The following is a 57,671-nucleotide window of genomic DNA, read 5'->3' as shown; positions in this document are numbered from 1 at the left end:
TTACATTAAAGATTTATATTTAACATTAAACTAAATTACGATTAATAAATATTGTATAAGAAATATTTACATTATTTAGTATTCGAGCATTGAGTAGGAGTGTGATAACGAATTCAAATTGAGTTCTTATCCACTCCTTTATTTTCTTTTAAAATTTCAAAATGTAATCAATGAAATATAAGTCATTTAAGCGTATAATATAATATAAATTTGCTTTGAACTTCATAGCATAAATCAGTATAATTTGTAGCATTGATATCATATTAATCATGGGAATTTTCGAGAGAATTATATATTTAAGGTGGTTTTCGTATTGGCAATGACAAATCAGGAAAAATTTAAAGTACTTGCTGATCAAATTAAAATTTCTAATCAGTTAGATTCAGAAATCATAGAGCAAGGCGAGTTAACAAGAATTGATGTCTCAAGTAAAAACAGAACATGGGAATTTCATATTACATTGCCGCATTTTTTATCACATGAAGACTACTTACTCTTTAATCATGCAATAGTAGAAGAGTTTAAAGAAATAGCTACTGTAAAATGCTATTTCACAGTAAAAAATACTGATAATCAAGATGAACATGCTATCAAATATTTTGGGCATTGTATTGACCAAACAGCATTGTCACCTAAAGTTAAAGGTCAGTTAAAACAAAAACGTTTGATTATGTCAGGTAACATTTTAAAAGTAATGGTATCAAATGATATCGAGCGTAATCACTTTGATAAAGCATGTAATGGTAGTTTAATAGCAGCATTTAAAAATTGCGGATTTGATATTGATAAAATTGTGTTTGAAACAGATAATACCAATCATGATGATGACTTAGCGTCACTAGAAGCACATATTCAAGAAGAAGATGAACAAAGTGCACGAGAAGCTACTGAAAAATTAGAAAAAATGAAAGCAGAAAAAGCTAAACAACAAGATAATAATGAAAGTGATGTAGATAAGTGTCAAATTGGTAAACCAATTCAAGTTGAAAATCTACGTTCTATAGAGTCTATTATTGAAGAAGAATTTAAAGTAGCTGTAGAAGGTGTTATTTTTGATATCAACTTAAAAGAATTAAAAAGTGGACGCCACATTGTAGAATTAAAAGTAACAGATTATACCGATTCATTAGTGTTAAAAATGTTTACACGTAAAAATAAAAATGATTTAGATCATTTCAAAGCATTAAGTGTAGGTAAATGGGTACGTGCACAAGGTCGTATCGAAGAAGATACATTTGTCAGAGACCTAGTTATGATGATGTCTGACATAGAAGAAATTAAAAAATCTCCTAAAAAAGATAAAGCTGCAGAAAAAAGAGTTGAATTCCATTTACATACATCAATGAGTCAAATGGATGGTATTCCTAATATTGGCGGATATGTTGACCAAGCGGCTCAATGGGGACATAAAGCTATAGCTGTTACTGACCATAATGTTGTTCAAGCATTTCCAGATGCCCATGCAGCAGCTGAGAAAAATGGTATTAAGATGATATACGGTATGGAAGGTATGTTAGTAGACGATGGCGTTCCAATTGCATATAAACCTACTGATCGAGATTTAAAAGATGCTACTTATGTAGTATTCGACGTTGAGACTACAGGTTTATCAAACCAATACGATAAGATTATTGAATTAGCTGCCGTTAAAGTAAAAGACGGAGAAATCATTGATAAATTTGAGAGATTCAGTAACCCACATGAAAAACTATCCGAGACAATCATTAACTTGACACATATTACTGATGACATGTTAACCGATGCTCCAGAAATTGAAGAAGTACTTACAGAATTTAAAGAATGGGTTGGCGACGCTATATTTGTAGCTCACAATGCTTCTTTCGATATGGGATTCATTGACACGGGTTATGAACGATTAGGCTTTGGACCATCAACTAACGGAGTTATTGATACGTTAGAATTATCTCGTACAATCAATACAGAATACGGAAAACACGGTTTGAATTTCCTTGCCAAAAAATATGGCGTGGATTTAACACAACATCACAGAGCCATTTATGATACCGAAGCAACTGCTTATATTTTTATTAAAATGGTGCAACAAATGAAAGAATTAGGTGTAACCAACCATATTGATATAAATAAAAAGTTAACTAATGAAGATGCTTATAAAAGGGCAAGACCTTCACACGTCACTTTAATCGTACAAAATCAACAAGGATTGAAAAATCTATTTAAAATAGTAAGTGAATCGCTAGTTACTTATTATTACAGAACACCTAGAATCCCTAGATCGTTATTAAATGAATATAGAGAAGGTATACTTGTTGGAACTGCATGCGATGAAGGTGAGTTATTCACTGCAGTAATGCAACGTGATCAATCTGAAGTTGAAAAAATAGCTAAATATTATGACTTTATAGAAGTACAACCTCCCGCATTGTATCAAGATTTAATCGATCGAGAACTTATCAGAGATACTGAAACATTACATGAAATCTATAATCGATTAATAGAAGCGGGTAAAAGTGCGAATATCCCAGTTATCGCAACAGGCAATGCACATTATTTATATGAACATGATGCTATTGCACGTAAAATACTTATTGCTTCACAACCAGGTAATCCGTTAAATCGTTCGACATTACCAGAAGCACATTTTAGAACAACTGATGAAATGTTAGATGAGCTACACTTTTTAGGCGAAGAGAAAGCATATGAACTCGTAGTAACTAATACTAATGCTTTAGCCGACCGAATTGAACGTGTAGTTCCGATTAAAGACAAACTATATACACCGAGAATGGATGGAGCTAATGAGGAAATTCGAGAATTAAGTTATAGTAATGCTAAAAAGTTATACGGCGAAGACCTACCTCAAATAGTTATTGATCGTTTAGAGAAAGAATTAGATAGTATTATAGGTAATGGTTTCTCAGTTATTTATCTAATTTCACAACGTTTAGTTAAAAAATCATTAAATGATGGTTATTTGGTTGGTTCACGTGGATCAGTTGGATCAAGTTTTGTGGCAACGATGACAGAGATTACTGAGGTTAATCCATTGCCACCTCATTACATTTGTACGCACTGTAAAACGAGTGAGTTCTTTGATGACGGTTCTGTTGGTTCAGGATTTGATTTACCTGATAAGAAATGTTCACAATGTGGTAATGATTTAATTAAAGAAGGACAAGATATCCCGTTCGAAACATTCTTAGGATTTAAAGGGGATAAAGTACCCGATATTGACTTGAACTTTAGTGGTGAATACCAACCCAATGCACATAACTATACAAAAGTATTGTTTGGTGAAGATAAAGTTTTCCGTGCAGGTACTATCGGTACAGTTGCTGAAAAAACAGCATTCGGTTTCGTTAAAGGTTATTTAAATGATCAAGGTATTCACAAACGTGGCGCAGAAGTTGACCGTTTAGTTAAAGGTTGTACAGGCGTTAAGAGAACTACAGGTCAACACCCTGGTGGTATTATCGTTGTTCCAGATTATATGGATATTTATGATTTTACACCAATACAATATCCAGCCGATGATCAGAGTTCAGCTTGGATGACAACACACTTCGATTTCCATTCAATTCATGATAATGTATTGAAACTCGATATACTTGGACACGATGATCCTACAATGATACGTATGTTACAAGATTTATCTGGCATTGATCCTCATACGATACCTGTTGATGATAAAGAGACGATGAAAATTTTTAGTAGTCCTGAAAGTTTAGGCGTTACTGAAGAAGAAATTTTATGTAAAACAGGTACGTTTGGCGTCCCTGAATTCGGTACTGGATTCGTAAGACAAATGCTCGAAGATACTAAGCCAACTACTTTCTCTGAGTTAGTTCAAATTTCAGGATTATCTCATGGTACAGACGTTTGGTTAGGTAATGCACAAGAATTAATCCGTGCAGGCATTTGTGATCTATCATCAGTAATTGGTTGTCGTGATGATATTATGGTGTATCTAATGTATGCAGGGTTAGAGCCTTCTATGGCCTTCAAAACGATGGAGTTTGTGCGTAAAGGTCGTGGTTTGACTGATGAAATGGTTGAAGCTATGAAAGAAAATGATGTCCCAGATTGGTATTTAGATTCATGTCGTAAGATTAAATACATGTTCCCTAAAGCCCATGCAGCTGCCTATGTATTAATGGCAGTTCGTATTGCGTATTTCAAAGTGCATCATCCACTATATTATTATGCATCATACTTTACTGTTAGAGCATCTGATTTTGATTTAATTACAATGATTAAAGATAAAGAAAGTATTAAAAATACAGTTAAAGATATGTACTCAAGATATATGGATTTAGGCAAAAAAGAAAAAGACGTGTTAACTGTTCTTGAAATTATGAATGAAATGGCACATCGTGGTTACCGCATGCAGCCTATCAGTCTTGAAAAAAGTCAAGCATTCGATTTCATAATTGAAGATGACAGTTTAATTCCACCATTTATTGCTGTTCCAGGACTAGGGGAAAACGTTGCTAAGAGAATTGTTGAAGCGCGAGAAGAAGGACCATTTTTATCAAAAGAAGACTTAAATAAAAAAGCAGGTCTATCACAAAAGGTAATTGAATACTTAGATGATTTAGGTTCATTACCAGGCTTACCTGATAAAGCACAATTATCAATTTTCGATATGTAAATTAAAAATAAGAGTTAATTTTAGTAATCAATTTATAGAATAACTATTTCATTTTAATGAACAACCATAGTGATTATGCTGTGATTTGTTTACAAGTGAAACTTATGATATACTTATCTTGCTTAAAAAATTAGTAACTCAGGCAAAAGAGTGGGCATATACCCGCTCTTTTCTATTTGCCTAAAAGGGAGGCCTGTATGAGTAAAATAGCTGAACAAGTAGAACCTATTATTCAACCCGTATTAGATGACCTTAACTTTGAACTAGTTGAAATTGAGTATGTTAAAGAAGGTAAAGATCATTTTTTAAGAATTTCTATAGATAAAGATGGTGGCGTTGATTTAAATGATTGTACGTTAGCATCTGAAAAAATCAGCGAAGCAATGGATGAAAACGATCCTATACCTGAAATGTATTACCTTGATGTTGCTTCTCCAGGTGCTGAAAGACCTATTAAAAATGAAAAAGCACTTAAAGATGCAATTACACATCCTATCTTTGTATCACTTTATGCACCTATTGAAAAAGAAAAAGAATGGTTAGGTATTTTAAAAGATGTCAAAGAGGATATTATACTAATAGAAGTTAAAGAAAAATCTAAAACTAAAACGATAGAAATACCACGCAATAAAATTGCAAAAGCACGTCACGCAGTAATGCTTTAACGTGGTGAGGAGGAAAAATCGTGTCAAGTAATGAATTATTATTAGCTATTGAATATTTAGAAAAGGAAAAGAAAATTCCTAGAGAAGTTTTAATTGATGCAATTGAAGCAGCTTTAATTACAGCATATAAGAAAAACTATGATAGTGCTAGAAACGTGAGAGTAGAGTTAAACATGGATGAAGGTACTTTCAAAGTTATAGCAAGAAAAGAAGTTGTTGAAGAAGTATTCGATGACAGAGAAGAAGTGGATATTAGTACAGCATTAGTTAAAAATCCAGCATATGAAATTGGTGACATTTACGAAGAAGACGTAACACCTCAAGATTTCGGACGCGTAGGTGCTCAAGCTGCAAAACAGGCTGTTATGCAACGCTTAAGAGATGCTGAAAGAGAAATTCTTTATGATGAATTTATCGACAAAGAAGAAGACATTTTAACAGGTGTTATTGATCGTGTTGATCATAGATATGTATACGTAAATTTAGGCCGTATTGAAGCAGTATTATCTGAGGCTGAAAGAAGTCCTAATGAAAGTTACATTCCAAACGAACGAATCAAAGTATTTGTTAATAAAGTTGAACAGACAACTAAAGGACCTCAAATTTATGTTTCAAGAAGCCATCCAGGTTTACTAAAACGTTTATTTGAACAAGAAGTACCTGAAATCTTTGACGGTACAGTTATTGTTAAATCTGTTGCACGTGAAGCTGGCGATCGCTCTAAAATCAGTGTTTATTCTGAAAATCCTGATATCGATGCAGTTGGTGCATGTGTAGGTTCTAAAGGTGCACGTGTAGAAGCGGTTGTTGAAGAACTAGGTGGAGAAAAAATTGATATCGTTCAATGGAATGAAGACCCTAAAGTATTTGTAAGAAATGCATTAAGTCCATCACAAGTATTAGAAGTCATTGTTGATGAAGAAAATCAATCAACAGTTGTTGTCGTTCCAGATTATCAATTGTCATTAGCTATTGGTAAACGTGGTCAAAATGCACGTTTAGCTGCTAAACTGACTGGATGGAAAATTGATATCAAATCTGAAAGCGATGCACGTGAAGCGGGTATTTATCCTGTTATTGAAACTGAACCTATTGCGGACGAAGTAGTCAATACAGGTGACGAAGATGTTGAATTTGATGATGTGAATTTAGAAGAATCTAATTTAACAACTGCAGAATTAGCTGCTGAGACAGATGAAGAATTAGAAGAAACAGATGACGTTTCTGTTGAAGATAAAGATACAGAAAAATAGGTTGGAGTGATGATGTAACATGAAAAAGAAAAAAATTCCAATGCGTAAATGTATCATATCGAATGAAATGCATCCTAAAAAAGATATGATTAGAGTTGTGATCAATAAAGAAGGCGAAATTTTTGCTGACGCTACTGGTAAGAAACAAGGACGAGGTGCTTATGTTTCTAAAGATGTACAATTAGTAGAAAATGCACAACAAAAAGAAGTTTTAGAAAAATATTTTAAAGCTTCAAAAGAACAATTAGAACCTGTTTATAAAGAGGTTATTCGTTTAATTTATAGAGAAGAGATTCCAAAATAATGAATGAGAAGATATTTAATTTTTTAGGGCTTGCAATGAGAGCGGGCAAAGTGAAAACGGGTGAATCAGTTATTGTCAATGATATGCAAAAAGGCAATATTAAATTAGTTATATTAGCTAATGATGCTTCTCCTAACACTATGAAATTAATACAAAATAAAACTTCGAGTTATAAAGTGCCATTAAGGGTATTTGGAACTAGAGAAGAGTTAGGGATAGCTATTGGTAAAGGTGAGAGGGTAAACGTAGGTTTAACTGATCAAGGTTTTGCCAAAAAATTGCTATCTATGATAGATGAATATCGTGAGGAGTGATTATATGAGTAAACAAAGAATTTACGAATATGCGAAAGAATTAAATCTAAAGAGTAAAGAGATTATAGATGAATTAAAGAGTATGAACGTTGAAGTGTCAAATCACATGCAAGCTTTAGAAGACGACCAAATTAAAGCTTTAGACAAAAAGTTCAAGCCAGAACAAAGCAAAGAAAACACTAAAAATACTCAAAATAATCACAAAAAATCTGAAAACAAACAACAAAACAATCAGAAACAAAATAATAATAAATCAAATAATCAAAGTGGTCAGAATAAAAACAACAAAGGTAAACAACAAAACAACCAAAATAATCAAAATAACAACAATAATAAGAAAAATAATAAGAATAACAAAAATAATAAAAACAATAAAAAGAACAACCAAAAACAAAACAACCAACAACAAGCAGAACCTAAAGAAATGCCATCAAAAATTACGTACCAAGAAGGTATTACAGTTGGCGAATTAGCTGATAAGTTAAATGTTGAATCTTCAGGTATTGTTAAAAAATTATTCTTATTAGGTATTGTTGCAAATATTAATCAATCATTAGATCAAGAGACATTAGAGTTAATTGCAGATGACTATGGTGTTGAAATCGAAGAAGAAGTTGTTATTGAAGAAGAAGACTTATCAATTTATTTCGATGATGAATCAGAAGATCCAGATGCAATTGAGCGTCCAGCAGTAGTGACAATCATGGGACACGTTGACCACGGTAAAACAACATTACTAGACTCAATTCGTCACACTAAAGTAACAGCAGGTGAAGCTGGCGGTATCACTCAACATATTGGTGCTTATCAAATTGAAAATGAAGGTAAAAAAATCACTTTCCTTGATACACCAGGACACGCAGCTTTCACTACTATGCGTGCACGTGGTGCTCAAGTGACAGATATTACAATTTTAGTAGTAGCTGCTGATGATGGTGTTATGCCTCAAACTATTGAAGCAATTAACCATGCGAAAGAAGCCAATGTTCCAACAATTGTAGCAGTTAATAAAATTGACAAACCAACATCAAATCCAGACCGTGTTATGCAAGAATTAACAGAATATGGTTTAATTCCTGAAGACTGGGGTGGCGATACTATCTTTGTACCACTTTCAGCTTTAAGCGGTGATGGTATCGATAATTTATTAGAAATGATTGGTTTAGTAGCAGAAGTACAAGAATTAAAAGCTAACCCAGAAAAACAAGCTGTAGGTACAGTAATTGAAGCAGAATTAGATAAATCACGTGGTCCAGCTGCATCACTATTAGTACAAAACGGTACATTACACCAAGGTGATTCTATCGTAGTTGGTAATACGTATGGACGTATTCGTGCTATGGTAAATGATTTAGGACAACGTATTAAAACTGCTGGTCCATCAACTCCAGTTGAAATTACTGGTATTAACGATGTACCTCAAGCAGGCGATCGCTTTGTAGTATTTAAAGACGAAAAACAAGCTCGTCGTATTGGTGAAGCACGTCATGAAGAAAGTGTTATCCAACAACGTCAAGAAAGTAAAAATGTTACTTTAGATAACTTGTTTGAACAAATGAAACAAGGTGAAATGAAAGACTTAAACGTGATTATTAAAGGTGACGTTCAAGGTTCTGTTGAAGCATTAGCTGCATCATTAATGAAAATTGATGTTGAAGGTGTAAACGTACGTATCATTCACACTGCTGTAGGTGCGATTAATGAATCAGACGTAACATTAGCCAATGCATCAAATGGTATTATCATCGGATTTAACGTTCGTCCTGATTCAGGAGCAAAACGTGCTGCTGAAGCTGATAATGTAGATATGCGTTTACATCGCGTTATCTATAACGTTATCGAAGAAATTGAATCAGCAATGAAAGGTTTACTTGATCCTGAATTTGAAGAACAAGTGATTGGACAAGCAGAAGTACGTCAAACATTTAAAGTATCTAAAGTTGGTACAATTGCAGGTAGTTATGTTACTGACGGTAAGATTACACGTAATGCAGGTGTACGTGTTATCCGTGATGGTATCGTACAATTTGAAGGTGAATTAGATACACTAAAACGTTTTAAAGACGATGCTAAAGAAGTTGCTCAAGGTTATGAATGTGGTATTACAATTGAAAAATACAATGACCTAAAAGAAGGCGACATTATTGAAGCGTTTGAAATGGTTGAAATTAAAAGATAATTTATACTAATGATTTATTCGAGGTTGAGACTGGCGACACTTTTTGAAACAACGTTAAGTTTCTGAAAAGAAAATTGCCTTGATCTCACCTCTTATTTTAACTAAAGAAAAATTTAGAAAGGGTGACAAAGATGAGCAATATGAGAGCAGAACGTGTTGGCGAACAAATGAAAAAAGAAATCATGGATATCGTTAACAATAAAGTGAAAGACCCACGTGTTGGTTTTATCACAATTACTGATGTTGAATTAACAAATGATTTATCTCAAGGAAAAGTTTATTTAACAGTTTTAGGCGATAAAAAAGAAGTCGACAACACATTTAAAGCATTAGAAAAAGCTAAAGGCTTTATCAAATCTGAGCTTGGATCACGTATGAGATTACGTATCATTCCAGAATTATCATTTGAATATGATGAATCCATTGAATACGGAAATAAAATCGAACGAATGATTCAAGATTTACACAAACAAGATAAATAAATATAGTATGACAACACTTAGCCTGGGAAACTTTTTTCTCAGGCTAAATACATATAAAATGACTGAATAGATTTTAATTATCTATCAAACAAATCATATTACTAATTAGTAGTGGTATAATAGCCAGGGATATTAATATTGATAATTAAAAAGGTGTGAAACCATGTATAACGGTATATTACCAGTATTTAAAGAAAGAGGCTTAACTAGCCATGATGTAGTATTTAAGTTAAGAAAAATACTTAATACTAAAAAAATAGGTCATACTGGAACATTAGATCCTGAAGTATCAGGCGTATTGCCTATTTGTGTAGGACCGGCTACTCGTGTAAGCGATTATGTTATGGAGATGGGGAAAGCATATGAAGCAACAGTAACCATTGGAAGAAGTACAACTACAGAAGACCAGACAGGAGAAACAGTTGAACATAAATCAATTACTGAAACTGATTTGACTGAACAACAAGTAGATCATGTTATTAAACAATTCGAAGGTACAATTGAACAGATTCCACCTATGTACTCATCCGTTAAAGTTAACGGCAAAAGATTATATGAATATGCACGTAATAATGAAACGGTTGAAAGACCAATAAGACAAGCCACTATAAAAATTATTAAACGTACATCACCATTACGTTTTGATGGGGAAGAATGTCACTTTGATATAGCAGTTAGTTGTGGTAAAGGAACATATATACGAACACTAGCTACTGATATAGGTGCTAAACTAGGGTATCCTGCTCATATGTCATTATTAACTCGTATTGAATCTGGAGGCTTTAATTTAGAACAAAGTTTGTCATTAGAAGATATTAAAAATTTGCATGAGCATGATTCGTTACAAGATAAATTGTTTCCTATAGAATATGGTTTGAAAGGTTTACCACAACAAATGGTTACAGATGATCAAATCAAACAACGCATCCTAAACGGACAAAAATTTTATAAAAAGCAGTTCGAAAACATTAATGATGATCAATTTGTATTTGTAGATAATGCATCACAAAAAGTGTTGGCTATATATATCATACATCCAGATAAACCAGGAGAATTAAAACCTAAAAAAGTATTTAATTAAAGGAGATTTATTATGAAAGTGATAGAAATTACCCATCCAATTCAAGAAAATCAAAGAATAAATGAAAACGTTGCGATGGCGTTTGGTTTCTTTGATGGTATGCATAAAGGGCACGATAAAGTTTTTCAAACTTTAGATGAACAAGCGCAATCACACGGATTGAAAAAAGCAGTTATGACCTTTGATCCGCATCCATCAGTTGTGTTAAATCCAGAACGTAAAAGAACAACTTATTTAACACCACTTTCTGATAAAATTGACATGATTGAAGCACATGGTGTTGATTACTGTATTGTCATCAATTTTTCATCTAGATTTGCTAATGTTACTTCTGAAGAATTTATAGAAGAATATATTATTAAAAATAATGTTAAAGAAGTTATTGCAGGATTTGATTTTACATTTGGAAAATTCGGTAAAGGTAACATGTCAGTGTTAAATGAGGTAGAAGACTTTAACACTACTATAGTTGGTAGACAAGAACTAGGCGAAGAAAAAATATCAACGACTGCTATTAGAGAAGCATTGCAAAATGGAGAACTACAAAAAGCCAATGAAGAATTGGGTTACTTATATAAAATCAAAGGTACTGTAGTTCAAGGTGAAAAACGAGGCCGTACTATTGGTTTTCCAACTGCAAATGTTCATCCTAGCGATGATTACTTATTACCAAAAAAAGGTGTATACGCTGTAAGTATGGAAATCGGAGCAGAACAAAAGCTGTTCCGTGGAGTTGCTAATGTAGGTGTTAAACCAACTTTCCATGACCCAGCTAAAGCCGAAGTAGTTATCGAAGTAAATATTTTCGATTTCGATGAAAATATTTACGGTGAACGTGTAGTTGTTTATTGGCATCATTTCTTAAGACCGGAAATAAAATTTGATGGTATAGATCCATTGGTTGAACAAATGAATGATGATAAAGCGCGTGCAAAATATTTATTATCAGTTGATTTCGGTGATGATGTATCATATAATATATAAAGTTGATTAAAACGAGTTGATTCGTTTTAACCACAACCTTTTTCTTAGTAGGTCGAGACTCCGACGCCTAACTCGGATAAAGGTGTATATACAATAAAGGAGGAAATTGATAATGGCAATTTCACAAGAACGTAAAAATGAATTAATTAAAGAATACCGTACTCACGAAGCAGACACTGGATCTCCAGAAGTACAAATCGCTGTCTTAACTGCTGAAATCTCAGCTTTAAACGAGCATTTACGTGAGCACAAAAAAGACCACCATTCACGTCGTGGATTATTAAAAATGGTAGGTCGTCGTAGACATTTATTAAACTACTTACGTGGTAAAGATATTCAACGTTACCGTGAATTAATTAAATCATTAGGTATCCGTCGTTAATCTTAATAATAAATTAGGAAAGCACCATTCGATTGGTACTTTCCTTTTTTTATTCTCTAACAAATAAGAACTAATATAAATTGAAAGTAATAAGTGATATGATATAAGTAATAGAATTTAGAGAGGAGATTCATAATGTCTCAAGAGAAGAAAGTTTTTAAAACTGAATGGGCTGGCAGATCATTAACAATTGAAACAGGACAGTTAGCCAAACAAGCTAATGGTGCTGTTTTAGTTCGTTATGGTGATACAGTTGTATTATCAACTGCAACTGCTTCTAAAGAGCCACGTGATGGTGACTTTTTCCCATTAACAGTTAATTATGAAGAAAAAATGTATGCTGCAGGTAAAATTCCTGGAGGATTTAAAAAGAGAGAAGGACGTCCAGGTGATGATGCAACTTTAACTGCACGTTTAATTGATAGACCAATTCGTCCATTATTCCCTAAAGGTTACAAACATGATGTGCAAATTATGAACATTGTACTTAGTGCAGACCCAGATTGCTCACCTGAAATGGCTGCAATGATAGGTTCATCTATGGCATTAAGTGTTTCTGATATTCCATTCCAAGGACCAATCGCTGGTGTAAATGTGGGTTATGTTGACGGAAAATATGTTATCAATCCAACTGTTGCAGAGAAAGAAGTATCACGTTTAGACCTAGAAGTTGCAGGTCATAAAGACGCTGTTAACATGGTTGAAGCGGGTGCTAGCGAAATTACTGAAAGCGAAATGCTTGAGGCAATCTTCTTTGGTCATGATGAAATTAAACGCTTAGTTGCATTCCAACAAGAAATTATTGACCATATTCAACCTGAAAAACAAGAATTTATTCCAATTGAAAGAGATGAAGCACTTGTTGAAAAGGTTAAATCTTTAACAGAAGAAAAAGGTTTAAAAGACACTGTATTAACATTTGATAAACAACAACGTGACATTAATTTAGATGCATTAAAAGAAGACATTGTTGCTGAATTTATCGATGAAGAAGATCCTGATAATGAAACTTTAATTAAAGAAGTTTATGCAATCTTAAATGATTTGGTTAAAGAAGAAGTAAGACGTTTAATCGCAGACGAAAAAATTCGTCCTGATGGTCGTAAACCTGATGAAATTCGTCCATTAGAATCTGAAGTTGGTCTTTTACCTAGAGCACATGGATCTGGTTTATTCACTCGTGGACAAACACAAGCATTGTCAGTATTAACATTAGGTGCTTTAGGAGATTATCAATTAATTGATGGCCTAGGACCAGAAGAAGAAAAACGTTTTATGCATCACTATAATTTCCCTAACTTCTCAGTTGGTGAAACGGGTCCAGTAAGAGCACCAGGACGTCGTGAAATTGGTCACGGTGCATTAGGTGAAAGAGCACTTAAGCACATCATACCTGATACTTCAGATTTCCCTTATACAGTAAGAATCGTAAGTGAAGTATTAGAATCTAATGGTTCATCTTCACAAGCGTCTATTTGTGGTTCAACATTAGCTTTAATGGATGCAGGTGTGCCAATTAAAGCACCAGTTGCCGGTATTGCTATGGGACTTGTTACTCGTGAAGATAGTTATACTATTTTAACGGATATTCAAGGTATGGAAGATGCTTTAGGTGACATGGACTTTAAAGTTGCAGGTACTAAAGAAGGTATTACTGCTATCCAAATGGACATTAAAATTGACGGTTTAACTCGTGAAGTGATTGAAGAAGCTTTAGAACAAGCGCGTCAAGGTCGTTTAGCTATTATGGATCATATGTTACAAACTATTGATCAACCTAGAAATGAACTAAGTGCCTATGCACCTAAAGTTGTTACAATGAATATTAACCCATCAAAAATTAGAGATGTCATTGGACCAGGCGGTAAAAAAATCAATGAAATTATTGATGAAACAGGCGTTAAACTTGATATCGAACAAGACGGTCAAATATTTATTGGTGCAGTAGATCAAGAAATGATTAATCGTGCACGTGAAATAATTGAAGAAATTACTCGTGAAGCTGAAGTTGGTCAAGTATACAATGCTAAAGTTAAACGTATTGAAAAATACGGCGCTTTCGTTGAATTATTCCCAGGTAAAGATGCGTTATTACACATCTCACAAATTTCTACTGAACGTATTAATAAAGTAGAAGACGTGTTGAAAATTGGAGACACAATTGAAGTTAAAGTAACTGAAATTGACAAACAAGGTCGTGTCAACGCTTCACATAAAGCTATAAACGAAAAATAATATTGTTTAAATGATTGGAATCTTTATAAAGGGTTCCAATCTTTTTATATTTCGCTAACCTTTTATATTAAAGCAGTGATGACATTGATTAATAGTGTACATCAAGCCCATTTTAACTTATAATAAATGGTGAGTTTATATATGGACGGGGATAAAATATAGGAGGTAACATTTTGAGTTTAATAAAGAAAAAAAATAAAGACATTCGCATCATACCACTTGGTGGTGTAGGAGAAATTGCGAAAAATATGTATATCGTTGAAGTAGACGATGAGATGTTTATGCTTGATGCTGGTTTAATGTTTCCAGAAGATGAAATGTTAGGCGTAGATATCGTAATTCCAGACATTCAATATGTCATTGAAAATAAAGAAAAATTAAAAGGCATTTTCCTAACACATGGACATGAACATGCAATGGGTGCCGTAAGTTATATATTAGAACAAGTTGATGCTCCTGTTTACGGGTCTAAATTAACAATTGCCCTTGTTAAAGAGAGTATGAAATCACGTAATATTAATAAAAAAGTTCGTTACTATTCAGTTAACCATGAATCAGTTATGCGTTTTAAAAATGTGAATATTAGTTTTTTTAATACAACACATAGTATCCCCGATAGTTTAGGTATCTGTATTCACACATCTTATGGTTCAATTGTATACACAGGTGAATTCAAATTTGATCAAAGTTTAAGTGGACAATACTCACCAGACTTTAAACGTATGGCTGAAATTGGAGAAGAAGGAGTCTTTGCTTTAATCAGTGACTCTACTGAAGCTGAAAAACCAGGATACAATACACCTGAAAACGTGATTGAACATCACATGTACGATGCATTTGCTAAAGTAAATGGACGTCTTATTGTATCATGCTATGCTTCAAACTTTATAAGAATACAACAAGTATTAAATATTGCGAGCCAATTAAATCGTAAAGTATCTTTCTTAGGACGTTCACTAGAAAGTTCATTTAATATTGCACGTAAAATGGGTTATTTTGATATTCCGAAAGATTTACTTATTCCAATTAGCGAAGTTGAAAATTATCCTAAAAATGAAGTCATTATTATTGCAACAGGTATGCAAGGTGAACCTGTAGAAGCATTAAGTCAAATGGCTCAACAAAAACATAAAATTATGAACATCGAAAAAGGTGATTCAGTATTTTTAGCAATTACAGCATCAGCTAATATGGAAGTTATTATCGCTAATACATTAAATGAATTAGTACGTGCAGGTGCACATATTATTCCTAATAATAAAAAGATTCATGCATCAAGTCATGGATGTATGGAAGAACTAAAAATGATGATTAATATTATGAAACCAGAATACTTTATACCTGTTCAAGGTGAATTTAAAATGCAAATTGCGCATGCTAAATTAGCAGCTGAAGCAGGTGTTGCACCTGAAAAGATTTTCCTTGTTGAAAAAGGTGATGTTATTAATTATGACGGTACAAATATGGTATTAAATGAAAAAGTACCTTCAGGTAATATATTAATCGATGGTATCGGCGTCGGTGATGTAGGTAATATTGTATTAAGAGATCGCCATTTATTAGCTGAAGACGGAATCTTTATTGCAGTAGTTACACTTGATCCTAAAAATCGCAGAATTGCAGCGGGACCTGAAATACAATCAAGAGGTTTTGTTTACGTTAGAGAAAGCGAAGACTTATTAAAAGAAGCTGAAGAAAAAGTACGTGAAATCGTTGAAGCAGGATTACAAGAAAAACGTATTGAATGGTCAGATATTAAACAAAATATGAGAGACAAAATTAGCAAATTACTTTTCGAAAGTACTAAACGTCGTCCAATGATTATTCCAGTCATTTCAGAAATATAATCATTATAAATATAATTTAAAGAGGTTGGGACATACTCACATTGTTTTTAGTCATTTGAAATATATGACTTTGAACTTCAATAGACTATTGTAAGTATAAGGAATGATTCGAATACATTCTTTATTTTACGAAATGTTTCTATTATGAGTGTAAGTGTCCTTGCCTCTTTCATCTTATTAAAAAAGCCTTAAATTATTGGCACAAAAGTTATTTATTATACATATGAAAGATTATAAAAAGAAGGTGTACCAATTTGCCACAAGCAAAGAAAAAATCGCCGACAAAGAAAAAAACAAATACAACTAGAAAGAAAACAACCACAAAGAAAAAGCAAACTGAGAGTCCATTAAGATATATTATTGCTATCGTTGTGGTTATTTTAATCATTTTAGGTGCTTTTCAATTAGGCATCATAGGACGAATGATTGATAGTTTCTTTAATTATTTTGTCGGAATGAGTCGATATTTAACATATATTTTAATTTTATTAGCAACAGGTTTTATCACATATTCTAAGAAAATACCTAAAACAAGAAGAACAGTAGGTTCAATTACATTACAATTTGCATTACTATTTATAGCTCAGCTATATTATCACTTTAGTAAAGGTATCGTTTCTGAAAGAGAACCAGTATTGTCTTATGTTTATAAATCATATGAACATAATCATTTTCCAAATTTTGGTGGCGGATTGATTGGCTATTATTTACTAGAAATTTGTATTCCGCTCATTTCTATTGTCGGTGTTATCATTATTACGATTTTACTTTTAGCATCAAGCATTATTTTGCTATTAAACTTAAGACATCGTGATGTATCTAAAAAAATATTAGAAGGTATAAAAACTACTACAGTATCAGCTTCTCAAAATTTAAAAGAAAACCGACAAAATAATAAATCTAAAAAAGAAGAAAAAGCCAAAAATAAAGCAGAAAGAATCGAAAAGCGCCATCGTTCACAAGAAAATGATGTAGTTAAAGACGTTACAGATTTACCAGAAGTACAACAAGACAGTGATATACCTATATATGGTCATAGTGATTCTGAGAAAGAGACAGTACAACCAAAACGTAAAAAACGATTATTTGATCATGAAGCAAATGACAATACACCAAGCAATAAAGAACAACAGACGAATAATGATCGTTCTGAAATAGAACATCAAACTCAATCAACAAATAATGAAAATGATGATAGCCAAAATGAAAATTCTATTTCTGAAGCTGGAGAAGAAATGAATGTTTCTTATGTAGTACCGCCATTATCATTATTAAAGCAACCAGCTCAGAAACAATCAACGTCAAAAGTAGAAGTTAAACGTAAAGGTCAAGTTTTAGAATCTACAATGAAAAACTTCGGTGTTGATGCAAAAGTTACTCAAATTAAAATCGGACCAGCCGTTACACAATATGAAGTTCAACCAGCACAAGGAGTGAAAGTAAATAAAATCGTTAATTTGCATAATGATATTGCTTTAGCTTTAGCTGCAAAGGATGTACGTATTGAAGCACCTATACCAGGACGTTCAGCTGTAGGTATTGAAGTGCCAAATGATAAGATCTCTTTAGTTGCATTGAAAGAAGTATTAGAAGAAAAATTCCCTTCTAATGATAAATTAGAAGTCGGATTGGGTAGAGATATCTCAGGAGATCCAATTACTATTCAATTAAACGAAATGCCCCATTTATTAGTTGCGGGTTCTACCGGAAGTGGTAAGTCTGTTTGCATTAATGGAATAATTACTAGTTTGTTATTAAATGCTAAGCCACATGAAGTTAAACTTATGTTGATTGATCCTAAAATGGTAGAATTAAATGTGTACAATGGTATTCCGCATTTATTAATACCAGTTGTAACTAACCCACATAAAGCGGCACAAGCTTTAGAAAAGATTGTAGCGGAAATGGAAAGACGTTATGATTTATTCCAACATTCTTCTACAAGAAATATAGAAGGATATAATCAATATATTAGAAATCAAAATAAAGAATTAGATGAAAAACAAGCAGAATTACCTTATATTGTTGTAATTGTAGATGAATTAGCTGATTTAATGATGGTTGCTGGTAAAGAAGTAGAAAATGCTATTCAACGTATCACCCAAATGGCACGTGCAGCAGGTATTCATTTAATTGTTGCTACACAAAGACCGTCCGTAGATGTTATTACTGGTATAATTAAAAATAATATTCCATCAAGAATTGCCTTTGCTGTAAGTTCACAAACAGACTCAAGAACGATTATAGGTTCTGGAGGAGCTGAAAAATTACTAGGTAAAGGTGATATGCTATACGTTGGAAATGGTGATTCAACTAAAACAAGAATACAGGGTGCATTCTTAAGTGACCAAGAAGTACAGGATGTAGTCAACTATGTAGTGGAACAACAACAAGCTAATTATGTTAAAGAAATGGAACCTGATGCACCAGTAGATAAGTCAGAAATGAAAAGTGAAGATGCGTTATATGATGAAGCCTACTTATTTGTTATAGAAAAACAAAAAGCAAGTACATCTTTATTACAAAGACAGTTTAGAATTGGGTATAACCGAGCATCAAGACTCATGGATGATCTTGAGAGAAATCAAGTTATAGGTCCTCAAAAGGGAAGTAAACCAAGACAAATTTTAGTTGATATTGATAAAGATGAGGTGTAATTATGTCGGAAATGAATGCTAAATATAGAGTAAAACAATACATTTTAAATAAAATTAAATCTGGAGAGTTAGAGTATGGAAGTAAATTACCAAGTAATTTATCAATTGCTCGTGAACTTCAAATAAAAACAGATGATGTTTATGATGGGATAAATGAACTTATCACTGAACAAATGATAGTTGATAATTTTGAAGAGGGTACAAGTGTGAAATCACTGCCCCCTTTCTTTTATCCCTTAAATGAATTGATTAGTATAACTGAAATGATTAAAAGTGCTGGTTTTAAATCTGGGACTGAATATTTAAATTTTGATGAACAACCAGCAACCATTTTAGATGCTAAACGTTTAGGAATTGGCGAAAAACAACCAGTTACTATTATAGAAAGATTAAAAACTGCCAATCACCAACCGGTTGTGTATTGTTTAGATAAAATTGCGAAGGACTATTTAACATGTACGGGTTACCAAGAAAGTAATGGTTCAATGTTAAATGCAATTAAAGATGCAACAGGTCATATAGTAACTTATGCAGAAACTGATTTAGAAGCGGTTAATTATGAACCTCATATATCAGAATTACTTAATGCCTCACCACATGAAGGATTAATGTTACTCAAAGTAACACATTATGATGAAGAAAAGAATCCGATTTTATATTCTTTAAATTATATGAAAAGTAGTTTAGTGAAATTTAGAATTACAAAAGAAAAATAATGATAAAGTCATTGGAGGTAAAGTAGTTGCATAAAGAAAAGCAAAATAATAAAAATAGACATATTCATGTGATGCCAACTGAAAAATTTAAAACTACAACGATAACATTTAAATTTATGGTACCACTTGATTATGAAACAATTACTGAACGATCAGTGCTTAGTAAAGTACTAGTAAGAGCTTCTCAAAAGTGGCAAGACGATAAGGCTTTGAATCGTCGATTGTCTGAACTTTATGGCGCTTATGTGAATAGTTTTGTTTCTAAATTTAAAGATAAACATGTTATTACAATTTCCCTTGAAATCGTAAATGAACGCTATCTCAAAGACCAAACCCCATTATTTGAACAAGGGTTAGATTTATTAAATGAATTAATATGGAATCCATTAATACATAATCAACAATTTGACGAAAAATTTGTTAAACAAGAAAAATCACTACTTAGTAAAAAAATAGAAGCTATGATTGATAATAAAGCGCAATATTCATTCTTAAAATTGTTAGAAAATATGTTTGAAAATGAAGCTTATCAATATTTAGCAACAGGTCAAATTGAACAAATATCTAAAGTGACTCCAAATTCCTTATATAATACATATCAATCAATGATTCAAAATGATTATTGTGCTGTTTATGTTGTAGGTAATGTTAATCAACAACAAGTTATTGACCAAATCAATACTAAATTTAATATTGAGCCATTTATTTTTGAGACAACTTCAAATGATAATAAACAATTAGAAAATGCTAGCAACATACCGAATCCAATTGTTGAGACTGATGATGTTGATCAAGCAAAGCTAAATTTAGGATATCGTTTCCCAACGCATTATGGTAAAAATAATTACTATGCTTTTATAGTGTTTAATATTATGTTTGGCGGAGATCCTTCATCTGTACTATTTAACGAGGTACGTGAAAGACAAAGTTTAGCTTATTCTATTCATTCACAAATTGATGGTAAAAATGGTTATCTATTTGTGCTTAGTGGTGTATCAGCAGATAAATATGAAGTTGCTAAACAAACAATTTTAGAAGAGTTCGCTAAATTTAAAAAAGGTGAATTTGAAGAAGGTAAAATTGAATTAGCTAAAAAAATCATTACGTCCCAAAGACACGAATCTACAGATAGACCCAAAAGTATTATAGAAATATTACATAATCAGATTCTGTTAGATGAACCACAAACTGACGAAGACTTTTTGAATAACATAAATCAAGTTACTAAGAAAGATATCGTAGATCTTGTAAATGAAGCAGTTTTAGATTCGATTTATGTATTAACGAAAGGGGGAAATGAGTAGTGAAACAACATTACTATGAGGTCATAGATGAAAAAGTTTATGAACATGAATTACAAAATGGCTTACGTTTATTTGTCATTCCTAAACCTGGATTTCAAAAAACATTTGTAACGTATACTACTCAATTTGGCTCACTAGATAGTCGTTTTAAACCTCTTGGCCAGAATGAATTTGTGACAGTCCCTGATGGCGTAGCACATTTTTTAGAACATAAATTGTTTGAAAAAGAAGAGGAAGATTTATTTACTGCTTTTGCTGAAGAAAATGCACAAGCGAATGCATTTACAAGTTTTGATCGTACAAGTTACTTATTTAGTGCTACTGATCACTTAGAAAATAATATTAAACGATTATTGACTATGGTTGAGACGCCTTATTTTACAAAAGAAACTGTAGATAAAGAAAAAGGTATTATTGCAGAAGAAATCAAAATGTATCAAGAACAACCTGGCTATAAATTAATGTTTAATACATTAAGAGCGATGTATACAAATCATCCAATTAGAGTGGATATTGCGGGTAGTGTTGAAAGTATTTATGACATTACTAAAGATGACTTATATTTATGTTATGAAACATTCTACCACCCATCTAATATGGTACTTTTTGTTGTAGGTGACGTAGATCCAGAATATATTGTTGATATTGTAGAGGAACATGAAAATCAGCGAGATAAAACAAATCAACCTGAAATCGAACGTGCTAAAATTGATGAACCTCAATCTGTGAATCAACATTTTGTAACTGAAGAAATGAAACTACAATCCCCTAAATTGATGCTTGGATTTAAAAATCAACCATTAGAAGAATCTCCTGAAAAATATGTACAACGTGATTTAGAAATGACATTTTTCTATGAACTTATTTTTGGAGAAGAGACTGAATTTTATCAAGAATTACTTAATAATGATTTAATTGATGAAACATTTGGATATCAATTTGTTTTAGAACCGACGTATAGTTTTTCTATAATTACAAGTGCCACAACTAATCCAGATCAATTAAAACAATTGCTTTTAAATCAATTGAAACAAAATCAAGGTAATCTCTCAGATATTGAAGCTTTTGAATTACTGAAAAAACAATTTATCGGCGAATTTATTTCGAGTCTTAATTCTCCTGAGTACATTGCGAATCAATACGCAAAGCTATACTTTGAAGGAGTTAGTGTCTTTGATATGTTAGATATTGTTGAAAATATTACGCTTGAAAGTGTCAACGAGACATCACAACTATATTTAAATTTAGATGAAATCGTTGATAGTCGCTTGGAGATTAAACCATAATGAGAGCTCTAGTATTAGGTGGTTCAGGTTCAATAGGAACAGCAATTGTTGAACAATTATTAATTGATGGATATGAAGTCGATCTACAATTTAACACGTCCGATGAGACCCAATTAAAGGCACAGTATCAAAATAAAAAAGTTAATTTAATTCAATGCGATTTATCAGGTAATGTTAATTTAGACCATTTATTTGGGCATATTCAGCAACTTGATTGTATTATTTATGCTGCAGGAAATGCATTATACGGTATGCTTCAAGACATGACTGATGAACAAATTGACATGACTTATCAGATTCACGTCCACCAACTCATCAGAATAAGTCGTTATTTTGTAGATACATTGAGACAAAGTGAAAATGGAAGAATCATTGTTATTTCTTCAATTTGGGGAGAAACTGGTGCGAGTATGGAAACAATTTATGCGACAATGAAAAGTGCTCAGCTAGGGTTCGTAAAATCATTAAGTCAAGAATTATCACAAACATCAGTGACTGTTAATGCAATTACGCCAGGTTTTGTATCAGGTAATATGAGTGACAAATGGTCTGAAGATGAACTCAACCAAATTTTAGATGAACTTCCTCAACACCGTATGATTGCACCTAATGAAATAGCTTATGCTTGTTCATATTTATATCATCCTATGGCTAAAAGTATTACTGGCACCATTCAAAAAGTTAACGGTGGTTGGTATTTGTAATAACTACTTGTAAGCTCCAAATTTTTGCATGAACTTTGTAGTACATGATATTGAATTCGATGTTATAATGTGAGTATTATTAATCAAAGTATAGTCTATTTTATAGTTGTGTTTAAACAAGGGGTGGATTCTCGTGTCAGTGGCTGAGAGAAGAAAAGAATGGTATCTAGAATACGAAATTACAATGAATCGTGCTGGTTTGTTAGGAGACGTTTCGAGTTTATTAGGGATGTTAGGCATTAGTATCGTTACTATTAATGGCGTTGATCAAGGTAAACGTGGATTATTAATTAAAACTGATAAATTAGAAAAATTTCAACGATTCGAACAAATCGTTAAAGAAATTAATGAAATCGATATAACTAAATTACGTGTACCTGAATTGCGAGACAGATTAGCTGTTAGACACGGTCGTTATATCGAACAGGATGCCGATGATAAAAAGACATTTCGTTTTGAACGTGAAGATTTAGGTTTACTTGTTGACTTCTTAGCAGAATTATTCAAAGAAGAAGGACATAAATTAATCGGAATTCGTGGTATGCCACGAGTTGGTAAAACGGAATCAATCGTTGCAGGTAGTGTTTGTGCCCATAAACGATGGTTATTTATCAGCTCAACATTAATTAAACAAACAGTTAGAAGTTCATTAATTAAAGGCGAATATGATTCGAACCATGTTTATATTATAGACGGAGCAGTTACAGCTCGAGAATCTAATACGAAACACCAAGATTTAGTTAGAGAGATAATGACACTTCCTTCAGTGAAAGTAGTGGAGCATCCAGATTTATTTGTTGAATCATGTGACTATAGCATGGATGATTTTGACTATATTATTGAATTACGTGAAAATAAAGATCAGGAAATTCAATATGAAGAAATGAAGAAACAAACAGCTCAAACTAAAAGTAAAAATAATTTAGATTTTGGTGATCCATTTGGTGGAGGATTTGGATTTTTTGAATAGGATTTAAGGAGGCATATTTTTGAAAACGATAGGCGAAGTATTAAAAGGTAGACGTGAAAGATTAGGAATGACTCTTAATGAATTGGAGCAACGAACGCAACTTAAACGTCATACACTAGAACAAATAGAAAACAATGAATTTAATCAATTACCTAATAGTAATTATGCTGAAGGTTTCATTCGAAAGTATGCCAATGTTGTTAATATTGAACCCAACCAACTAATCCAAGCACATCAAGATGAAATACCCCAACATCATATTCAATTAGACGACATGATAACTTCGTTCGCTAATAAAGAAGCGCCTCCTTATCGAAGTAAATCTATGGAACCATTGCAAGTTGCAGCTATTATTGTTTTAGTTACATTAGTAACATTAGCTTTATGGATTTTAGCAGTATTATTATTTTAAAGAAAAATGTATTAAGAAATGAGGTTGAAAAATGAATATACCGAATCAGATTACGGTATTCAGAGTTATACTTATACCAGTGTTTATCTTATTTGCTTTAGTTAATTTTGGTTTTGGGAAAATGTCATTTTTAGGCGGATATGATATAAAAATAGAACTATTTATCGGAGCAATTATTTTCCTTATTGCATCATTAAGTGATTTTGCCGATGGATATTTAGCACGTAAATGGCAGTTAGTAACTAATATGGGTAAATTTTTAGATCCTTTAGCTGATAAATTATTAGTTGCTAGTGCATTGATTGTATTAGTTCAATTAGATTTAACTAACTCTGTTGTAGCAATTATAATAATTGCACGAGAATTTGCAGTTACAGGTCTTAGATTACTACAAATTGAACAAGGCTTTGTAAGTGCTGCAGGGCAACTAGGTAAAATTAAAACTGCAGTAACAATGGTTGCTATTATTTGGATTTTATTAGGTGATCCATTAGCAACTTGGATTGGTTTCCCAATTGGACAAGTTTTATTATATATCGGTGTATTCTTTACAATTCTTTCTGGTATTGAATACTTCTACAAAGGCAGAGATGTATTTAAACATTAAATAATTAACGAGTTGAAATGGTATCGTTTCAACTCGTTTTTTTATATTTTACAACAGATTCAGTATCTTGTTTGATGTGGAATCCTCATTCTTAGATTTTACTATTATAAACGTTTATAATAGTGATATTGAATACATTCGAGAATTAAAGGGGAGTAATGTGTTATGAATATTTCGATTATAGCTGTTGGATCAGAACTACTGTTAGGACAAATTGCAAATACTAATGGACAATATTTGTCTAAATTATTTAATGGTGTTGGAAAAAATGTTGTAGAACATACAGTTATTGGTGACAACCCAGAGCGTTTAGAATATATTATTCGTCAAGGTTTAGAACGTTTTGACATGCTTGTTCTGACAGGCGGCTTAGGACCTACAAAAGATGACTTAACGAAACATACAGTCGCAAAAGTTTTAAACAAAGATTTAGTTACTGATGAAGCCTCATTAGATTATATTAAAAGTTATTTTGAAGACCAAGGTCAAGAAATGACACCTAATAATAAACAGCAAGCATTAGTAATAGAAGATTCAATTGTTCTTCCTAATAGAAATGGAATGGCACCAGGTATGTTAGTTGAAAATGAAGGTAAAAAGGTAGTATTATTACCCGGACCGCCAAAAGAAATGAAACCTATGGCTAAAAATGAATTACTACCATATATTCTTGATGATGATAAAGTTATTTTTTCAGAACAACTTAAATTTGCTGGCATTGGCGAATCTAAAGTAGAAACAATCTTAATGGATTTAATTGATAAGCAAACAAATCCTACTATTGCGCCACTAGCTGGTTCTCATGAAGTATATATCAGATTAACAGCAAATGCTGAAACCCAACAGCAATGTCGAGATTTAATTCAACCAATAAAAGAAGAAGTATTAAATCGCATTGGCGAATATTATTATGGTTCAGACGATACAACATTAGAAGCGGCTGTAATGAATCACATGAATAGTACATTTTCAATTTATGATGGTGTTACCAATGGAGCATTATATACACGTCTAAAAAATGAAGATACAGAAGATCAATTAAAAGGCGCATTACCAGATTCACCACAATTTGTTGATCATGAACTAGATATAAATGAACAATTATATATGACTGCTAAATATGTAAAAGATTTATTTAAAACAGAGAAGGGTATTACTTTATTGCATAATGAAAAAGATGTTTATTTGGGTATCCTCAATGATGATAAATTAGATATTGAATCATTTAAAATGTCTCAAAATAGAAATTTATTAAGAAGCAGAAGTCAAAATTATGCATTAATAAAATTATTAAAATGGCTAGAACAATAAAATTATATTAGTTTCTGTACTATTTTATAGTACGTTTGTTCGTTTTTGTTTGTGTGTTTTATAAAATAACACGAACAAATATTCGCAAATCGCTTGTAATTTTATTTAAAAGCTTGTATAGTATGAATTAAGATATTAAACAGAAAACATTCCCAATTTAGGAGGTCTCGCTTTGGATAACGAACGTCAAAAAGCTCTAGATACAGTAATAAAAAATATGGAAAAATCATTTGGTAAAGGTGCAGTAATGAAATTAGGCGATAATAAAGGCCGTAGAGTTTCAAGTACATCAAGTGGTTCAGTTACGTTAGATAACGCATTAGGAGTAGGTGGCTATCCTAAAGGAAGAATTATTGAGATATATGGTCCAGAAAGTTCTGGTAAAACAACAGTAGCATTACATGCTATTGCTGAAACACAAAAAAATGGCGGCGTTGCAGCATTTATTGATGCCGAACATGCTTTAGATCCTGTATACGCACAAGCATTAGGTGTGGATATTGATAATTTATATCTTTCACAACCTGACCACGGGGAACAAGGCCTTGAAATTGCAGAAGCTTTTGTTCGTAGTGGTGCAGTAGATATCGTTGTAGTCGATTCAGTAGCTGCATTAACACCTAAAGCTGAAATTGAAGGTGAAATGGGAGACACACACGTTGGTTTACAAGCTAGATTGATGTCACAAGCGTTACGTAAATTATCTGGTGCTATTTCTAAATCTAACACTACAGCTATTTTCATTAACCAAATTCGTGAAAAAGTTGGTGTTATGTTTGGTAACCCAGAAACAACTCCTGGTGGTAGAGCGTTAAAATTCTATAGCTCTGTTCGATTAGAAGTTCGTCGTGCTGAACAATTAAAACAAGGACAAGAAATTGTTGGTAATAGAACTAAGATTAAAGTAGTTAAAAATAAAGTTGCGCCACCATTTAGAGTTGCAGAAGTTGATATCATGTATGGTCAAGGTATCTCTAAAGAAGGAGAACTTATTGATCTTGGTGTTGAAAATGAAATTGTAGATAAATCAGGTGCATGGTATTCATACAATGGAGATAGAATGGGACAAGGTAAAGAAAATGTTAAATCCTACCTTAAAGAAAACCCACAAATTAAAGAAGAAATTGACCAAAAATTACGTCAAAAACTTGGAATTTTTGATGGTGACGTAGAAGAAAAAGAAGAAGAGGCGCCAAAGTCTTTATTTGATGAAGAATAAAATAAATTGGATTTTTCAAAAGCAGTTTCTATAGATATTATATAGAAACTGCTTTTTATTTATCATTAACTGAAATAAATCAAAATAACATTTTGTAAAATAACAACTCAATTTCTTTATAATACTTATAAGTTAGCATTGATATCTTGACACTTCTGAGTGTAAAACCGTACAATTAGTATGTATGATTCTTATATAATTTCATATAATCATATTGATTTTGATATACAGAGCAAACCCTAGATAAAGGAGGTGTTTATGTGAATTTATTAGGCCTCCTACTCATTTTGCTGGGTATAATTCTAGGCGTTGTTGTAGGGTATGTTGTTGCCCGAAATTTATTGCATCAAAAGCAGGTTCAGGCTAGACAGACAGCCGATGATATTGTCAATCAAGCGCACAAAGAAGCCGACAACACTAAGAAAGAAAAATTGCTTGAGGCAAAAGAAGAAAATCAAATTTTACGAGAACAAACTGAAAATGAACTACGTGAAAGACGTGGTGAATTACAAAGACAAGAAACCCGACTTCTTCAAAAAGAAGAGAACTTAGAGCGTAAATCTGATCTATTAGATAAAAAAGATGAGATTTTAGAGCAAAAAGAATCAAAAATTGAAGAAAGACAACAACAAGTAGACGCAAAAGAGAGTAGTGTTCAAACATTAATAATGAAGCATGAACAAGAATTAGAACGCATCTCCGGTCTCACTCAAGAAGAAGCTGTAAATGAGCAACTTCAACGAGTAGAAGAAGAACTGTCACAAGATATTGCTATACTTGTTAAGGAAAAAGAAAGAGAAGCTAAAGAAAAAGTTGATAAAACAGCAAAAGAATTGCTAGCTACTACAGTACAAAGGTTAGCAGCAGATCATACAACTGAATCAACTGTATCAGTTGTAAACTTGCCAAATGATGAAATGAAAGGTCGAATAATCGGACGTGAAGGACGAAATATTCGTACACTTGAAACACTTACGGGCATCGATTTAATTATCGATGACACTCCAGAAGCTGTCATTTTATCTGGTTTTGACCCTATTAGACGAGAAATCGCTAGAACAGCATTAGTTAACTTAGTTTCTGATGGAAGAATTCATCCTGGTCGTATTGAAGATATGGTCGAAAAAGCTAGAAAAGAAGTAGACGATATTATTAGAGAAGCCGGTGAACAAGCTACATTCGAAATCAATGTTCATAACATGCATCCTGACTTAGTTAAAATACTTGGACGTTTAAATTATCGTACAAGTTATGGACAAAATGTGCTTAAACATTCTATCGAAGTAGCACATTTATCAGGAATGTTAGCAGCAGAACTAGGTGAAGATGTTACGTTAGCGAAACGTGCTGGATTACTTCATGATGTTGGTAAAGCCATCGATCACGAAGTTGAAGGTAGTCACGTTGAAATAGGTGTTGAATTAGCTAAAAAATATGGTGAAAATGAAACAATTATTAATGCTATTCATTCCCATCATGGTGATGTTGAACCAACATCAATTATCTCGATTTTAGTTGCAGCAGCTGACGCATTATCAGCCGCTCGTCCTGGCGCTCGAAAAGAGACATTAGAAAATTACATTCGTCGATTAGAGCGTTTAGAAACACTTTCAGAAAGTTATGATGGTGTTGAAAAAGCATTCGCAATTCAAGCAGGTAGAGAAATTCGTGTAGTAGTTTCACCTGAAGAAATAGATGATTTAAAATCATACCGATTGGCTAGAGATATTAAAACTCAAATTGAGGACGAATTACAATATCCAGGTCATATCAAAGTGACAGTTGTTCGAGAGACTAGAGCAGTAGAATATGCTAAATAAGTTAAACCCCTAATTACTCATTGTGTAGTTAGGGGTTTAATTATTATCAAAATTTGTGATTATATAAAAAAACTGACGATTGATGTTAAATAAATCAATCGTCAGATATTTGTATAATCATAATGTTGTATTAAAAATTTTACTTCAATTGTAAATCTGTTTTCTTCAATTCTTGAATAATTTCAGCTGTGTCATAGCAATTAGTAGCGATATTAGCGTATCTTTCTGCTAAACGGTATGCATTGATATATAATTTTAAACTTTCTTTAGCAATATCTTCTGCATCTTCTGATTTAGATGGGTTAGAACTTACTACTAATTCTGCAAACTTTTCAGGATCGATATTAATAGACATTTATTATTTACAACTCCTAAATATTTTATAAACATATACTAACATAATATATGTTTATAAAAAAGCAAAGACAGTTAATATTCAGATAAATAATTTTACAAAGAGTACTTTAAATAAAGTGTTCTATCTATTAAACTTAATGATATGAGAGGATGAACAAGGCATGAGAATATTATTTATTGGGGATATTGTAGGTAAGATTGGCAGAAACGCAATAACTACATATTTACCTAAATTAAAACAAGAATATCGTCCTACTGTATCCATTGTAAATGCTGAAAATGCAGCACATGGTAAAGGACTAACTGAAAAGATATATAAGCAATTGCTTCGTGAGGGTGTCGATTTTATGACTATGGGTAACCATACTTATGGTCAACGTGAAATATACGAATTTATTGATGATGCTAAAAGAATGGTTAGACCGGCCAACTTTCCTGATGAAGCACCTGGAGTAGGGATGCGCTTTATTCAAATTAATGAAATAAAATTAGCTATAATTAATTTGCAAGGAAGAGCGTTCATGCAGGATATAGATGACCCTTTTAAAAAAGCTGACGCACTCATTGAAGAAGCTCAAAAAGTAACGCCATATATATTCGTTGATTTTCATGCTGAAACAACATCAGAAAAAAATGCAATGGGATGGTTTTTAGATGGTAGAGTAAGTGCAGTAGTGGGTACACATACTCATATTCAAACATCTGATAATCGTATTTTACCAAGTGGAACAGGCTATATTACTGATGTAGGCATGACAGGTTTTTATGATGGTATATTAGGCATCAATAGAGATGAAGTGATAGAGCGTTTTATTACGAGTTTACCACAACGTCATGTTGTACCAGATAATGGACGCAGTGTTCTTTCTGGTGTTATCATTGATTTAGATAAAAATGGTAAAACAACAAATATTGAAAGAATATTAATTAATGACGATAATCCTATGAAATTATAAAGTAAATGTTTGTGACATTATAGTTACAAAAGACTATCGTCCATTAGTATGAAATTATAAACATGCCACTGTTTACATAGTAATACGGTGGTTATTTTTGTTATCATTTAATATGAATTAAAAACCACAGGAGGCTTATGATATGAAATCACAAATATCATGGAAAGTGGGCGGACAACAAGGTGAAGGAATTGAATCAACTGGAGAAATATTTGCTACTGCAATGAATAGAAAAGGCTATTTCTTATATGGTTATAGACACTTTTCTAGTCGTATAAAAGGTGGACATACTAATAATAAAATTAGAGTTTCTACTTCTCCAGTACATGCTATTAGTGATGATTTAGATATACTTATCGCATTTGACCAAGAAACAATAGAAGTTAATCATCATGAAATGCGCGAAGATAGTATCATTATTGCTGATTCAAAAGCAAAACCAGTAAAACCTGATGATTGTCAGGCACAACTTATAGATTTACCGTTTACTAGTACTGCAAAAGAATTAGGAACTGCATTAATGAAGAACATGGTAGCGATTGGTGCTACATCTGCATTAATGAACCTAGATACATCTACATTTGAAGAATTAATTACAAACATGTTCACTAAAAAAGGTGACAAAGTTGTTGAAATGAATATACAAGCTTTAAATCAAGGTTATCAATTAATGAAAGAATATTTAGAAGATATTCAAGGCGATTTCGAACTTCAAGAAAGTAATGAAAATCCTCATCTTTATATGATTGGTAATGACGCAATTGGATTAGGTGCAATTTCTGCTGGATCAAGATTTATGTCAGCTTATCCAATTACGCCAGCTTCTGAAATTATGGAATACATGATTGCTAATTTACCAAAAGTTGGCGGAACAGTTGTTCAAACTGAAGATGAAATTGCTGCTGCGACAATGTCTATCGGTGCTAATTATGCAGGTGTTCGTGGATTCACTGCAAGCGCAGGACCAGGATTATCTCTAATGATGGAATCAATTGGCTTATCTGGTATGACTGAAACACCGTTTGTTGTCATAAATACACAACGTGGAGGTCCTTCTACAGGTTTACCAACTAAACAAGAACAATCTGACTTAATGCAAATGATTTATGGTACTCATGGTGATATTCCAAAAATTGTAGTAGCCCCTACAGATGCGGAAGATGCATTTTATTTAACAATGGAAGCATTTAATTTAGCTGAGGAATATCAATGTCCAGTAATTATTTTAAGTGATTTACAATTATCATTAGGTAAACAAACAGTTAAAGAATTAGACTATGATAAAATCAAAATTAAACGTGGAGAATTAATTCAATCTGATATCGAACGTGAAGAAGATGACAAATCATATTTCAGAAGATATGCATTAACAGGAAGTGGCATTTCACCTAGACCAATACCTGGTAATAAAGGTGGTATTCACCATGTTACTGGTGTTGAACATAACGAAGAAGGTAAAACAAGCGAAGCTGCACAAAATCGTCAACAACAAATGGACAAACGTATGCGCAAAACTAAAAATCTTCTTATAGAAAAACCAGTAGACTATACTGAAAATCACGAACAAGCTGATATTCTATATATTGGTTTCATTTCAAGTAAAGGTGCTATCGAAGAAGGTGCACAACGATTAAATAATCAAAATATCGCAGTGAATACACTACAAATCAGACAATTACATCCATTCCCAACTGAAACGATTCAAAGTGCGATTGATAAAGCACAAAAAGTTGTTATTGCAGAACATAACTATCAAGGACAATTAGCAAATATTATTAAAATGAACGTGAATATTCAAAATAAATTAGTAAATCAAACTAAATATGATGGTACACCATTCTTACCACATGAAATAGTTGATAAAGGTATCGAAGTTGCAAAAGAAATAAAGGAGTTGGTCTAATTGGCTACATTTAAAGATTTTAGAAATAATGTTAAGCCAAACTGGTGCCCAGGTTGTGGTGATTTCTCTGTTCAAGCTGCTATACAAAAAGCAGCCGCAAATGTAGGGTTAGAACCAGAAGAAGTTGCACTTATTACAGGCATTGGTTGTTCAGGTAGATTATCAGGCTATATAAATGCCTATGGTGTACATGCCATACATGGTCGTGCTTTACCGTTAGCACAAGGCGTTAAAATGGCTAACAGAGATCTTACAGTTATTGCTTCTGGCGGTGACGGTGACGGTTATGCGATTGGTATGGGTCATACTATTCACGCCTTACGTAGAAATATGAACATGACTTATATCGTTATGGATAACCAAATATATGGTTTAACTAAAGGACAAACTTCACCGTCTTCAGCGGTTGGATTTGTGACTAAATCTACACCTAAAGGTAACATTGAAAAAAATGTAGCACCTTTAGAATTAGCATTATCTTCAGGAGCGACTTTTGTAGCACAAGGTTTTTCAAGTGATATTAAAGGATTAACAAAACTTATCGAAGATGCTATTAATCACGATGGATTTTCATTCGTAAATGTATTCTCACCATGTGTTACTTATAACAAAATTAATACTTATGATTGGTTCAAAGAAAATCTGACAAGTATTGATGACATTGAAAATTATGATACGACGGATAAACAATTAGCTATACAAACAGTTTTAGAACATGAATCTATGTTAAAAGGTATTGTTTATCAAGATACAGAAACACCTTCATATGAATCACAGATTGAAGAAATGGAAGGAACGCCATTAGCTAAGAAAGATATTCATATATCAGAAGACAAGTTTAATGAATTAACTAAACAATTTGTATAGAGAGGATAGCTGTCAATTCCATTAATAGAATGGTATTTGGCAGCTATTTTATTATTAGCTTATAAGCAAACAACATATTAATCTATAGAATTAAATTATAAATTTTCTGTAAATATACATTAAAATACTGTACATTGTGGAATAGATAATAAAGGTCATATAAGGAGAAGGTATATGGACAAATTTATTTCTATGAAAGAATTACAAGATAATACAATAGAAGATAAAGATTGGCATATTGAAACTGAAGATAATAATAGTGACATTACAATATTAGCTATACACGGCGGAGGTATCGAACCTGCAACTAGTGAGCTTGCCTTTGTGACTGCACAAACCAACGAATATAACTATTTTACCTTTAAGGGAGATAGACGACATGGTAATAATGAGTTACATGTCACATCAATTCACTATGATAACGAAATAGCACAAGACTTAACTCAAAAAAGTCAACGCGCAATCTCATTACATGGTTGTACAGGCCAAGAATCAATCGTTTACATAGGCGGTAAAGATAAACAGTTAATTAAGTTAATAACTTCTGAATTAAAAGATATTGAAGTAGACGTTCAACATGCCCCGCATACGATGTCCGGTAAACAAAAGGAAAACATAGTTAATCAAACTCAAATACAAGCAGGCGTACAACTGGAAATAACACATGCATTAAGGAAACAGTTTTTTAAAGATGGAAAATTAACTCGTAAAAGCAGAGAAGATCAAGGTAATTGGGATGAATTTTTATATACATTTGCAAATGCTTTGGTAAAGGCAGTTGAAGGATTACATGATTAACTTAATAAAAATGTTAAACTAGTATTATAACTAAAGATAAGATTGGAGATAAATTAAATGGTTGATACATTAATGAGTATTCAAATTATACCTAAAACACCAAATAATGAAGACGTCATTCCTTATGTAGATGAAGCAATTAAGATTATAGATGAATCGGGAATGCACTATCGTGTCGGACCACTTGAAACATCCGTACAAGGAGATATGAATGAATGTCTAATATTAATCCAAAATTTAAACCAACGTATGGTAGAATTAGAATGTCCTAGTATAATTAGTCAAGTTAAGTTTTATCATGTACCAGAAGGTATTGAAATTGAAACATTAACAGGAAAGTATGACGAAGCATAGATTTATGACAATTTTATAATCACTGTGATAATAATCTTACTTTTAGAATTAGATAGACTAAAGTAGAGGCTAAGGCATCAATGTTGTCTTAGCCTTATTCATTGTGAAGTAAATATTGATAAGACGCTTTTTGCACTTTGTGGTTAAATTTAATATAATGTAGAAATGATATATGGGCATATAGAAAGGATTTTTAATAGTGAATGAAGAGCAAAGAAAAGCTGGTTCGATAAATATTTTAGCAGAACGTGATCGTAAAGAAGAAAAGGATTATAGTAAATATTTTGAACAAGTGTATCAACCACCTAGTTTAAAAGAAGCTAAAAAACGTGGTAAACAAGAGATAAAATATAATCGAGACTTTCAAATTGATGAAAAATATCGAGACATGGGTAAAGGACGTTCATTTTTAATTAAAACGTATGGCTGTCAAATGAATGCACATGATACTGAAGTAATGGCGGGGATATTAGAAGCTTTAGGATATAGTGCAACATCAGATATTAACACAGCAGATATTATATTAATTAATACATGTGCGATTCGTGAAAATGCTGAAAATAAAGTATTTAGCGAAATTGGTAATTTAAAACATCTTAAGAAAGAACGACCAGATTGTTTAATAGGTGTATGTGGCTGTATGTCACAAGAAGAATCTGTTGTTAATAAAATTTTAAAATCATATCAAAATGTAGATATGATTTTTGGAACTCATAATATTCATAAACTACCAGAAATATTAGAAGAAGCTTATCTATCTAAAGCAATGGTTGTTGATGTATGGTCTAAAGAAGGAGATGTCATTGAAAATCTTCCTAAAGTTCGTGACGGTCATATTAAAGCATGGGTGAATATTATGTATGGTTGCGATAAATTCTGTACATATTGCATAGTACCTTTTACAAGAGGTAAAGAACGTAGCCGTAGACCAGAAGATATTATTGATGAAGTAAGAGAATTAGCTAGAGAAGGCTATCAAGAAATTACATTGTTAGGACAAAATGTTAATTCTTACGGAAAAGATATCGAGGGACTTGACTATGGATTAGATGATTTATTAGAGGATATCTCAAAAATTGATATTCCTCGAGTAAGATTCACAACTAGTCATCCTTGGGACTTTACAGATCGCATGATTGAAGTGATTGCTAATGGAGGAAACATTGTACCTCATATTCATTTACCAGTACAATCAGGAAACAATGCTGTGCTAAAAATTATGGGAAGAAAATATACGAGAGAAAGTTATTTAGACTTAGTAAACCGTATTAAAGAAGCAATTCCTCAAATCGCATTAACGACTGATATCATTGTAGGTTATCCAAATGAAACTGAAGAACAGTTTGAAGAAACATTAACTTTATATGATGAAGTTGGATTCGAACATGCATACACATATCTATATTCTCAAAGAGACGGTACGCCTGCAGCTAAAATGAAAGATAATGTACCAACTGATGTAAAAAAAGAGAGACTTCAACGTTTAAACAAAAAAGTTGGAGAATACTCACAAAAAGCAATGAGTCAGTATGAGAACGAAATTGTGACGGTTTTATGTGAAGGATCAAGTAAAAAAGATGATACAGTTTTAGCAGGCTATACTGAAAAAAATAAACTTGTTAACTTTAAAGCACCAAAAGAAATGATTGGTAAATTAGTTGATGTTAAAATAGATGAAGCGAAACAATATTCATTAAATGGTACTTTCGTAGGAGAACATCAAAAAGAATTGGTGATGCAATAATAATGTATAATAAAGAGGACATACTATCGAATGCTGATCAACTTGCCCAAAAGATAAAAAATCTTGAAGTAATTAAAGACTATCAAACAATAGAAACACAAATTCACAATAATAAAACCATTGAAAAGAAAATGAACCGATTGAAAAAGCAACAAAAACAATCAGTAAACTTACAAAACTATGGTAAATCAACAGCATTTAATCAATCAGAGAACCAAATTCATCAGTTGGAAAACGAAATAAATGAATTACCAATAGTTGAAGAATTTCGTACATCTCAATATGAAGCCAATTATCTTCTACAAATGATGATTAAAACAATGGAAAACCGTTTGAATGAACATAATGAAAGTTATCATAACAAATAAATTGGATAAGGAGACAATGCATTGAATAATAGAAAACTTACAATAACAGCGCTATTAATAGCAATAAATGTCATTTTAAGCAGTATCATTGTCATCCCTCTTGGTCCAATCAAGGCAGCGCCTATGCAACATCTAGTAAACGTACTTTGCGCAGTGTTCGTAGGACCATGGTATGGACTTGCACAAGCTTTAATTTCTTCCATTTTACGTGTTACGTTTGGTACTGGAAGTGTATTTGCATTTCCAGGCAGTATGATAGGTGTATTCTTAGCTAGCCTCTTTTACATGTATCGTAAACATATATTTATGGCAGCAGTTGGAGAAGTTCTTGGAACAGGCATCATTGGAAGTTTAATATGTATTCCATTAGCATGGATACTTAATTTACAAAACTTCTTTGTTAAACCATTAATGACTGCATTTATCGTGTCTAGTATTATTGGTGCCGCAATAAGCTACGTGTTATTAATTATATTAAAAAAACGTGGTCTTTTAGATAGATTTCAAAAATAGCAATTAAGTACGTACAATACATAGTGAAACTGAAATGACTCAGTTCAATGTTTGTACGTACTTTTTTAATTATCAAATTAACTTCATAGGCTAGAATATATTCAATATGTTAAAATAGATGAGTTAAAAGAACGTAAAAATTACATAAAATGATTCAATTCATAAAAATAAAAAGACTATAAAATAAGGGTTGTGAAGAACTTTATGTCGAATGTGACACCAATGATGCAACAATATTTAAAAATTAAATCAGAATATGATGACTGTTTATTATTTTTTAGACTCGGAGACTTTTATGAAATGTTCTTCGAAGATGCTAAAGAAGCGTCAAGAGTATTAGAAATCACGCTTACTAAAAGAGATGCCAAAAAAGAAGACCCAATACCGATGTGCGGTGTACCTTATCATTCCGCTGATAGTTACATTGAAACATTAATTAATAATGGCTATAAAGTAGCTATCTGTGAACAAATGGAAGACCCTAAACAGACAAAAGGTATGGTTAAAAGAGAAGTAGTTAGAATAGTAACTCCAGGAACAGTGATGGATCAAGGTGGCGTTGATGAAAAGCAAAACAACTATATTTTAAGTTTTATTAAGCAAGGGCAAGAATATGCATTAAGTTATTGTGACATTTCAACAGGTGAATTAAAAGCTACACATTTTAAAGATGAAGCTACTTTACTAAATGAAATTACAACGATTAATCCTAATGAAATTGTAGTAAATGAAACTTTATCTGAAAACATGCAACGACAAATTAATATGATTACTGAAACGATAACAGTTCGTGAGGAGATATCTAACCAATCATTTTCCGTAAACAATAATGAACATGAAGGTATGTATCAATCTACTCAATTATTATTAGATTACATCCACCATACTCAAAAAAGAGACTTATCACATTTAGAAGAAGTGCAACATTATGCTGCTATTGATTTCATGAAAATGGATTTCTATGCTAAAAGAAACTTAGAATTAACTGAAAGTATAAGATTGAAATCTAAAAAAGGAACACTGTTATGGTTAATGGATGAAACAAAAACACCAATGGGAGCTAGACGTCTTAAACAGTGGATAGACCGACCATTAATTTATAAACAGCAAATTGAAGAGAGATTGAATATAGTTGATGAGTTTATTAACCACTTTATTGAACGTGATACCTTAAGAAATTATTTGAATCAAGTCTACGATATTGAAAGACTTGTAGGTCGAGTGAGTTACGGTAATGTTAATGCACGTGATTTAATACAATTAAAATATTCAATTAGTGAGATTCCTAATATCAAACAATTATTAAGTCAGCTTGAAAGCGACAAGATAACTCAATTTGATGAGTTAGAACCATTAGATGATTTATTAGAAGTGCTTGAAAATAGCTTAGTAGAAGAGCCTCCTATCTCAGTTAAAGATGGCGGATTGTTCAAAACAGGTTTTAATCAACAATTAGATGAGTATTTAGAAGCATCTCGTAATGGTAAATCTTGGCTTGCTGAATTACAAGCAAGAGAAAGAGAACGCACAGGTATTAAATCTCTTAAAATTAGTTTTAACAAAGTGTTTGGTTATTTTATAGAGATTACTCGCGCCAATTTACAAGGATTTGAACCTTCTGAATTTGGATATAATCGTAAACAAACTTTATCTAATGCTGAACGTTTTATTACTGATGAATTAAAAGAAAAAGAAGATATTATTCTAGGCGCAGAAGATAAAGCTATAGAATTAGAATATCAATTATTTGTAAAATTGAGAGAACATATTAAGTCGTATACAGAACGACTTCAAAAGCAGGCAAAAATCATTTCAGAATTAGATTGTTTACAAAGCTTTGCGGAAATTGCTCAAAAATATAATTATGTTAGACCACAATTTAGCGATAACAAAACATTAAAACTTGAAAACTCTAGACATCCAGTTGTAGAACGTGTCATGGATTATAACGATTATGTTCCAAATGATTGTGAATTAGATAATGATACATTCATTTACTTAATTACAGGTCCTAATATGTCAGGGAAATCAACGTATATGAGACAAATCGCTATTATTAGCATTATGGCTCAAATGGGTGCTTATGTTCCTTGTGAATCAGCAGTGCTACCAATTTTTGATCAAATATTTACACGAATTGGTGCTGCAGACGATTTAGTATCAGGTAAAAGTACGTTCATGGTAGAAATGTTAGAAGCGCAAAAAGCATTAACTTATGCTACAGAAGATAGTTTAATTATCTTTGATGAAATAGGTAGGGGGACTTCAACATATGATGGTTTAGCACTCGCACAAGCCATGATAGAATACGTTGCTCAAACGTCTCACGCTAAGACACTATTCTCTACACACTATCATGAACTTACAACTTTAGATCAGTTATTACCTTGTTTGAAAAATGTTCATGTTGCTGCAAATGAATATAAAGGTGAACTTATCTTCTTACACAAAGTAAAAGATGGTGCTGTTGATGACAGTTATGGTATTCAAGTAGCAAAACTTGCTGATCTACCTGATAAAGTGATTCAAAGAGCACAAGTTATATTAGATGAATTCGAACAGAAGTCTGATAATCCAGAACCAATGATTGTACAAAGTGAAGTAAAAGATGATGCTATAGATTCAAACTCAAATAGTGAGACACAAGATGCAGTACAACATACTAATAATCAAGAAAATACGTCTTCATTTGAACAAGCGGCATTTAATTTATTTGATGCAGAAGTACAACAAAGCGAAGTAGAAGCACAAATCAAATCTTTAAATTTATCAAATATGACTCCAATAGAAGCTTTAGTAAAATTAAGCGAATTACAAAATCAATTAAAATAGAGGTGTTGTAAATGGGAAAAATTAAAGAACTACAAACCTCCTTAGCTAACAAAATTGCAGCTGGCGAAGTAGTCGAAAGACCCAGTTCGGTTGTAAAAGAATTATTAGAAAATGCTATTGATGCCAAGTCAACCGAAATTAATATAGAAGTGGAACAATCAGGTATAGCTTCAATACGTGTTGTAGATAATGGAACTGGTATTGAACAAGATGATTTAAGTCTGGTGTTTCACAGACATGCTACTAGTAAATTAGATGCAGATGATGATTTATTCCATATTAGAACATTAGGATTTCGTGGAGAAGCATTAGCGAGTATTTCTTCAGTATCCAAAGTGACTTTACGTACATGTACAGATAATGAAAGTGGTCATGAAATATATGCTGAAAATGGTGTGATTAAAGATCAAAAACCAGCTAAAGCTAAAAAAGGGACAGATATACTTGTTGAGTCATTATTCTATAATACGCCAGCTCGGTTAAAATATATTAAAAGTTTATATACAGAACTAGGCAAAATTACAGATATTGTTAATAGAATGGCAATGAGTCATCCTGATATAAGAATTTCATTAGTTTCTGATGGTAAAACACTTTTAAAAACTAATGGTTCTGGTAAAACAAATGAAGTTATGGCAGAAATATATGGAATGAAAGTAGCAAAAGATTTAGTACATATCACTGGTGATACAAGCGATTATCATCTTGAAGGTTATGTTGCTAGACCTGAGCATTCAAGAAGTAATAAACATTATATTTCTATTTTTATCAATGGTAGATATATCAAAAACTTTGTTTTAAATAAAGCAATTGTTGAAGGTTATCATACATTATTAACAATTGGTCGATACCCTATTTGCTACATCAATATCCAAATGGATCCCATACTAGTAGATGTTAATGTTCATCCTACTAAACTTGAAGTCAGATTATCTAAGGAAGAGCAATTATACAAATTAATTGTTGAAAAAATTCAAGAAGCATTTAAAGATAAAATTTTAATACCTAAAAATGATTTAGACCAACATTCTAAGAAAAACAAAGTGTTAAATAGTTTTGAACAACAAAAGTTAGACTTTGAACGTAGACAAAAAGAAGAAGCAAATAATCATAACGGTATGAATGACTCTGAAAATAAATCAGATCATGCCACAAATGAACAACGGTATAACGAAGAAACAAGCCAAAGCCTTTCATCCAATGTACAAGAAAATGATGAAAGTGAATCATTTAATTCCTCTAATAATATTAACCGTGATAATGATGATAATTACTTCGAAAATCAAAAAGAAATTTTAAACGAATTAGATAATAACGATAATACATTTGAATTAGATGATGAAGTTAAAGATAATCAAGACATTAAAGGTGCTATAAGTGCTTCAACGAGACGTCGTGTACCATATATGGAAGTTGTTGGACAAGTTCATGGAACATATATCATAGCTCAAAATGAAAATGGTATGTTTATGATTGACCAGCATGCTGCACAAGAGCGTATTAAATACGAATATTTTAGAGATAAAATTGGAGAAGTATCAAATGAAGTACAAAACTTATTGATACCAATGACTTTCCATTTTTCTAAGGATGAACAATTGATTATAGACCAATATAAAGAAGAACTAGATAGAGTCGGTGTACATCTTGAACATTTTGGAGGTCATGATTATATTGTTAATAGTTATCCAGTGTGGTTTCCAAAAGCAGAAGCGGAAGAAATTATTAAAGATATGATTGAATTAGTTTTAGAAAATAAAAAAATAGATGTTAAAAAAATGCGTGAAGATGCAGCGATTATGATGTCATGTAAAAAATCAATTAAAGCTAATCATTATTTAAAAAATAACGAAATGGCAGATTTAATTGATCAACTGCGTGAAATGGAAGATCCATTTACTTGTCCGCATGGACGTCCAATTATTATTAACTTTTCAAATTACGAATTAGAAAAATTATTTAAACGTGTCATGTAGAGAGGAGCAATGCTTTGAAAGAAAATATACTCCCAGCAATTAGAAATATGAAAGATTTAGATAACCTCATTAAAACGGAATATAAATCATGTGTATTGTTAGACATGCATATAGGTCATCTAAAAAGCATTTTAGACTTATTAAAAAATAATGGAATTGAATGTTATATCCATATTGATTTAATAAAAGGTCTTAGTCATGATGAATATTCATGTGAATATATTATTCAACAATATAAGCCTAAAGGTATCGTATCTACTAAAACGAAAGTCATTAAAAAAGCGAAATCGCTCAATACTTTAACTATCTTTAGAGTATTTATTATTGATAGCCAAGCTTTAAGTAGAAGTATTGAATTAATTCAAAAGGTTCAACCAGATTTTGTCGAAGTACTTCCAGGTATTGCTCATAAAGCAGTAAGATGTATTCAAGAAGAAACCGATACAGCTGTAATTGCTGGTGGATTAATTAGTGATGTTTCTGAAGTAGATGAAGCTATTAAAAATGGCGCTAAATATATTACGACTAGTAATCAAAAATTATGGTAAATAAAAACTTATAAAGAATAAGTAGAGGGATTAATGGTGAAATAATGATCTATTAATCCCTCTATTTTTTATAAATGTTTGGTCAATTTTATTGAATATAAGTTTGATATTTTTGACAAATTTTCAACAAAATCATTGACAACGCTTACAACGTAATTGTAATATATAAACAAGTTATTAAAAGTTAATATTAGAACAGAGAAGGGGAGATTTCTACAGCTTTATCGCTTTGTAGGGGTCTCCCTATCTATTTTGGGAGGAATAATTATATGAATGCTTATTTAGCAGAGTTCTTAGGTACAGCCATCCTCATACTTTTCGGTGGTGGCGTTTGTGCTAACGTTAATTTAAAACGTAGTGCAGGTAATAACGCTGACTGGATTGTTATCGCTACAGGATGGGGACTAGCCGTTGCCATGGGCGCATTCGCAGTTGGTAAATTCTCAGGAGCACATTTGAATCCAGCCGTTACAATTGCGTTAGCTATGGATGGAGGATTTAGTTGGGCGCAAGTGCCTGGATACATCATTTGTCAAATGCTTGGTGGTATTGTAGGTGGTGCACTAGTTTGGTTAATGTATTTACCACATTGGAAAGCAACAGAAGATCAAGCCACTAAGTTAGGTGTATTCTCAACTGCACCTGCAATCAAAAACTATTTTGCTAACTTTATGAGTGAAATCATTGGTACAACTGCATTAACTTTAGGTATATTATTTATTGGTGTTAATAAAATTGCTGATGGATTAAACCCATTAATTGTTGGGGCTTTAATTGTCGCAATTGGTTTAAGTTTAGGCGGAACAACAGGTTATGCTATTAACCCAGCACGTGACTTAGGACCTCGTATCGCTCATGCGATTTTACCAATCGCTGGTAAAGGTGGTTCAAATTGGTCATATGCTATCGTACCTGTACTTGGACCAATCGCTGGTGGTATGTTAGGTGCTGTCATTTACGAAGTATTTTACAAACAAACATTTAATGTAAGTTGTGCAGTGGGCATTATTTTAGTTATCATAACATTAGTATTAGGTGTAGTTTTAAATAGAGCGTCTAAAAGCAATGACATCGAATCTATCTATTAAAAGAGAACTTAAGTAGCATCGTTAGAATTAATTTTAGAAAATAAGCATAGAATATAAACATGATTCGTGAATATAAAATATAAATGATTAGTATTAATCATCTTTTATCTATATTTATGACATCAAAAGGAGTCAAATAATTATGGAAAAATACATTTTATCAATAGACCAGGGAACAACTAGTTCAAGAGCTATTTTATTTAATAAAGACGGAGAAATCAAAGGTGTAGCACAACGAGAATTCAAACAACATTTTCCACAATCTGGTTGGGTAGAACATGATGCTAATGAAATTTGGACATCTGTATTATCTGTAATGGCAGAAGTCATGAATGAACAAGATGTAAGAGCTGAGCAAATTGAAGGTATAGGTATTACAAACCAACGTGAAACAACAGTTGTATGGGATAAAAATACTGGCCGTCCAATTTACCATGCTATTGTATGGCAATCTCGTCAAACTCAAAGTATTTGTCATGATTTAAAAGAACAAGGTCATGAAGATTTATTCCGTGATAAAACTGGTCTTTTATTAGATCCGTATTTTGCTGGTACAAAAGTAAAATGGATTTTAGATAATGTTGAGGGTGCAAGAGAAAAAGCTAATAACGGTGATTTACTGTTCGGCACAATTGATTCTTGGTTAGTATGGAAGTTATCAGGTAGAGAAGCGCATATTACTGACTATACTAATGCTAGTCGTACATTAATGTTTAATATCCATGAATTAAAATGGGATAAAGAATTATTAGATATTCTAGAAGTTCCCGAAAACATGTTACCTGAAGTTAAACCTTCTAGTGAGGTATATGCACATACAGTGGATTATCACTTCTTTGGTCAAAATGTACCAATTGCTGGTATCGCAGGTGACCAACAAGCTGCTTTATTCGGTCAAGCATGCTTTGATCGTGGAGATGTGAAAAACACTTATGGTACTGGTGGTTTCATGTTAATGAACACTGGTGAAGAAGCGGTAAAATCTGACAGTGGTTTATTAACTACAATTGCATACGGTCTTGACGGTAAAGTAAATTATGCTTTAGAAGGATCAATCTTTGTTTCCGGTTCAGCAATTCAGTGGTTACGTGATGGATTAAGAATGATTAATTCAGCGCCACAAACTGAAAACTATGCTACACGTGTAGATTCAACTGAAGGTGTATATGTAGTTCCAGCATTCGTTGGTTTAGGAACACCTTATTGGGATTCTGAAGCAAGAGGCGCTATCTTTGGTTTAACACGTGGTACTGAAAAAGAACATTTCATCCGTGCAACATTAGAATCACTTTGTTATCAAACACGCGATGTTATGGAAGCGATGTCTAAAGACTCAGGCATCGAAGTTCAAAACTTACGTGTAGACGGTGGTGCAGTTAAAAATAACTTTATCATGCAATTCCAAGCTGATATTGTTGATACACCAGTTGAACGTCCAGAAATTCAAGAGACAACTGCGTTAGGTGCTGCTTATTTAGCTGGTTTAGCTGTAGGCTTCTGGGAAAGCAAAGATGATATTGCTAACAGATGGAAACTTGAAGAAGAATTCGAACCAAAAATGGAAGAAGAGCAACGCGCGAAACTATATAAAGGTTGGAAAAAAGCTGTAGAAGCTACACAAGTATTTAAACTAGAAGACTAGGAATTAAGATATTAATAATTTGTAAGCATAAGATAGACTTGATTTTCTTATTTATGTTATACTTAAAATAAGTTAATAAAGAAATCGAGACATGAGAGATTTATTCGTACAATTAAATGGTAATTGTGGGATAAGTCTCTCTTTTTTTATACTAATTAGGAGGCGTTGAATTATGGGTTTATCAACACTTAAAAGGGATCACATAAAAAGAAATTTAAAAAATGAAGAATATGATGTTGTCATCGTTGGTGGCGGAATTACAGGTGCAGGGATTGCACTTGATGCAAGTAACCGTGGAATGAAAGTAGCATTAGTAGAAATGCAAGACTTTGCACAAGGTACAAGTTCTCGTTCTACTAAATTAGTACATGGTGGGTTACGTTATTTAAAACAACTTCAAGTAGGTGTTGTAGCTGAAACAGGTAAAGAACGTGCCATTGTTTATGAAAATGGTCCACACGTAACAACTCCAGAATGGATGTTATTACCAATGCATAAAGGCGGTACATTCGGTAAATTTACTACTGCTATTGGTTTAACAATGTATGACTTTTTAGCAGGCGTTAAAAAATCAGAACGTAAAAAAATGCTATCTAAACAAGATACGCTTAATAAAGAACCATTAGTTAAACAAGATGGCTTAAAAGGTGGCGGTTATTATGTTGAATACCGCACAGATGATGCAAGATTAACAATTGAAGTTATGAAAAAAGCTGCCGAAAAAGGTGCTGAAATCATTAACTATACTAAATCAGAACATTTCACTTATGACTCAAATAAAAAAGTAAATGGTATTGAAGTCGTTGATATGATCGATAATGAAACTTATCCTATTAAAGCTAAAAAAGTGATTAACGCTTCAGGACCATGGGTTGATGAAGTAAGAAGTGGAGACTATGCAAGAAACAACAAACAATTACGTTTAACTAAAGGTGTGCATGTTGTTATTGATCAATCTAAATTCCCATTACAACAAGCAGTATACTTTGATACTGAAAAAGATGGCAGAATGATTTTTGCTATTCCTAGAGAAGGAAAAGCGTATGTTGGTACAACTGACACATTTTATGATAATGAGAAAGCTACACCATTAACAACTCAAGAAGATAGAGATTATTTAATCGAAGCTATTAATTACATGTTCCCATCAGTTAAAGTTAAAGATGAAGACATCGAATCAACTTGGGCTGGTGTACGTCCATTAATTTTAGAAGAAGGTAAAGACCCTTCAGAAATTTCTCGTAAAGATGAAGTATGGGAAGGCGAATCTGGATTACTAACTATCGCTGGTGGTAAGTTAACAGGATACCGTCATATGGCATTAGAAATTGTAGATTTATTAGCTAAACGTCTTAAAAAAGAATACGGTTTAACATTCAAACCATGTGCAACTAAAGAATTAAAAATCTCTGGTGGTGACGTAGGCGGAAGTAAAAACTTCGACAATTTCGTTAAACAAAAAGTTAACGCAGCTAAAGGATTTGGCATTGACGAAGACGTTGCTTATCGTTTAGCAAGTAAATATGGTTCTAACGTTGACGATTTATTCAATATTGCTCAAACAGCACAATATCATAACAGTAAATTACCATTAGAAATTTATGTTGAATTAATTTATGGTATTCAACAAGAAATGGTATTTAAACCAACTGACTTCTTAGTACGTCGTTCTGGTAAATTATACTTTAATATTGATGATGTACTTAATTACAAAGATGCAGTTATTGATGTTTTAGCAGATATGCTTCAATATAGCGATGCTCAAAAACAAGCTTATACTGAAGAAGTAAATAAAGCGATTGATGAAGCACAATCAGGTAATAACCAACCTGCAGTTAAAGAATAAATATCATGATGTTGAACTACTAGTATTGAGATATACTCTCAATACTAGTAGTTTTTTTATGCGAAATGTTATACTTTGTAATACAACTTTTTTTAATCAAAATAAACATCTTATAAGTAGATAACTATTTATTATGCATACAATTTGATTACAATGTTATCAAAAGGTATATTGAATATAATATGGTTGTTTAACGTAAATAATATAAATGAACTTTAGAAATTTTGGGGGTATATATGTGAGTCAAAGTCAATTCAATATCACAGTGGAAGATGGAACAATGATTGAAGTGAAAATAGACAAAGCAATTAATGAAACTATAGGCATTGTTCATCTTTTTCATGGTATGGCTGAACATATGGATCGTTATGATGAATTAGTCAAAGCTTTAAATTTACAAGGCTATGATGTTATCAGACATAATCACAGAGGACATGGTAAAAATATTGACGAAAAAGAAAGAGGTCATTTTGATGATATGTCTCAAGTCGCTGCCGATGCATACGAAATAGTTGAAACGTTATATGATAGTCATTTTGAATTACCATACATTATTTTAGGTCATTCAATGGGCTCAATCATTGCAAGACTATTTGTAAAACAATACCCTCAATTTGCAGATGGTCTTATATTAACTGGTACAGGTATGTTCCCAAAATGGAAAGGCATTCCAACAATGATATTGTTAAAATTACTTACAATTGTTGCTGGAAAACGTCGTCGTATTAGATGGGTTAATCGATTAATGAATAAATCATTCACCAAAAAAATTGACCAACCTGAGACAGAAAGTGATTGGCTTTCTACAAAAAGAGAAGAAGTTAATAAATTTATTGATGATGAATATTGTGGCTTCAGAGTATCTAATCAACTTATTTATCAAACCGTTAAATACATGATGGATACTGCAAATGTAAAATCGTTAAAACAAATGAATCACAATCTGCCTATTCTTTTAATATCAGGAAAAGATGACCCCTTTGGTGAATACGGGAAGGGAATTAAAAAATTAGGTAAAATTTATAAAAAAGCGGGTATTAAACATATCACCGTACAATTATATAAAAATAAACGTCATGAAATTTTATTTGAAGACGATTATTTGTCAACTTGGCAACATATGTTTGAATGGATTAAAAAACAAATTTTAAAGAAAAATAAAGTGAGTGAATAGCATGAATAGTACAGATAAACCATTTCTAATCGTCATTGTTGGACCAACAGCATCCGGTAAAACAGAATTAAGTATAGAATTAGCCAAACGATGTAATGGCGAAATTATTAGCGGAGATTCAATGCAAGTATACAAACAAATGGATATCGGTACTGCTAAAGTAACTAAAGAAGAAATGGATGGTATTCCACATCACTTAATAGATATATTAAATCCAGATGAATCATTCTCTGCTTATGCATTTAAAGAAAGAGCAGAAGCATGTATCAAAGATATAACTAATAGAGGTAAAACACCAATCGTTGCAGGTGGTACAGGATTATATATTCAGTCTTTACTTTATAACTATCAATTTGAAGACGAAACAGTATCAGATGAAAAAATGAATGAAGTTAATACTAAATTAAAAGAATTGGAACAATTAAATAATATTGAATTACATGACTATCTAAATACATTTGACCCTGAATCTTCTTCGAATATACATCCAAATAACAGAAAAAGAGTATTGAGAGCGATAGAATATTATTTAAAAACAAAAAAACTTTTAAGTTATCGCAAGAAAGTTCAACAATTCACCGAAAATTATGATACATTATTATTAGGGATTGAAATGTCGCGTGAAACATTATATAAAAAAATAAATAAACGTGTTGATATTATGTTGAGCCACGGATTATTTAAAGAAGTGCAATACTTAGTTGAACAAGGTTATGAGTCAAGTCAAAGTATGCAAGCAATTGGATACAAAGAACTTATACCTGTTATTAAAGGGAACATGGATAAAGAAACAGCCATTGAAAAGTTAAAACAAAATTCGCGAAAATATGCGAAACGTCAATTGACTTGGTTTAAAAATAAAATGAACGTTCACTGGTTAGATAGAGAGAAAATGTCGCTTCAAATGATGTTAGATGAGATTACACCCCAAATAAATAAAAGGAGTACTGAACATGATTGCAAACGAAAACATCCAAGATCAAGCACTAGAGAACTTTAAATCAGAAAAAACAGAAGTTACTGTATTCTTTCTAAATGGGTTCCAAATGAAAGGAACTATTGAAGATTTCGATGATCAGGTAATTCGTCTGGTTTCTCAAGGAAAACAACATCTGATTTACAAACATGCGATCAGCACTTTCATGATTGATGACGAAAATGAATCAACATCAGAAGAATAAGTAATAATTGAAGTGCATTAAAGCACAACTTTCAATGAACGTAGCAATAGTTACATAATAGTGGGAATGGTAACAGAAATATAATGGATTATTTCTCTAATATCATTCTCATTCGTGCTTTATCGTATTTGTATTAATTCATGTAAAAAAGCTTCAGTTAAAGCTGGCAGAGCTAACATTCAGCTCACGAACCCAACTTTAATTGAAGCTTTTAAATTTATAATTTTATTTTAGTAATCTGATTAAAGTAATTTTTCAATTTCATTTTCTAATTGTGCTGGCTTTTTCTGTGGAGAGAAACGTTTAACCACATTACCGTTACGATCAATTAAGAATTTTGTGAAATTCCATTTAATTTTTTCATTAAACATACCGTGTTGAGCATCTGTTAAGAAACGGAATAATGGATGTTGATTATCACCTTTAACATCGATTTTTTGATGAATAGGGAAAGTAACGCCATAATTCAATTTACAATTTTGTGCAGCTTCTTCACCTGAACCAGGTTCTTGCCCACCAAATTGATTACATGGGAATCCTAAAATAATAAATTTTTGATCTTTATATTTTTCATAAAGATGTTGTAATCCTTCAAATTGAGGTGTGAAACCACACTCACTTGCAGTATTAACGATTAACATAACATAATCTTTATAATCTTCTAACTTGTATGTTTCTCCAGTATTTTTTTCTACTACGAAATCATAAATATTTTCCATAATACCACCCTTTCGAATTACTTACAATTTAACATAATATGGACGAATAGTCTTTATATTGGCACTATGATAAAATACTTAAGAAGAAAATATAAAGGAGATGTATATCATGGCACAGCTATCAACACATGATACAAAGAAAAAATTGGAAACGGCTGTACTAATCGGTGTACATGCTCAAAATGATAATCAATTTAATTTTGAATCAACAATGGAAGAATTAGAAGCTTTATCAGAAACTTGCCAATTAAATGTAAAAGGTCAAATTACTCAAAATAGAGAACAAGTAGACCATAAATACTATGTTGGAAAAGGGAAAATTGAAGAAATACAAGCTTTTATAGAATTTCATGATATTGATGTCGTAGTAACGAATGATGAATTAACGACAGCTCAATCTAAAACATTAAATGGTAATTTGGGCATTAAGATTATCGATAGAACACAGTTAATACTTGAAATATTTGCACTAAGAGCTAAAAGTAGAGAAGGTAAATTACAAGTTGAACTTGCACAACTTGATTATTTATTACCTAGATTACAAGGACATGGACGTAGCTTATCACGTCTTGGTGGTGGAATTGGAACTAGAGGTCCTGGTGAAACGAAACTTGAAATGGACCGTCGACATATTCGTACTAGAATGAACGAAATTAAACATCAATTACAAACGGTAGTAGAACATAGAGATCGTTATCGTAGTAAACGTGAACAGAATCAAGTATTTCAAATTGCTTTAGTGGGTTATACCAATGCTGGTAAATCATCATGGTTTAATGTACTTGCTAATGAAACAACTTATGAAAAGAACCAGTTGTTCGCCACATTAGATCCTAAAACAAGACAAATTCAGATCAATGAAGGCTTTAACTTAATTATTTCTGATACAGTTGGATTTATACAAAAGTTACCTACCACATTAGTTGCTGCTTTTAAATCAACGTTAGAAGAAGCAAAAGGTGCAGATTTATTATTACATGTGGTAGACGCAAGTCATTCAGAGTATCGTTCACAGTATGATACGGTTAATCAATTGATTAAACAATTAGACATGGATCAAATTCCACAAGCCGTTATTTTTAATAAAAAAGACCAGTGTGATAGCCAAATGGATTTACCAGTTTCAAACAATCCATATGTATTTGTATCAAGTCGCTACGATAGTGACAAAGATAAAGTTAAAGACTTATTAATTAATCAAATTAAAGATAATTTAACTTACTATGAAGAAACTGTACCAAGTTCTGATGCTGATCGATTATATTTCTTAAAACAACATACATTAGTAAGTGAATTAGAATTTAATGAAAATGATGCGACATATGAAATTAAAGGATATAAAAAAATATAAAGGAAGTTAGTAAGATGACAGATATGACAAGTCTTATTGAAGACGTTGAAAATACATTATCTCCATATTTTAAAGAAATTGAACGTGTTGCTTTAATTAATCAGGAAAAAGTTTTAGACGCGTTTCATGCGGTGAAAGCGACAGAAAGTGACTTATTAGGTACGACTGGTTATGGGTACGATGATTTTGGTAGGGATCATTTAGAAGAAATATATGCTAAAACATTTAAAGCCGAAGATGCTATCGTACGTCCACAAATTATTTCTGGTACTCATGCAATCACATTAGCATTACAAAGTAATTTAAAATATGGTGATGAATTATTATATATCACTGGAAGTCCTTATGATACGTTACTAGAAGTTATAGGCGTGAACGGAAACGGGATTGAAAGTTTAAAAGAACATGGTGTTACATATAATGAAGTTGCATTAAATGAAGGTAAAATTGATATACCAGAGGTTCTGAAATCTATTAATAAACAAACTAAAGTTGTGGCAATACAACGTTCTAAAGGTTATGATCAACGACCATCTATTCCAGTTGATGAAATAAAAGAAGCAATAGAAGCAATAAAAGAACAATATCCTGATGTCATTATTTTTGTAGATAATTGTTATGGTGAATTTGTTGAAGAACAAGAACCTATCGAAGTAGGCGCTGATTTAATAGCTGGTTCATTAATTAAAAATCCTGGTGGTGGGCTAGCTAAAATTGGAGGCTATATCGCAGGGAAAAAAGATTTAATAGCACGTTGCGGTTATAGACTTACTGCTCCAGGTATTGGTAAAGAAGCAGGTGCCTCTTTAAATTCATTACAAGAAATGTATCAAGGTTTCTTCCTAGCACCACACGTTGTAAGTCAAAGTTTAAAAGGTGCTTTATTTACTAGTCTATTATTAGAAAAATTAAATATGACAACATCACCAAAATATAATGTTAAACGTACTGATTTAATACAAACAGTGACATTTGATACAAAAGAACAGATGATATCATTTTGTCAGAGTATACAACATGCGTCACCAATTAATGCACACTTTAGTCCTGAGCCAAGCTATATGCCAGGATACGAAGATGACGTGATAATGGCAGCAGGTACGTTTGTACAAGGATCTTCAATTGAATTATCTGCTGATGGTCCTATACGAGAACCATATGAAGCTTATGTTCAAGGTGGATTAACATATGAACATGTTAAACTAGCAGTCACACGAGCAGTCAAACAATTAAAAGAACAAGGGCTTGTGTAACATTGAGATAATCTCGGAGTAATTTAAAACTTCGAGATTTTTCTTATTTTATCAGAAAATTTTAAATTTATTTTTCGAAATATAGGGTATTTGGTTAAAAAGAGATACTTTTAGGGGTGGAAAATGCAATAAAATCAGTATTTTGAGAGCATATGTCAGAAAACCTAACATATTTTTGTAATATGAGCTAAACTATGCTAAATTAAGTACAAGTTCAAAAGTGGAGGAGAGGTTATAGATGTCTAATGATTCTATCAGACGAAATATGGCCGTATTCTCCATGAGTGTTGTTAGTCAATTAACAGAATTAAGTCCTAGACAAATTCGTTACTATGAAACACATGAACTAGTTATGCCGGCAAGAACTGAAGGAAATAAGAGATTATTTTCGCTGAATGATTTGGAAAGATTATTAGAAATTAAATCTTTAATTGAAAAAGGATTTAATATTAAAGGTATTAAACAAATTATTCATAATCAACAAAATCACTTAACATCAGACGAACAAGAAACTAGAAAAAGAATGATTGTAGATGCAACTCAAAAACCACATGGCGAAACTTTGCCAATAAATCGAGGAGATTTATCCCGATTTATAAAATAAAATTTGGAGGATTTTAAGTATGCCTAAACGTAGTTTTACAAAAGATGATATTCGTAAGTTTGCTGAAGAAGAGAACGTAAGATATTTAAGATTACAATTCACAGATATATTAGGAACAATTAAAAATGTTGAAGTACCAGTAAGCCAATTAGAGAAAGTATTAGATAACGAAATGATGTTCGATGGATCATCTATCGAAGGTTTCGTACGTATCGAAGAATCTGACATGTACTTACAACCTGACTTAGATACATGGGTAATCTTCCCATGGACAGCTGGTCAAGGTAAAGTTGCACGTTTAATCTGTGACGTATACAAAACAGATGGTACACCATTTGAAGGTGACCCACGTAATAACTTAAAACGTGTATTGAGAGAAATGGAAGATTTAGGTTACACAGATTTCAACTTAGGACCTGAACCAGAATTCTTCTTATTCAAATTAGATGAAAAAGGCGAACCAACATTAGAATTAAATGATGATGGTGGTTACTTCGACTTAGCACCAACAGACTTAGGTGAAAACTGTCGTCGTGATATCGTTCTTGAATTAGAGGACATGGGCTTTGATATCGAAGCAAGTCACCATGAGGTTGCACCTGGACAACATGAAATTGACTTTAAATATGCAGATGCGATAACAGCATGTGATAATATCCAAACATTTAAATTAGTTGTTAAAACAATCGCTCGTAAACATAACTTACATGCGACATTTATGCCAAAACCATTATTCGGTGTAAACGGAAGCGGAATGCACTTTAACGTATCATTATTCAAAGGTAAAGAAAATGCATTCTATGATCCAAATGGCGAAATGGAATTAACAGATACAGCTTACCAATTTACAGCTGGTATTCTTAAAAATGCACGTGGATTCACTGCAGTTTGTAACCCATTAGTAAACTCATACAAACGTTTAGTTCCAGGTTACGAAGCACCATGTTACATTGCATGGAGTGGTAAAAACCGTTCACCATTAGTACGTGTACCATCTTCAAGAGGTTTATCTACTCGTGTTGAAGTACGTTCAGTAGACCCAGCAGCTAACCCATACATGGCATTAGCAGCAATCTTAGAAGCTGGACTAGACGGTATTAAAAACAAATTAGAAGTTCCTAAACCAGTAAACCAAAATATTTACGAAATGAATCGCGAAGAACGTGAAGCTGTAGGTATTGAAGACTTACCTTCAACACTATACACTGCGTTAAAAGCTATGCGTGAAAATCCAACAATCAAAAAAGCTTTAGGTAATCATATCTATAACCAATTCCTTAATTCAAAATCAATTGAATGGGATTACTATAGAACTCAAGTATCTGAATGGGAAAGAGATCAGTACATGAAACAATACTAAAGCGCTAAACAATATTGGGGAATATTGTTATATCAAGGGCTAGAGCATTTTTGCTTTAGCTCTTTTTTGTTTAAAATGGGCAACTAATATAAGAAATTTAACGATAAAATTGATAACTGGGCAACTTTTGGGCAACTAAGTTTAAAAAACATCTTTTATGTACTTTTCAAAATTATCTTTAGCGTTTTCATTCATTTTGTCTGTTACATGGCTATAAACATCACTAGTGATTGTTTCACTTTTATGACCCAATCGTTCTTGTATCACTTTCATAGGTACATTGCTTTCTAACAACAAAGTTGCATGAGTATGTCTTAATTTATGTATACTTAACTCATTACCTTCACCTAATAATTTACGTGTAACATAAATCATAGTGTTATGTGTAGTAGATCGTGGAAGCGGGTCTCCAAATTCATTACAAAAGATAAAATCATAATTTGTATTATATAACTCACTATTCGCAATTTTATTACCATTTTGTAACAATTTTAATTTGAATAGTTCATTTGCCAACTCATCGCTAATAAATATAGTTCGATTCTCTTTATTTTTAGTTGGACCAAATGTATTTTTCTTTTGGTTATAGCTTTTATTTATTTTTATTGTTTTACTCTTTCTATCATAGTCATTCCAGTTTAAAGCACTAGCTTCTCCAATTCTCATACCAGTTTCTATAAGTGTTCTAAATAAAAAGTACTGATACATATCTCTTTTTCTTACAGTCTCTAAAAATGGCCGTATTTTTTCTTTAGGTAAGTATTTAGCTTTTTCTTGTTCTTTCAAATTTTTATGTTGGAGTGTAATTCCATCACATGGATTAAAATAGATTAACCTATCATATTTCGCACGTTCTAATGCACGTTTAAGCAAATTATGTGTTTTTGATAGAGTTGATTTACTATAGCCATTATCTATAAGATGATTTATAAATTTTTGGTGCATGGATGGTGTTATAGCTTTAATATCAACATCGTTATAGAAACTTAAAATTCTCTTTTTAGAAAATTGTTCAATTTCATATGAATTGTCGCTTATTTTATTTTTACGCCAAGTTTCAAGGTAGTAATTAAGCCATTCATTAAGAGAATAATGTTTTTCTTCTTTAAAGCCTTTTTTTAAATTTAATTCAGTTTCTAATGCGTTTTTTTTGGCTTCTGCTTTAGTTTTAAAACCTGAACGGCTAATATATTTTTTATTTCCGAGTTCATCTAGATAATGTACTTTATATCTCCATTTATTTCCTCTTTTTTCAAAATATGCCATTTAACCATCTCCTAGCTGTTTATTTCTTAAGTTGTAATGAGTTAATCTGTAATTTTGTCGAAATGTTTTAAATTTGGATATTTGATTTTATAAAATGTGATATTTTGTTTAATAAAAATTGAAGTAGTATCAAAGTGGATTGCTAGATTTGAAAATGAATTTAAATGAGGACTTTCAATTGCATCAATAAGTAGGTTGAGAGGGATTAATTCTAAAATACCATTACTTGATAAATAACTAGTTTTGTATGACTTCCTTTTGCCATATGACGTTATTGGTTCATTAATAGTTAAATCTGGTATTATAGATTTATTTATATATAGTGTATTACCAATTACACAGCTTTCTAATTTTTGAGGGCAATCAATATACTTTACTTCAATTTTATTTATCATCTCCTTGCAAGTCTGCATAGTAGATCACTTCCTTTTCATTTATATTTATAAAATTGAAATTTAAATTTTTATGTTTATCATCACCAATCTCTTCAGAAGTTAACTAAATGCAAAATTTATATATAAAAAAAGAGAACACACTTATTCTAATATGATTATTAGTATAATTAGCATTCTCTTTATATATCGCCTTTGCTTTCTTTAATAAATTTTATATATTTTATTATATGTTTCATTTCTTCATCTGTAACATCATCACTAATGTGTGCCGCTATAATTTGTTTATTATGGCTTAACTGTCGTCTTTCTTCATCACTAGGACGCTCAGATGAAACATCATAGCCAAGTAACCAAGCTTCGCTTACATCTAAAGTTTTGGACAAAATATATAACTTCTTTTGTCCTGGTGTAGTTTTGCCATTTACGTATTGGCTTAAATCGGTTTTTGTAATTTTAGCACCGTTATCACTTAGTAACTTAGATTTATTTATTATATCTATTTGCTTCATTTTTTTCTCAGACATTGCTTTTTTTAATCTAGAACTAAATGATTCTCTCATTTTATGATTTCCTCCTATTCAATTTATAAACTAATTATAGACAAACTTGAATAAAAGTTCAATTTAAAAATTCAAAAATAAACAACAAAAGTATTGCTCTTTATTTTGTAGTGTGATAAATTATATTTACAAAGTTCAAAAAAATTGAACTAGAAAGGAGGAGCTCTTTATGTATTTTGATTATTCAGTTTTAAATGGAAAAATAGTAGAGAAATATGGTAGTAGATGTAATTTTGCATTAGCAATGAAGCTTTCTGAAAGAAGTCTATCTTTAAAATTAAATAATAAAGTTGGATGGAAGGATAGAGAAATAATCAAGGCCGTTAAGCTTTTGGGTATTAAGAAATCAGATATAGCATCTTATTTTTTTAATACTAAAGTTCAATAATTTTGAATTGAAAGTTGTGAGAACTATGTTAAACATTCAACTTGATGAACAAACAATTAATGAACTAGTTAACGAAAAAGTTGAAGAAATTTTAAACAAATATAAAAGACAAGTTGCAACTGTAGATATAAAAGACTTAGTCAAAATTACTGGATTAAGTCAATCAACATTACAAAATAAAATTGTCTGTGAACCTGAAATTGTAGAAGTTACTAGGCGTTTAGGCACTCGTGTTTTATATCTTTATCCTCAAGTTTTAGACGCTT

The 57,671-nt window shown here is 31.9% G+C and carries 52 protein-coding genes (2 of these 52 running past the window's edge); 47 read left to right on the top strand and 5 right to left on the bottom strand.

Annotated features, from left to right (window positions below):
• The 24 genes from NSQ15_RS07560 to rny all read left to right on the top strand — a co-directional run.
• Window positions 1-34: the 3' portion of a proline--tRNA ligase gene (locus tag NSQ15_RS07560; RefSeq protein ID WP_124760182.1), read on the top strand. The gene continues 1,667 nt to the left of window position 1, outside the view; only the last 34 of its 1,701 coding nucleotides appear in the window; its start codon lies off the left edge, out of view; it ends in the stop codon at window positions 32-34.
• Window positions 35-319: 285 nt separating this feature from the next.
• A complete protein-coding gene (locus NSQ15_RS07555; protein ID WP_141738034.1) occupies window positions 320-4,630 on the top strand; it encodes a PolC-type DNA polymerase III in 4,311 nt (1,436 codons plus the stop codon).
• Between the two features lie 197 nt (window positions 4,631-4,827).
• Window positions 4,828-5,295, top strand: a complete 468-nt coding sequence (gene rimP / locus NSQ15_RS07550) for a ribosome maturation factor RimP (protein WP_017638370.1) — start codon at window positions 4,828-4,830, stop codon at window positions 5,293-5,295.
• Window positions 5,296-5,315: 20 nt separating this feature from the next.
• A complete protein-coding gene (gene nusA, locus NSQ15_RS07545) occupies window positions 5,316-6,548 on the top strand; it encodes a transcription termination factor NusA (protein ID WP_340747064.1) in 1,233 nt (410 codons plus the stop codon).
• A gap of 19 nt (window positions 6,549-6,567) precedes the next feature.
• On the top strand, window positions 6,568-6,852 hold the full coding sequence (rnpM, locus tag NSQ15_RS07540; RefSeq protein ID WP_017638368.1) for an RNase P modulator RnpM: 285 nt from the start codon (window positions 6,568-6,570) through the stop codon (window positions 6,850-6,852).
• Window positions 6,852-7,166 carry a L7Ae/L30e/S12e/Gadd45 family ribosomal protein gene (locus NSQ15_RS07535; protein WP_017638367.1) on the top strand — a complete coding sequence of 105 codons (315 nt, stop codon included), beginning with the start codon at window positions 6,852-6,854 and terminating at the stop codon, window positions 7,164-7,166. The genes rnpM and NSQ15_RS07535 overlap by 1 nt, the downstream gene beginning before the upstream one ends.
• Window positions 7,167-7,170: 4 nt before the next feature.
• Window positions 7,171-9,345 (top strand): translation initiation factor IF-2, encoded by a 2,175-nt coding sequence (infB, locus tag NSQ15_RS07530; protein WP_046466616.1) that lies wholly within the window; start codon window positions 7,171-7,173, stop codon window positions 9,343-9,345.
• Window positions 9,346-9,476: 131 nt separating this feature from the next.
• Window positions 9,477-9,827 carry a 30S ribosome-binding factor RbfA gene (gene rbfA, locus NSQ15_RS07525; protein WP_017638365.1) on the top strand — a complete coding sequence of 117 codons (351 nt, stop codon included), beginning with the start codon at window positions 9,477-9,479 and terminating at the stop codon, window positions 9,825-9,827.
• Window positions 9,828-9,990: 163 nt separating this feature from the next.
• Window positions 9,991-10,908: a tRNA pseudouridine(55) synthase TruB gene (gene truB / locus NSQ15_RS07520; protein ID WP_029055439.1), complete on the top strand. Its 918-nt coding sequence runs from the start codon at window positions 9,991-9,993 to the stop codon at window positions 10,906-10,908.
• A 12-nt stretch (window positions 10,909-10,920) separates the two neighbouring features.
• The gene (ribF, locus tag NSQ15_RS07515) at window positions 10,921-11,892 is read left to right on the top strand and encodes a riboflavin biosynthesis protein RibF (RefSeq protein ID WP_029055438.1); all 972 of its coding nucleotides are present in this window, start codon (window positions 10,921-10,923) and stop codon (window positions 11,890-11,892) included.
• A 112-nt stretch (window positions 11,893-12,004) separates the two neighbouring features.
• The gene (gene rpsO, locus NSQ15_RS07510; protein ID WP_017638362.1) at window positions 12,005-12,274 is read left to right on the top strand and encodes a 30S ribosomal protein S15; all 270 of its coding nucleotides are present in this window, start codon (window positions 12,005-12,007) and stop codon (window positions 12,272-12,274) included.
• 135 nt (window positions 12,275-12,409) lie between these two features.
• On the top strand, window positions 12,410-14,509 hold the full coding sequence (pnp, locus tag NSQ15_RS07505; RefSeq protein ID WP_017638361.1) for a polyribonucleotide nucleotidyltransferase: 2,100 nt from the start codon (window positions 12,410-12,412) through the stop codon (window positions 14,507-14,509).
• Between the two features lie 173 nt (window positions 14,510-14,682).
• Entirely contained in the window at window positions 14,683-16,356 is a 1,674-nt protein-coding gene (rnjB, locus tag NSQ15_RS07500; protein WP_046466618.1) for a ribonuclease J2, read from the top strand.
• Window positions 16,357-16,610: 254 nt separating this feature from the next.
• On the top strand, window positions 16,611-19,013 hold the full coding sequence (locus NSQ15_RS07495; protein WP_217193864.1) for a DNA translocase FtsK: 2,403 nt from the start codon (window positions 16,611-16,613) through the stop codon (window positions 19,011-19,013).
• Window positions 19,014-19,015: 2 nt separating this feature from the next.
• Window positions 19,016-19,729, top strand: coding sequence for a GntR family transcriptional regulator (locus tag NSQ15_RS07490; protein WP_217193865.1), 714 nt, complete (start codon window positions 19,016-19,018; stop codon window positions 19,727-19,729).
• Window positions 19,730-19,755: 26 nt separating this feature from the next.
• The gene (gene yfmF / locus NSQ15_RS07485) at window positions 19,756-21,033 is read left to right on the top strand and encodes an EF-P 5-aminopentanol modification-associated protein YfmF (RefSeq protein ID WP_445684185.1); all 1,278 of its coding nucleotides are present in this window, start codon (window positions 19,756-19,758) and stop codon (window positions 21,031-21,033) included.
• Window positions 21,033-22,319, top strand: coding sequence for an EF-P 5-aminopentanol modification-associated protein YfmH (gene yfmH / locus NSQ15_RS07480; protein ID WP_070451329.1), 1,287 nt, complete (start codon window positions 21,033-21,035; stop codon window positions 22,317-22,319). Before yfmF ends, yfmH begins: the two co-directional genes overlap by 1 nt.
• Window positions 22,319-23,023 carry an elongation factor P 5-aminopentanone reductase gene (gene ymfI / locus NSQ15_RS07475; RefSeq protein ID WP_017638355.1) on the top strand — a complete coding sequence of 235 codons (705 nt, stop codon included), beginning with the start codon at window positions 22,319-22,321 and terminating at the stop codon, window positions 23,021-23,023. Before yfmH ends, ymfI begins: the two co-directional genes overlap by 1 nt.
• Before the next feature lie 133 nt (window positions 23,024-23,156).
• Window positions 23,157-23,993, top strand: coding sequence for a YmfK family protein (locus NSQ15_RS07470; RefSeq protein WP_017638354.1), 837 nt, complete (start codon window positions 23,157-23,159; stop codon window positions 23,991-23,993).
• A 19-nt stretch (window positions 23,994-24,012) separates the two neighbouring features.
• Window positions 24,013-24,405, top strand: a complete 393-nt coding sequence (locus NSQ15_RS07465) for a helix-turn-helix domain-containing protein (RefSeq protein ID WP_017638353.1) — start codon at window positions 24,013-24,015, stop codon at window positions 24,403-24,405.
• Between the two features lie 31 nt (window positions 24,406-24,436).
• Entirely contained in the window at window positions 24,437-25,012 is a 576-nt protein-coding gene (gene pgsA, locus NSQ15_RS07460) for a CDP-diacylglycerol--glycerol-3-phosphate 3-phosphatidyltransferase (protein WP_070451327.1), read from the top strand.
• Window positions 25,013-25,177: 165 nt separating this feature from the next.
• Entirely contained in the window at window positions 25,178-26,323 is a 1,146-nt protein-coding gene (locus tag NSQ15_RS07455; protein ID WP_070451326.1) for a CinA family nicotinamide mononucleotide deamidase-related protein, read from the top strand.
• A 172-nt stretch (window positions 26,324-26,495) separates the two neighbouring features.
• A complete protein-coding gene (gene recA / locus NSQ15_RS07450) occupies window positions 26,496-27,542 on the top strand; it encodes a recombinase RecA (protein ID WP_017638350.1) in 1,047 nt (348 codons plus the stop codon).
• Between the two features lie 260 nt (window positions 27,543-27,802).
• On the top strand, window positions 27,803-29,362 hold the full coding sequence (gene rny / locus NSQ15_RS07445; protein ID WP_017638349.1) for a ribonuclease Y: 1,560 nt from the start codon (window positions 27,803-27,805) through the stop codon (window positions 29,360-29,362).
• A gap of 139 nt (window positions 29,363-29,501) precedes the next feature.
• Here the strand turns inward: rny and NSQ15_RS07440 are convergent, their stop codons facing one another.
• On the bottom strand, window positions 29,502-29,717 hold the full coding sequence (locus NSQ15_RS07440; RefSeq protein WP_017638348.1) for a hypothetical protein: 216 nt from the start codon (window positions 29,715-29,717) through the stop codon (window positions 29,502-29,504).
• Window positions 29,718-29,880: 163 nt separating this feature from the next.
• On the opposite strand from NSQ15_RS07440, the gene NSQ15_RS07435 reads away from it, so the two are divergent.
• From NSQ15_RS07435 to hfq, 17 genes are all read left to right on the top strand, one after another.
• Complete coding sequence (locus tag NSQ15_RS07435; RefSeq protein WP_070451321.1) at window positions 29,881-30,675, top strand: TIGR00282 family metallophosphoesterase; 795 nt, start codon at window positions 29,881-29,883, stop codon at window positions 30,673-30,675.
• Window positions 30,676-30,817: 142 nt separating this feature from the next.
• Window positions 30,818-32,578: a 2-oxoacid:acceptor oxidoreductase subunit alpha gene (locus tag NSQ15_RS07430; RefSeq protein ID WP_124760175.1), complete on the top strand. Its 1,761-nt coding sequence runs from the start codon at window positions 30,818-30,820 to the stop codon at window positions 32,576-32,578.
• Window positions 32,579-33,445 (top strand): 2-oxoacid:ferredoxin oxidoreductase subunit beta, encoded by an 867-nt coding sequence (locus NSQ15_RS07425; RefSeq protein ID WP_017638345.1) that lies wholly within the window; start codon window positions 32,579-32,581, stop codon window positions 33,443-33,445.
• A gap of 174 nt (window positions 33,446-33,619) precedes the next feature.
• Window positions 33,620-34,243, top strand: a complete 624-nt coding sequence (locus NSQ15_RS07420; RefSeq protein ID WP_119622702.1) for a poly-gamma-glutamate hydrolase family protein — start codon at window positions 33,620-33,622, stop codon at window positions 34,241-34,243.
• A 57-nt stretch (window positions 34,244-34,300) separates the two neighbouring features.
• Entirely contained in the window at window positions 34,301-34,597 is a 297-nt protein-coding gene (locus NSQ15_RS07415) for a thiamine-binding protein (protein WP_070451314.1), read from the top strand.
• 199 nt (window positions 34,598-34,796) lie between these two features.
• Window positions 34,797-36,341 (top strand): tRNA (N6-isopentenyl adenosine(37)-C2)-methylthiotransferase MiaB, encoded by a 1,545-nt coding sequence (miaB, locus tag NSQ15_RS07410; protein ID WP_070451312.1) that lies wholly within the window; start codon window positions 34,797-34,799, stop codon window positions 36,339-36,341.
• A gap of 2 nt (window positions 36,342-36,343) precedes the next feature.
• Complete coding sequence (locus NSQ15_RS07405; RefSeq protein ID WP_017638341.1) at window positions 36,344-36,709, top strand: RicAFT regulatory complex protein RicA family protein; 366 nt, start codon at window positions 36,344-36,346, stop codon at window positions 36,707-36,709.
• A 21-nt stretch (window positions 36,710-36,730) separates the two neighbouring features.
• A complete protein-coding gene (thiW, locus tag NSQ15_RS07400) occupies window positions 36,731-37,222 on the top strand; it encodes an energy coupling factor transporter S component ThiW (RefSeq protein ID WP_340747063.1) in 492 nt (163 codons plus the stop codon).
• A 204-nt stretch (window positions 37,223-37,426) separates the two neighbouring features.
• Window positions 37,427-40,054, top strand: coding sequence for a DNA mismatch repair protein MutS (gene mutS, locus NSQ15_RS07395; protein ID WP_070451309.1), 2,628 nt, complete (start codon window positions 37,427-37,429; stop codon window positions 40,052-40,054).
• An 11-nt stretch (window positions 40,055-40,065) separates the two neighbouring features.
• Window positions 40,066-42,030, top strand: coding sequence for a DNA mismatch repair endonuclease MutL (mutL, locus tag NSQ15_RS07390; RefSeq protein WP_017638338.1), 1,965 nt, complete (start codon window positions 40,066-40,068; stop codon window positions 42,028-42,030).
• A gap of 14 nt (window positions 42,031-42,044) precedes the next feature.
• Complete coding sequence (locus NSQ15_RS07385) at window positions 42,045-42,578, top strand: glycerol-3-phosphate responsive antiterminator (protein WP_029055427.1); 534 nt, start codon at window positions 42,045-42,047, stop codon at window positions 42,576-42,578.
• Window positions 42,579-42,847: 269 nt separating this feature from the next.
• On the top strand, window positions 42,848-43,666 hold the full coding sequence (locus tag NSQ15_RS07380) for an MIP/aquaporin family protein (protein WP_017638336.1): 819 nt from the start codon (window positions 42,848-42,850) through the stop codon (window positions 43,664-43,666).
• Between the two features lie 142 nt (window positions 43,667-43,808).
• Entirely contained in the window at window positions 43,809-45,308 is a 1,500-nt protein-coding gene (gene glpK, locus NSQ15_RS07375) for a glycerol kinase GlpK (RefSeq protein WP_017638335.1), read from the top strand.
• A gap of 172 nt (window positions 45,309-45,480) precedes the next feature.
• A complete protein-coding gene (locus NSQ15_RS07370; protein ID WP_070451307.1) occupies window positions 45,481-47,154 on the top strand; it encodes a glycerol-3-phosphate dehydrogenase/oxidase in 1,674 nt (557 codons plus the stop codon).
• A gap of 238 nt (window positions 47,155-47,392) precedes the next feature.
• A complete protein-coding gene (locus NSQ15_RS07365; protein ID WP_340747062.1) occupies window positions 47,393-48,328 on the top strand; it encodes an alpha/beta hydrolase in 936 nt (311 codons plus the stop codon).
• A 1-nt stretch (window position 48,329) separates the two neighbouring features.
• Window positions 48,330-49,328, top strand: coding sequence for a tRNA (adenosine(37)-N6)-dimethylallyltransferase MiaA (miaA, locus tag NSQ15_RS07360; RefSeq protein WP_124760174.1), 999 nt, complete (start codon window positions 48,330-48,332; stop codon window positions 49,326-49,328).
• A complete protein-coding gene (gene hfq / locus NSQ15_RS07355) occupies window positions 49,282-49,509 on the top strand; it encodes an RNA chaperone Hfq (RefSeq protein WP_017638332.1) in 228 nt (75 codons plus the stop codon). The genes miaA and hfq overlap by 47 nt, the downstream gene beginning before the upstream one ends.
• Window positions 49,510-49,751: 242 nt before the next feature.
• On the opposite strand, the gene NSQ15_RS07350 is transcribed toward hfq, so the two are convergent.
• On the bottom strand, window positions 49,752-50,228 hold the full coding sequence (locus NSQ15_RS07350) for a glutathione peroxidase (protein ID WP_029055424.1): 477 nt from the start codon (window positions 50,226-50,228) through the stop codon (window positions 49,752-49,754).
• A gap of 109 nt (window positions 50,229-50,337) precedes the next feature.
• Between NSQ15_RS07350 and hflX the strand changes: the two genes are divergently transcribed.
• The 4 genes from hflX to glnA all read left to right on the top strand — a co-directional run bounded on the left by hflX (window position 50,338) and on the right by glnA (window position 54,796).
• On the top strand, window positions 50,338-51,579 hold the full coding sequence (gene hflX / locus NSQ15_RS07345) for a GTPase HflX (RefSeq protein WP_029055423.1): 1,242 nt from the start codon (window positions 50,338-50,340) through the stop codon (window positions 51,577-51,579).
• A 14-nt stretch (window positions 51,580-51,593) separates the two neighbouring features.
• Window positions 51,594-52,832 carry a methionine gamma-lyase family protein gene (locus NSQ15_RS07340; RefSeq protein WP_070451303.1) on the top strand — a complete coding sequence of 413 codons (1,239 nt, stop codon included), beginning with the start codon at window positions 51,594-51,596 and terminating at the stop codon, window positions 52,830-52,832.
• 238 nt (window positions 52,833-53,070) lie between these two features.
• Window positions 53,071-53,436, top strand: a complete 366-nt coding sequence (locus tag NSQ15_RS07335; protein ID WP_017638328.1) for a MerR family transcriptional regulator — start codon at window positions 53,071-53,073, stop codon at window positions 53,434-53,436.
• Window positions 53,437-53,455: 19 nt separating this feature from the next.
• The gene (gene glnA, locus NSQ15_RS07330) at window positions 53,456-54,796 is read left to right on the top strand and encodes a type I glutamate--ammonia ligase (RefSeq protein WP_029055421.1); all 1,341 of its coding nucleotides are present in this window, start codon (window positions 53,456-53,458) and stop codon (window positions 54,794-54,796) included.
• A 141-nt stretch (window positions 54,797-54,937) separates the two neighbouring features.
• Here glnA and NSQ15_RS07325 read toward each other — a convergent pair whose 3' ends face one another.
• The 3 genes from NSQ15_RS07325 to NSQ15_RS07315 form a co-directional block, all read right to left on the bottom strand.
• On the bottom strand, window positions 54,938-56,062 hold the full coding sequence (locus tag NSQ15_RS07325; RefSeq protein ID WP_340747061.1) for a tyrosine-type recombinase/integrase: 1,125 nt from the start codon (window positions 56,060-56,062) through the stop codon (window positions 54,938-54,940).
• 41 nt (window positions 56,063-56,103) lie between these two features.
• The gene (locus tag NSQ15_RS07320; protein WP_070451300.1) at window positions 56,104-56,475 is read right to left on the bottom strand and encodes a hypothetical protein; all 372 of its coding nucleotides are present in this window, start codon (window positions 56,473-56,475) and stop codon (window positions 56,104-56,106) included.
• Between the two features lie 161 nt (window positions 56,476-56,636).
• Window positions 56,637-57,017, bottom strand: a complete 381-nt coding sequence (locus tag NSQ15_RS07315) for a helix-turn-helix domain-containing protein (RefSeq protein WP_070451298.1) — start codon at window positions 57,015-57,017, stop codon at window positions 56,637-56,639.
• A gap of 169 nt (window positions 57,018-57,186) precedes the next feature.
• On the opposite strand from NSQ15_RS07315, the gene NSQ15_RS07310 reads away from it, so the two are divergent.
• On the top strand, window positions 57,187-57,405 hold the full coding sequence (locus tag NSQ15_RS07310; RefSeq protein WP_070451296.1) for a DUF739 family protein: 219 nt from the start codon (window positions 57,187-57,189) through the stop codon (window positions 57,403-57,405).
• 25 nt (window positions 57,406-57,430) lie between these two features.
• Window positions 57,431-57,671 carry the 5' portion of a hypothetical protein gene (locus tag NSQ15_RS07305; protein WP_070451294.1) on the top strand. Its footprint extends 32 nt past the window's final position, so the window shows 241 of its 273 coding nt (coding positions 1-241); it begins with the start codon at window positions 57,431-57,433; the stop codon falls past the right edge of the window.

This window comes from Staphylococcus sp. FSL W8-0774, assembly GCF_038006785.1.
Taxonomy (GTDB): Bacteria; Bacillota; Bacilli; order Staphylococcales; family Staphylococcaceae; genus Staphylococcus; species Staphylococcus pasteuri.
Note: the sequence above shows the minus strand (reverse complement) of the source record. Positions and strands in the feature narration are given on the sequence as shown.

What these genes read in the sequence shown, in the direction of transcription:
- NSQ15_RS07555 (WP_141738034.1), top strand. Translation starts at nt 320, where the DNA reads ATGACAAATCAGGAAAAATTTAAAGTACTTGCTGATCAAATTAAAATT.
- rimP (WP_017638370.1), top strand. Translation starts at nt 4,828, where the DNA reads ATGAGTAAAATAGCTGAACAAGTAGAACCTATTATTCAACCCGTATTA.
- rnpM (WP_017638368.1), top strand. Translation starts at nt 6,568, where the DNA reads ATGAAAAAGAAAAAAATTCCAATGCGTAAATGTATCATATCGAATGAA.
- NSQ15_RS07535 (WP_017638367.1), top strand. Translation starts at nt 6,852, where the DNA reads ATGAATGAGAAGATATTTAATTTTTTAGGGCTTGCAATGAGAGCGGGC.
- infB (WP_046466616.1), top strand. Translation starts at nt 7,171, where the DNA reads ATGAGTAAACAAAGAATTTACGAATATGCGAAAGAATTAAATCTAAAG.
- rbfA (WP_017638365.1), top strand. Translation starts at nt 9,477, where the DNA reads ATGAGCAATATGAGAGCAGAACGTGTTGGCGAACAAATGAAAAAAGAA.
- truB (WP_029055439.1), top strand. Translation starts at nt 9,991, where the DNA reads ATGTATAACGGTATATTACCAGTATTTAAAGAAAGAGGCTTAACTAGC.
- ribF (WP_029055438.1), top strand. Translation starts at nt 10,921, where the DNA reads ATGAAAGTGATAGAAATTACCCATCCAATTCAAGAAAATCAAAGAATA.
- rpsO (WP_017638362.1), top strand. Translation starts at nt 12,005, where the DNA reads ATGGCAATTTCACAAGAACGTAAAAATGAATTAATTAAAGAATACCGT.
- pnp (WP_017638361.1), top strand. Translation starts at nt 12,410, where the DNA reads ATGTCTCAAGAGAAGAAAGTTTTTAAAACTGAATGGGCTGGCAGATCA.
- NSQ15_RS07490 (WP_217193865.1), top strand. Translation starts at nt 19,016, where the DNA reads ATGTCGGAAATGAATGCTAAATATAGAGTAAAACAATACATTTTAAAT.
- ymfI (WP_017638355.1), top strand. Translation starts at nt 22,319, where the DNA reads ATGAGAGCTCTAGTATTAGGTGGTTCAGGTTCAATAGGAACAGCAATT.
- pgsA (WP_070451327.1), top strand. Translation starts at nt 24,437, where the DNA reads ATGAATATACCGAATCAGATTACGGTATTCAGAGTTATACTTATACCA.
- NSQ15_RS07455 (WP_070451326.1), top strand. Translation starts at nt 25,178, where the DNA reads ATGAATATTTCGATTATAGCTGTTGGATCAGAACTACTGTTAGGACAA.
- NSQ15_RS07440 (WP_017638348.1), bottom strand. Translation starts at nt 29,717, where the DNA reads ATGTCTATTAATATCGATCCTGAAAAGTTTGCAGAATTAGTAGTAAGT.
- NSQ15_RS07435 (WP_070451321.1), top strand. Translation starts at nt 29,881, where the DNA reads ATGAGAATATTATTTATTGGGGATATTGTAGGTAAGATTGGCAGAAAC.
- NSQ15_RS07430 (WP_124760175.1), top strand. Translation starts at nt 30,818, where the DNA reads ATGAAATCACAAATATCATGGAAAGTGGGCGGACAACAAGGTGAAGGA.
- NSQ15_RS07420 (WP_119622702.1), top strand. Translation starts at nt 33,620, where the DNA reads ATGGACAAATTTATTTCTATGAAAGAATTACAAGATAATACAATAGAA.
- NSQ15_RS07415 (WP_070451314.1), top strand. Translation starts at nt 34,301, where the DNA reads ATGGTTGATACATTAATGAGTATTCAAATTATACCTAAAACACCAAAT.
- NSQ15_RS07405 (WP_017638341.1), top strand. Translation starts at nt 36,344, where the DNA reads ATGTATAATAAAGAGGACATACTATCGAATGCTGATCAACTTGCCCAA.
- mutS (WP_070451309.1), top strand. Translation starts at nt 37,427, where the DNA reads ATGTCGAATGTGACACCAATGATGCAACAATATTTAAAAATTAAATCA.
- mutL (WP_017638338.1), top strand. Translation starts at nt 40,066, where the DNA reads ATGGGAAAAATTAAAGAACTACAAACCTCCTTAGCTAACAAAATTGCA.
- NSQ15_RS07380 (WP_017638336.1), top strand. Translation starts at nt 42,848, where the DNA reads ATGAATGCTTATTTAGCAGAGTTCTTAGGTACAGCCATCCTCATACTT.
- glpK (WP_017638335.1), top strand. Translation starts at nt 43,809, where the DNA reads ATGGAAAAATACATTTTATCAATAGACCAGGGAACAACTAGTTCAAGA.
- NSQ15_RS07370 (WP_070451307.1), top strand. Translation starts at nt 45,481, where the DNA reads ATGGGTTTATCAACACTTAAAAGGGATCACATAAAAAGAAATTTAAAA.
- miaA (WP_124760174.1), top strand. Translation starts at nt 48,330, where the DNA reads ATGAATAGTACAGATAAACCATTTCTAATCGTCATTGTTGGACCAACA.
- hfq (WP_017638332.1), top strand. Translation starts at nt 49,282, where the DNA reads ATGATTGCAAACGAAAACATCCAAGATCAAGCACTAGAGAACTTTAAA.
- NSQ15_RS07350 (WP_029055424.1), bottom strand. Translation starts at nt 50,228, where the DNA reads ATGGAAAATATTTATGATTTCGTAGTAGAAAAAAATACTGGAGAAACA.
- hflX (WP_029055423.1), top strand. Translation starts at nt 50,338, where the DNA reads ATGGCACAGCTATCAACACATGATACAAAGAAAAAATTGGAAACGGCT.
- NSQ15_RS07340 (WP_070451303.1), top strand. Translation starts at nt 51,594, where the DNA reads ATGACAGATATGACAAGTCTTATTGAAGACGTTGAAAATACATTATCT.
- NSQ15_RS07335 (WP_017638328.1), top strand. Translation starts at nt 53,071, where the DNA reads ATGTCTAATGATTCTATCAGACGAAATATGGCCGTATTCTCCATGAGT.
- glnA (WP_029055421.1), top strand. Translation starts at nt 53,456, where the DNA reads ATGCCTAAACGTAGTTTTACAAAAGATGATATTCGTAAGTTTGCTGAA.
- NSQ15_RS07325 (WP_340747061.1), bottom strand. Translation starts at nt 56,062, where the DNA reads ATGGCATATTTTGAAAAAAGAGGAAATAAATGGAGATATAAAGTACAT.
- NSQ15_RS07320 (WP_070451300.1), bottom strand. Translation starts at nt 56,475, where the DNA reads ATGCAGACTTGCAAGGAGATGATAAATAAAATTGAAGTAAAGTATATT.
- NSQ15_RS07315 (WP_070451298.1), bottom strand. Translation starts at nt 57,017, where the DNA reads ATGAGAGAATCATTTAGTTCTAGATTAAAAAAAGCAATGTCTGAGAAA.
- NSQ15_RS07310 (WP_070451296.1), top strand. Translation starts at nt 57,187, where the DNA reads ATGTATTTTGATTATTCAGTTTTAAATGGAAAAATAGTAGAGAAATAT.